Consider the following 54,945-nt stretch of genomic DNA (forward strand, 5'->3'; position numbering starts at 1 on the left):
CCTGTTCCAGCCCTTCTCGGTCGTCGGCCCGGAGAAGCCGAAGCCGGGCAGTGAGGGGATGACGAGGTGGAAGTCGCGGGAGAGGTCCTCGATCACGTCGAGGTACTCCACCACCGTGCCGGGCCAGCCGTGCGTGAGGATCAGCGGCAGCGCGTCCTGCTTGGCCGAGCGGACGTGGACGAAGTGGATGTTCTGCCCGTCGATCTCGGTGGTGAACTGCGGGTGGGCGTTCAGCTTCGTCTCCCACGCGCGCCAGTCGTAGCCGCTGCGCCAGTAGTCGACCATCTCCTTGACCCACGCGACGCTCACGCCGTACTCCGAGTCGCTGCCGGGGATCTGGTCGGTGAAGCGGGTCAGCGCCAGCCGTGCCTGAAGGTCGTCCAGGTCGGCCTGCGGAACCTCGACGCGGAAGGGGCGGATCTCGGTCATGTGATGCTCCTCCTGAACGGAACGGCTTGTTCTGTTCCAATTCTATCAGAATAAAGCCTTCCGTTCCATAGGCTCGGGCGTGTCTTCGCCCATCGGGAGCTTCACTGACTCACGCCGCGTCCTTCCCTCCACGGCGACCAGGGGGAAGTACCATCAGCGAATGATCGAAAATACCGAAACCGTGCCTGGGTGGCTTGCTCCGGACGAGCTGGAGTCGATGCGCGGACGGATGCCGATCCTCTACGTCGACGCCGTCCCCGTACGGGTCGACGACACCGGAGTGGTCACCCATGTCGGCCTGTTGCTGCGCATCTCCGCCGACGGCGAGGTCAGCAGGGCGCTGGTCTCCGGGCGGGTCCTGCACCACGAGCGGATCCGTGACGCGCTGATGCGCCACCTGGAGAAGGACCTCGGGCCCGTGGCACTGCCGCACATCCCCGCCTCGCCCCAGCCGTTCACGGTGGCGGAGTACTTCCCGACGGCCGGCGTCACGCCGTACCACGACCCGCGCCAGCACGCGGTGTCGCTCGCCTACATCGTCCCCGTGATCGGTGACTGCAGGCCGCGGCAGGACGCGCTCGACCTGGTCTGGTTCACGCCCGAGGAGGCGGCGTCGCCGATGGTGCAGCAAGAGATGATCGGTGGGCAGGGCGTGCTGCTGAAGCAGGCGCTCGCCTCCGTCGGCCGCCTGCCCTGACCCCGGCGGCCGAAGGTCCGGGCGGTCAGCGCTCGGGCTTCGCTCTGACATGCATGCGCTCGCCCTGGCTGCCGAACAGGCTGAGCACCTCGGCGGGCCCGTCTCCCGCGCTGCCGAACCAGTGCGGCAGGCGGGTGTCGAACTCGGCGACCTCCCCTGCGTGCAGGATCAGGTCGTGCTCGCCGACCAGGAGGCGCAGCCGTCCCGACAGGACGTAGAGCCACTCGTAGCCCTCGTGCGTGCGCGGCTCGGGTGTCGCCCGCCTGACCGGGATGACCAGCTTGAACGCCTGGATCGCGCCTGGCTGGCGGGTCAGCGGCAGGACGGTCATGCCGTGCGCCTGCCGCGGGGCGATGCGGACGCGGGGGTCCCCGACCTCGGGCGCGCCGACGAGCTCGTCCAGGGGCACCTGGTGCGCCTGGGCGATCGGGAGGAGGAGCTCCAGGGTCGGCCGGCGCAGGCCGGACTCCAGGCGCGACAGCGTGCTCTTGGAGATCCCCGTCGCCTCGGACAGCGCGGTCAGCGTGACGCCCCTGTCCGTGCGCAGCCGTCTGAGCCTCGGGCCGACCTCCGCCAGCACGGCATGAATGGACACATCCCGAACATAGCGAATCCGCCGCCCGACAAGTCGCCACTGCGGCGATATGCGCGATATTTCCGCAGGTCAGCGACGTTGTGCGAGCCGTCGGGGCGGGAAGCATCACAGTCATGTCGATCCCCCCGACCAACGCGTCCCCCGTCCCCGACGGCGCCTTCGCCAGACCCGAACCCGGCCACCGGCTCCGCGTGCCCGCCGAACTGGTCGCCACCGCCCGGCGCGGACTCGGCGGCGGCGGTACGGCACGCAAGCGCGTGCTCGTCATCGGCGCCGGCATGGCCGGCCTCGTCGCCGCCTACGAGCTGATGCGGCAGGGCCACGAGCCGATCGTCCTGGAGGCCCAGCAACGAGTCGGCGGCAGGGTGCTCACCCTGCGCGGCTTCGCGCCAGGCCTGTACGCCGAGGCGGGCGCGATGCGGATCCCGCGCGTGCACGACCTCACGCTGGCCTACTGCGAGCGGTTCGGCCTGCGGCTGCGGCCGTTCGTGATGGGCAATCCCCGGACCCTGGCCTACATCCAGGGCGTCAGGACCACCATGGCCCAGCTGAACGCCGACCCGGCGATCATCGACTTCGAGCTGGCCGACCACGAGCGCGGCAGGTCCTACGAGGATCTCTGGCGCACGGCCACGCAGGAGATCCACGACCTGTACGCGCAGGAGGGAGAGAACGCGCTCGACCGGATCTGCGCCGAGTACGACCGCTACTCCATCCGCGGCTTCCTGCGCGAACGCGGCTTCTCCGAGGGCGCCATCGAGCTCTACGGCGTCATGAGCTTCAGGGAGGCCAACCTCAACGCGGCCGTCATCGAGCAGTTCCGCGAGATCATCGGGCGGGCGTTCGAGGACATGCAGGAGATCGAGGGCGGCAGCGACCTGCTGCCGACCGCCTTCTACAGGGAGCTCAGGCACCACATCAGGTTCGGACACGAGGTCACCGCCATCGAGCAGGACGGCTCGTCGGTCACCCTGCACGTCAGGACAGGCTCGGGCAGGACGGCGATCACCGGGGACCACGCCATCTGCACGATCCCGTTCTCGGTGCTGCGCGACATCGAGACCAACCCCGCTTTCTCCCGCCGCAAGCAGCGCGCCATCCGCGAGCTGAACTACAACGCCTCCACCAAGATCCTTTTCCAGGTGCGGCGGCCGTTCTGGGAGTCGAGCGACGGCATCGTCGGCGGCACCACGGTCACCGACCTGCCGATCAGGCGCATCTGCTACCCCTCCCACCAGACGCGGGAGGAGGAGCGTTCGGTGCTGCTGGCCAGCTACACCTGGGGCCAGGACGCTCTGCGGTGGGGGGCGATGTCACCGCAGAAGCGGGTCGAGCAGGCGCTCGAGGACGTCGCCAAGATCCACCCGGAGATCCACGACCACTTCGAGTTCGGGCTCTCGCACGCCTGGTACGACGACCCCTACGCGGCGGGGGCGTTCGCGCTCTTCGAGCCCCACCAGCAGACCAGCCTGCACGAGGCGATCATCGCGCCAGAGGGCAGGGTCCACTTCGCGGGGGAACACTGCTCGCTCTGGCACGCCTGGATCGAGGGGGCTCTGGAATCGGGGCTCAGCGCGGCGCGTGCCGTGCATGAGGCTGCGTGACGGCCGCGTAGCGGCACAGCCAGGCCGCGGCCTCCGTCAGGTCCGCGGAGGCCGCGGCACAGGCGGCGAGGTGCGCGCGTACCGACTGGCGCAGCCAGGGCGGCGCCGCTCCCGCCTCCTCCAACTTGGCCTCGATCTCTCGCAGCCGCTCCGCGCACTCGGCCAGCGCGCGGGCGTCGCTCCGCAGGACCATCGCATGGGCCGCGATCACTTCGGGTACCGCCGGCATTCCGCTCCTTCGTGTCAGGTGATGAGAACGGGCACGGCCACGTCCGTGAGCGTCCGGCGGGCATGGGACGTCAGGCACAGCAGAGGGCGGGCCCCATCGAGACCCAGCCGGCGGAACGCGTCGGCCAGCGGGTGCGACCGCAGCGCGACGCCCAGTCGCGCCCCCGGCGCCGGATGAGCCCTGCCCCTGCCGCGGGTGCGCACGCAGGAGCGCAGCACGGTGCCGCCGTCGCGCGCGTAGCCGACCAGGTCGCGGTCGCCGAGCGGCACCCAGGGGCCGAGGCGCCCGCGCACGCTGAGCAGGTCACCGACCGAGACGTTCACCGCGCCGCCCGTCAGCCCGACCCGCATGGGCAGCTCGTACGGCACGCCGCCCCACAGCCGCGCCACCATGGAGGCGACGTCGGCTCGGTCCACCGCCGACGCGACAGTGAACCATCCCGAGCGCCTGCGGTCCGCCGCCCGCAACAGGTCGGCCCAGCCGCGCCGCCACGGGTCGGGCAGCACGACCCCGAGGTGGAGCTCTCGGTAGGCGCCCACGCTGGTCCGCCGGTTCCACGCCACGTGCAGCGCCACGAGCGCCCGCCCGCCGAACCCGGCAGCCGGGCCGAGCCCGCTCCCCTGGAGCAGCTCGGCCGCCGCGACCGCGTCGGCGGCGAAGTACGCCGTGAACGCGCTGCCCTCCTGGCACCTGACGGGGAGCTCGGCCGTACCCTCGCTGCGGGTCGGCACCGTCAGGAACGGGAAGCCCTCGGGGTACGGCACGCGGTCGAACAGCAGGTAGGCCTGCGACCGCACCACCCTCCCCCGGTACGGCGCGAGCCGCTCGTCGATCGTCGCCCTCGCCTCAGGAAGGTCGTCGGCCAGGTTGGCCATGTAGTGCTCGATGCTGTGGCAGAGCGGGAACAGGTGAGTGGCGTCGAAGTAGTCGACCACGTACCAGTCGGGATGCAGGTCGAAGCAGCCGCCCGCGCCCTGGCCGTCGAGGGTCGGGATGATGTCGTGCTGGTTGGTGACGCTGGCGACCCACGTGCGCGGGTCCGCCGGCTTCTTGAAGTCGATCGGCGCGCCGACGGCGACGGCGTGGGTGACGGTGTGGCGGGCGCAGAAGCCGGGGTCCTGCGCGAGGTTCATGATCGCGGCGCCGCCCGCGCTGTGACCGATCAGCGCCATCTCGGCGCCCTCGGGCATGTCGTAGTCCTCGACGGCCCTGGCCAGGGCGCGGCTGTAGGGGCTGCTGTCGAGGACCGCGCTGCTGAACGCCCCCAGCAGGTCCTGGGGCGAGTCGTTGTCGGGCGTGCCCGCCCGCATGCCGGGCGCCTGGACGACGTGGCGCACCACCCCGTCGGGACCCTCGACGCTCTGGATGAGCACTCTGCCCTTCGTACCGAGCGCGCTGATGTTGCCGAGGAAGGCGAGCAGCGACCCCTGGTCGTTCAGCGGCACGCCCGGCTCGACGCGGCGGGCGGCGCCCTCCCCCGTGTCGAGCACGGCGACGGCCCTGTTGCTCATGCCGGTGATCGGGTCGGCGGTGGCGAAGCCCCTGCCGGTCGCGATCAGCCAGGCGGTGGCGTCGTTGAGCGGGTTCTCGTCCAGGAGGGCGCGCAACGCGAGGACCTCGCCGAAGACGGGCGCGAGCGCGCTGAGCGTGCGCACCGCGCCCCTGTCCTTGAGCAGGGCGCGCAGCGAGCGGAGCGCTTCGAGGTCGCGGTCCTCGGCGGCGGCCTGGATGAGCCTGCCGAGCATGGGGTCGGCCGCCAGTTCGGGGTGGTCGAGGGTCACCGCGGTGATCCGCAGGCGCAGGGAGGTGGCCAGGACGCGGACGGCGAGGCTCTCGGCGCCCGCCATGGCGCCGGCCTTGGCGGCGAGGGCGGCCAGGCGGCTTCCTGTGATGGCGTAGCCGAGCCCTTCGGCATGGGTGACGGTCCTGAGCAGGGCGCGCTGGGTCAGGCAGCCTGTGGCGAGGGAGCGTGGAAGGGCGGCGAGAACGGCCCTGTCGGTGAGGGCCGCGGTGGCATGGGCCGCCGCCTCGTGGATGAGGATCCCGACGTCGACGAGGTCACAGGCGGCGGCCCTGAGCGCCGCCGATCCGGCGGCTGCCGCCGCACGGCCCTCTTCCCGCACGTGGGAGGAGCCGCCCTCCGGAACGCCGGACGCTCCCGCCCCGGTGGCGGCCGAGCCCTCGGAGACCGCATGGTCCTCGGAGACGGCAGGGCCTTCGGAGACGGCGGGTCCATCGGAGACGGCATGCCCCTCGGAGACCGCATCGTCCTCGGAGACAGCATGCCCTTCGGAGACGGACGGCCCGGGGTGGTGGTCGGGAGGGGTGGGGTCGCTCACGGGCGGTCCAGGCGGGTCATGCTGATGTAGCGAGGGCGAGGATCCTCGGGGGTGTTCCTGCGCACGACGTCCGACAGGCTCCGGGTGCTGCCGATGATCCGCAGCCCCTGGGGTGAGAACGTGGCCGCGTTGAAGACCCGGGGCGCGAGCAGCGGGTTCGTCAGCGCCTGCGAGAAGGCGTCGATCGCGATGATCTTCGTCAGCAGCGGCGGCAGGATCGCGTCGGGCGATCCCGGCTCCTCGGCGAACAGCCCGACGTACAGGTCGAGGTCGTCCACTCCCCTGTAGAGCGACCGCAGCGCGTCGGCGACCTTCGCGTCCCCCGTCACCTGCTCGAATCCGCGCACGCGAGGAAAGCGGCAGTGCTCTCGATAGCTGTTGTACGGCGCCAGGTCGAGCGCGCGGGAGTCGGCGATGCTGGCCACGTCCACCTCCCGCAGGATCGGGTCGGTGTTGAACAGGCCGATCCTGCCCGCCCGCTGCCTGGAGGCCTCCTCGAGGAGCCTGCCGAGCCCCGCCGAGGGGATCAGCCGCCCGCCGAGCAGGGTCTCGGCCATCGGCAGGTCGCGCCCGCCCACCGCCAGGGTGGAGGGGATCAGGCTGTGCCACCGGTAGACCAGGTTGAACTCCACCGACGCCCAGTTCTCGCGCTGCCATGGCGCGTGGGCGAGGCGGGTCGACAGCCGGGGGTCGAGGGTGAACCTGAAGTGGTAGGGGGTGATGTGGTTGATGTACTCCTCGACCACCAGCTTGATCAGCAGAACGATGAGGATGTTGCGCGCGGTCTGGAACAGCCGCTCGTCGTCCCAGCCCGGGTAGTGCTCGGCGAGGACCGTGGCCACCCTGTTGTGCTCGCGCAGGAACAGCACGGTCAGCATGGTGAAGCCGATCTGGATGTTGCCCCGGTCGCTGCCGGTGGCGAACAGGGTGCCGCGCTGCGCGTCGGTGAGCTCGTCGAAGCGGATCACGCTCAGCGGGGCGAACTCCGGCTTGATCTTGCCGTTCTCGCAGAGCTGGGGCGGGAACTCGCCGCCGTCGATCAGCCGGCTCTTGAGCCGCCCGCCGTCGAACGTGCGCAGCGCGGCCGTCGCCGCCTCGTGCAGGCCGTACACCTGGTTGAGGTCGATGTGGTGGTTGGAGGAGTTCTTGCGGGGGTCGCGGGGCGTGGCGGTGTCGCCGCGCAGGAAGCCGTCGGTGAACCACTGGGCGAAGTAGGCGAACAGCACAGTGGAGCGGGGGCAGGGGATCATCCGCTCGCCCCTGGCGAACAGGTCGGCCGCGCGCTCGGGGGTGGGCCTGCCCTCGGTCCCGCCGGAGGGGGGCACGTGCCTGCCGCTGTAGGTGCGGTCGGTCAGCGAGGCCCACGACGTGTAGTCGGCCATCGTGCTGAGCGGCTCCGGCCTGGGCGGCATCTCGCGGACGGCGTGGTCGATCAGTGTGGCGTTGAGGCGCCGTCGTAGGGGCTGGATGGTCTGCGCCAGGTCCCAGAACGGCCGCGCGCTGGTCAGGGCGAGGAACCTGAGCCGGTTGGCGGCTCCGTCTGTGGCGATGCTCCGCGCCGTCATCAGGCTTCCAGCCCGAGGACGAACCGATCGGGGAAGATCCCGTTGGAGCGGGCCACGCCCTCGATCACGTGGACGCCGGGGCGCCGCAGCAGCCGCCGTACGGCCTCGCAGATCACCACCCTGGCCGGATGCACGCCCACGCACGCGTGATGGCCGTGGCCGAAGAACAGCTGGTGGTGACGGGGGCGGTCGAGGCGGAACGACTCGGGCTCGGCCAGCACGTCGGCGTCGAACATCGCGGAGGCGGCGGCCGCGAGGACGAAGGTGCCGGCCGGGATCAACGTGCCCGACAGCTCGTGGTCGCGCTCGCAGATCCTGGGGAGCAGTTTGAAGAACGGGTTGAAGCGCAGCGCCTCCCACACGTAGCGGTCGAAGTCGTCGTCGTGGACGGCCTGGGACAGCACCTCGGGCCGCAGCAGCAGTTGCTCCGTCGCCTCGACCATCGCGCCCGGGGCGCTCTCCACGAACCCGAGCGGCAGCCCCGCCATGTTGATCAGAATTCGTTCGTCGTCGCAGCCGGTGGCAGCCAGCCTGGAGAACACGTCGCCCGACCGCGCCTCCCCCGATCGTCGCAGGGCGAGCTGCTCGCGCAGGTGGGCGATCATCTGGGTGCCCGCCTCGACCGAGGCGGCCTGGATGGCGGGGTCGCCGAGGTAGTTGGCGAAGCAGTCGGCGATGATGGTCCTCGACCACCGCGACAGGGTCGCGGCGTCGGGCCCTGGAAAGCCGAAGTACTCCGCGCACACCCCGAGGGCCACCGGCCTGAACAGCTCGTGGACCACCTCGATCTTCCCGTTCGGCGCGGCCGCGTCGAGCGCCTCGTCGGCCAGGCGGCCCGCCATGGCCCGCACCTCGGCCGCGTCGTCGGGGTCGAGCAGGTACTGCATGAGCCCCTTCTCCCGCCAGTTCATCGCGGTGCCGTCCCTGGCGAGCATGAACGCGCCGCCGAGCGCGGCGTCGAGCCGCGGCCCGAAGGCGCGGACGCTGAACACCTCCTCCAGGGAGAGCACCTCGGTGACGTCCGCGAAGCGGGTCACGACCGTGAAGACGGGGGTGACGAAGACGGGGCGTCGCTCGCGCAACTCGGCGAACAGCTCCCGCCATTCGGTCCGCATCCACTCGCGGACCAGGCCGAACGCGGCCATCGGGTCGCGAGCCAGCACGTCGTCGTACTTCTCCAGATGGCCCATGACGCTATGTAGCCACAGGGTGACAACCGATCCCGATGGCTACTCCGTGGAGTGTTTTGACTCCCATGAGTGACTGATCCGTCACTGGAAAGCAACTGCCGTGACCAGCGAGCACGACTCTTGAATGAGGGCGTGAACCCGGAGACCGTCGCGGTCGGCACCGGCCGCCGCACCGCCTATCTGGTCGTCCTCGTGGTCCTTCCGCTGCTGCTCGTGGCGCTCGCCGTGCCCGCCGCGTGGGGGTGGGGAATCGGCGTCCGCGATGTGGTGATCGCGGTGGTGATGTATCTGGTCAGCATCTTCGGGATCGCGATCGGCTACCACCGGCTCTTCACCCACAGGGCGTTCAGGTGCCGCAGGCCGTTGCGGATCGCACTCATGCTCGCCGGAGGGATGGCGGTCGAGGGCCCGGTCACGCTGTGGTCGGCCGAGCACCGCCGCCACCACAAGTACGCCGACAGGGAGGGGGACCCGCACTCCCCGTGGCGGTACGGCGAGAGCGGCCTGGCGCTGCTGCGAGGGATGGCGCACGCGCACGTCGGCTGGTTCTTCACCGCGCGAAGGCGCTCGAACCGCCGGCACTGGGCGCCCGACCTGCTGGCCGACCCCGACGTGCGCCGGTTCGACGCCTGGTATCCCGCGGTCGCCGCGCTGTCGTTCGCGCTGCCCGCGGTGGCGGGCGGGCTGTGGTCGATGTCGTGGACGGGCGCGTGGACCGCGCTGTTCTGGGGCGGCCTGGTGCGTTACGCGGTCGTGCACCACGTCACCTGGTCGGTCAACTCGATCGCCCACACCTTCGGCGACAGGCCGTTCGCGACGCGGGACCGTTCGTCGAACGTGCGGTGGGTGGCGATGCTCACGCTCGGCGAGGGCTGGCACAACTGGCACCACGTGGAGCCGACCTGCGCCAGGCACGGAGTGCTGAGAGGACAGCTCGACCCGAGCGCCAGGCTGATCCGCTGGTTCGAGCTGGCCGGATGGGCGTACGGCGTGCGCTGGCCCGACCCCGCCAGGCTGGAGCGCGTTTCGCGAATCCCGTAGGTCAGCTCGTCATGCGTGGAGGTGACCATGGAGTGCCGCGTTCGGATATGACGACCACGACGTCGGCCTCGGCAGGGTTCTATGAGCGGGTCGCCTCGCGGTCAGGGAGTGCGACCGGGCCGGTCCTGGTCGCCGGGCGCATGGTCAGGACCAGTACGGCCAGCCCGGCGAAGATGACCGCGGCGACGACGCCGGTGACGTGCAGGCCGGCGGTGAACGCCTCCCGCGCGGCGTCCAGCAGTTGCGCGCCCTGGTCCGCGGGAAGGTGCCGGCTGGCGGCGACCGCGCCGGACAGCGAGTCGGACGTGCCGTCCATCCGGCTGCGGTAGACCACTGCGGCCACCACACCGATCAGCGCGAAGCCGAGCGAACCGCCGAAGTAGTTGCCGGTCTCCGACATCGACGCCGCCGAACCGGCGCGCTCCGGCGGTACGGACCCGACGACCAGCCCGGTGCCCAGCGCGAACAGCGGGCCGGTGCCCAGCGCCAGCACGGCGATGCCGATCATCACCAGCGGCAGGGCGCCCGCACCGCCGACGCCGACCAGCAGCAGGCTGCCCAGCGCCGACCCCACCAGCCCGCCGGCGATCGCGGTCGTCTGCCTCATCCGCCGAGCCAGCGCCGGCGCGGCCATGGTGCCGACCGCCACGCCCAGTCCCATGGGCGCGAACAGCATCGCCGACACGATGGGCGAGAAGCCCAGGACGCTCTGCAGGTACTGGGTCACCAGCAGGCCCGTACCGGCCATGGCGATGCCGGCGAAGACCAGCGCGACGAGGACGGCCGTGAACGGGCGGTTGCGGAGCAGCCGCAGGTCCAGCAGCGGCGTCTCCAGCCGCAGTTGCCGGCGCACGAACAGCGCTCCGACGGCCGCGCCTGCGACGAGGGCCACCGCAGGCACGACCGGCACGCTCTCGACGGTCAGCTGCTTGACGCCGTACACCATCGACAGCACCGACACGAGCGACAGCCCGACGCTGGCCGGATCCAGCAGGCCGGCCCGGTCGCTGCGGAACTCCGGCAGCAGGACCGGCCCTGCGAGCAGCAGCAACCCCATCGCCGGCACGGCGACCAGGAACACCGATCCCCACCAGAAGTGCTGGAGCAGGAATCCGGCGAGTACGGGGCCGAGCGCGCCGCCGGTGAACTGGCAGGTCGCCCAGATCGCGATGGCCTGCCCGCGCTGCCGTTCGTCGCGGAACATGTTCGTGATCAAGGCAAGGGTGGACGGCGCCAGGGTCGCGCCGGCGACGCCCAGCAGCGCGCGCGCGACGATCAGCATCAGTGGGTCGGTCGCGAAGGCGGCCACGACCGACAGCAGCGCGAACGCCGCCGCGCCGATCATCAGCAGCCGTCGGCGGCCGATCCGGTCACCGAGCGTCCCCATCGTGATGACCATGCCGGCCACCATGAATCCGTAGCTGTCACTGATCCACAGCTGCTCGACGTTGGTGGCACCCATGTCGGCGCTCAGCTGTGGGAGCGCGAGGAGCAACGCCGTCGTGTCTATCGCGACGAGCAATGTCGGCAGCGCCAGGACGACCAGTCCCAGCCATGCCCGGTTGACTCGCATATCCGAAACTCCCTGTTCTCTCGACGTTTCGCCGGTTGGTCGGAGCCGCCGGGAGGTTCTTGACATCGGTACGGGAAATCTCGCGCGTCTGCCACGGTGGGGCGTCGCCGGGTATGACGACCTCGCGGGCCGGGCGAGGCGATCGCGGAAAACTCATGCGAATTCTCCGGCGGAGGATGTCAAGACGACGGCGGCGGCTCCGACCACCACTCGAAGGGCCCGGCCGGGGCTCGCGAACCACGAGGAGTACAGGATGAAGTTCCTGATCAGCATGCACATCAACCCGGCGGTGCTGGACGCGCTGACCGACGAGGAGAAGGCGGGGATCGGCCACGGCCACGGCGCGTTCATCGAGGCGCTGAAGAGGTCCGGCGAGCTGATCACCACGCAGGCGCTGGTCGACCCGTCACAGGCCGCCGTGGTGTCCGTACGCAACGGCCAGCCGGTGGTGACCGACGGGCCTTTCCTGGAGTCCAAGGAGTATCTGGGCGGCTTCTACCTGATCGACTGCGAGAACAAGGAGCGGGCGATCGAGCTGGCAGCGCAGATCCCGGACGCCGCGATCGAGGGGCTGGGGATCGAGGTGCGGCAGGTGATGTTCGCTGACGGACAATTGGAGGCATGACAGCACCAGCCATCGAGGACCTGCTGCGTGAGCTCACGCCGCAGGTCCTCGGCACGTTGGTACGTCGGCACGAGCAGTTCGAAGGGTGTGAGGACGCCGTGCAGGAGGCCGTCCTCGCCGCCACCGTGCAGTGGCCGGCCGAGGGAGTGCCGGACAATCCGCGCGGCTGGCTGGTTACTGTCGCCTCCCGGCGGCTCATCGACCAGATGCGCAGTGACCACGCGCGCCGCGAGCGGGAGTCGGCGACGGCAACCGAAGTGGTGCCCGAGGACGTACCGGACACCGACGACACGCTCGTCCTGCTGTTCCTGTGCTGCCATCCGACGCTGACCGCGGCCTCCCAGACCGCCCTGACGCTGCGGGCGGTCGGCGGCCTGACCACGGCCGAGATCGCCCGCGCGTTCCTGGTGCCGGAGGCCACGATGGCGGCCAGGATCAGCCGGGCCAAGCAGCGCATCAAGGCCGCCGGCAGCTCGTTCAGCCTGCCGGACGGCGCGGAGCGCGAGGAGCGGCTGGGGGTCGTCCTGCACGTGCTCTACCTGATCTTCAACGAGGGCTACACCGCCTCCTCTGGCAGCGAGCTGCACCGCGCCGACCTCGCGCACGAGGCCATCCGGCTGGCCAGGATGGTGCACGCGCAGCTGCCCGAGGACGGCGAGGTGACCGGGCTGCTCGCGCTGATGCTGCTGACCCACGCCCGCCGGGAGGCACGGACGACGGCGGCCGGCGACCTGGTGCCGCTGGACGAGCAGGACCGCACGAAGTGGGACCGCGGGCTGGTCGACGAGGGCACCGAGCTGGTCAAGGCGTCGCTGGCCGGCCCGTCGCTGGGGCCGTACCAGCTGCAGGCCGCCATCGCCGCCACGCACGCCGACGCGGCCACGGCCGAGGAGACCAACTGGCCGCAGGTGCATGCCCTTTACCTGGTCCTGGAACGGATCGCGCCCAACCCGATGGTCACCCTCAACAGGGCGATCGCGCTCGCCGAGACCGAGGGCCCGCAGGCCGGGCTGGCCCTGCTGTCCACATTGGACAGTGACCAGCGGATGGCCGGGCATCACCGGCTGCTGTCCGTACGGGCGCATCTGCTGGAGAAGACCGGCGACACGGCAAGGGCGTACGAGCACTACCGGCGCGCCGCGAAGTCAACCGCCAGCATCGCCGAGCGACGCTATCTGGAGTCCCGGGCCGGCCGGCTGAGAACGTGATCCGGCCCTGAGGCCGCCGGTCTCATCCCCGGGCGCGAAGGTCGGCGATGGTGTCGTCGGCCCACGCCACGGTCGCCCTTACGTGCCTGATCCCGTGGTCGAGCGCGTAACGTCCGAACCTCTCGCCCGCCGACGAGTCGGCGCACAGCGCCTCCAGCGCCTCCAACTTCTTGACGTACCGCTCCCGCAAGCGCTCGAGCACCGCCACCGCGTCCTGCGGGGCGAGCACCGGCAGCAGGAACGCCTGTAGCGCGCTCTCGCTCCTGACCGTGAGGCTCGGCGCCTGCTCCCTGAGCCATGCCCGCAGCTGGTCGGCGCCTTCGGGAGTGATCGTGTAGGTCTTGCGGCCCCTCGCTCCCTCGGCGTCGGCGGTGACGAGCCCGTCGGAGGCCATCTTCACCAGTTCCGGATAGATCTGGCTGTGGCTGGCCTGCCAGACGTAGTTGAGCGACGACTCGAACGATTTGGCCAGGTCGTAGCCGCTGGAGGGGCCGGCCGCCGTCAGCAGGCCGAGGAGCGCGATCCGTAGGGACATGGCTCCATGATAACTAAGCTTTGACATGTAAGTTCTTACATGTCACTCTCGACGCATGTTGCTGATCCTGGCCGTCCTTGGCGGCATGTTCCTGGCGATGCTCGACCAGACGATCGTGGGCACCGCGCTTCCGCAGATCACCGCCGAACTCGGCGGCACCGACCTGTACACCTGGGTCGTCACCGCCTACCTGTTGACCTCCACCGTGACCGTTCCCCTGTACGGCAGGCTGTCCGACCAGCACGGCCGCAAGCCCTTGCTCCTGATCGGCGTGGTGCTCTTCCTCGTCGGCTCCGCGCTGTGCGGCCTGGCACAGGACATGCCGCAGCTGATCGCCTTCAGGGCGTTGCAGGGCCTCGGCGCCGGCGCGTTGCTCCCACTGTCGCTCGCTTTGATCATCGACCTGTTCCCTCCCGAGCGGAGCGCCCGGGTGCAGGGCAGCGTCGGCGGTGTGATGGCGCTGAGCTATCTGGCCGGGCCGTTCCTCGGCGGCCTCTTCACCGACCACGCGAGCTGGCGCTGGGCCTTCTACGTGAACGTGCCGATCGGCATCGCGCTGATCGCGATCATCGCCTGGCGGCTGCCGTACCTGAAGGGCACGGGCGGAGGCAAGCCCGACTACCTCGGCATCGCGGTCTTCACGGTCGCGATCAGCGCCCTGCTCATCGGCCTGACAGAGAAGGGCGTCGACGGCAACACGTGGACGGCCCCCGCCGTCGCGGGCCCGATCCTCGGGGCGCTGGTGGCGCTGGTGGCGTTCGTCCTGGTGGAGCGGCGGGCCGAGCACCCGATCATGCCGCTCCACCTGTTCGCCGACCGCACCTACACCCTGGTCAACCTCACCTCGTTCTTCACGGCCTTCTGCATGTACGCGGGCGTGGTCTTCCTTCCGCGCTACTTCCAGGAGGCGCTCGGCGCCAGCGCCACGGACTCGGGCCTGCGGATCTACCCGCTGATGCTCGCGATGGTGATCGGCAGCGCCGCGATGGGCGCGCTCATCTCCAGGAGCGGCAGGTACAAGCCCTACCTCGTCGGCGCGCCGTTCCTGCTGGTCGTCGGCTCGCTCCTGTGCGCGAACCTCGGTCTCGGCACCTCCAGCCTCGCGCTGGCGGCGTGGATGGCGCTCATCGGCCTCGGCATGGGCCCGATGCTCTCGGGTCTCACCGTCGCCGTGCAGACCTCGGTGGCGCCGCAGCACATCGGCACCGCCTCGGCCAACCTCACCTTCTTCCGCCAGATCGGCGGCTCGGTGGCGCTCGCGATCGCGGGCACCGCCTACGGCTCGGTCGTGGCCGCGGACGCGCCCCTGCACGGGCTGCGGGCCGCGCACGCCTCCGCGGCCGCCACCGTGATCCCGTGGCTGGGCGTGTCGGGCGCGCTGATCGCTCTCGTCGCCCTGCTCGCCCTGCCCAACCGCGCGGTGCTGCGGAACGGGCCGCGCCCCGGCGCCGAAGCCATGGCGGCCGCCTAGACCTTCTCGATCGCGTCGAGTGCGGCCGACAGCCTGCCCAGCGCCTGGAGGGCCGCGGTCCACTCGGCCTCGCCCAGCTCGGCGGCCAGCCGCTCGGCCAGTTCCCGGTGCCCGGGGTTGATCCGCCTGACCGCGATCATGCCGTCGGGAGTCGGCCGCAGCAGCTTGGCCCTGCGGTGGGCCGGGTTGGGCAGGTACTCCGCCAGCCCCTTCTCCACCAGCAGGTCCGCGATGCGCTGCACCCCCTGGCGGGTCATCCCCATCACCCTGGCGATGCCCGCCACCGGCAGCGGTTCCTTCAGCACCGCGCCCAGCACCTGCCACCAGGTGGCGGTGAGGCCGGCCGGTCTGGCCAGCCCCTCCGCCACCTCCATGAACTGCCCGTTGAGCCGGAAAGCCGTCAGCGCGGTAGCGGACAACAGCTCTCCCGGGTCACTCATGGCGCCATCAGCACCTCGGCCGCCGACGCGTCGCTGTACTTGAACAGCCTGAACCACGCGTCGAGCTTCTCCGGGCCGAGGATCTCGAGCTTGGCCATGACCTCCCTGGCGAAGGCCACGGGCTCGGTCGGCCCCGCGGTGATGAGGTCGCGGTCGGTCACCGCGTCGGCGTCGACGTAGTGCTCGGCGCCGTTGTAGCCGTCGCCCTGCACGTAACCGGGGAAGGCGCTGGTGTGGTCGCGGTCGTCGAGCAGCCCTTCTCTGGCCAGGCCGGGGACGGCGCCGCAGATCGCCGCGACGGGCACGCCCGCGTCGAGGAACTCGCCTGCCTTCTTCGCGAAGGCGCCGTTGCCGCCCTCGTCCCAGAGGGACGCGCCCGGAAGGATCAGCATCGCACTGTCGGCCGCGGAGAGCTGGTCGAGCGTGATGTCGGGCAGGATGCGCGAGCCGCCCATGGTGGTGATCGGCTCGGCGCTCTCGCCGACGGTGACGATGTCGTAGTGCTCGCCGCGCACGTGCGCGGTGGCGTATCCGGTCTCCCAGTCGGCGAGGGTGTCGTAAACGGCGAGGTGAACGATTCGCTTCATGGCAATATCTTGTCATATCGACAACATGTTGTCAATCGAAAATCTGCAAGGATGGACTCCATGGCAGAGATCGTCGGCGGCGGACGTCCAGTCAACGACGCCGAGCGGCGGGTGATCGCCCACCTCCGCGACCACGCGCCCCACGACTGGCTCCTGCTGCACAACATCGAGATCCCGCGCCGCGGCGATCTGTTCGAGGTGGACCTCATCGTCCTGACCGGGCACTCGCTCGTGGTCATCGACGTCAAGGGCACCAGGGGCCGCATCGAGGTGTCGGGACAGCGCTGGTTCCCTCCGCGCAGGGAGGCGTTCGGCTCGCCCGTGGTCAAGCTGCGCGGCACCGCGAGGGCACTGAAGGGCCTGCTCGTCGACAAGCACCGCGAGCTGGAGCGCGTCTACGTCGACAGCCTGGTCGTGCTGTCCTCCCCTGACGCCGAGCTGGTCGACCCCGGGGGTCGCGAGGCCGTCAACGTCACCTACCTGCCCTCCCTCGTCGCCGCCCTGGCCGACCCCGGCAGGGTACGGCGGGGCGGCACCCGCGACACCAAGCCGTACCTGCCGAAGATCCTCGACGCGCTCAACGCCACCGTGCGACGCAGCACCGCCCCGCCCAGGTTCGGCAACTGGGAGGTGGCCGAACGGCTCGGCGGCGACAGCAAGGTGACCGAATACCGCGCGTTCAACGCCACCGTGCCGGGCAGCGAGACCGTACGGCTCCGCGTCTACCAGGCCGACCCCCTCGCCGACCAGGAGCAGCGGGCGGCCGAGCGGCAGCGCATCGCCAACGCCTACCAGTCGCTGACGAGGATCCCCGCCCACCCCGCCGTCGTCAGGTCGCGCGACTTCTTCGCCATCGACGACGAGAGCAGGTTCGTGCTCGTGCTGGACGACGTCCGCGGCAGGGCGCTCCACCTGCAGCTCCAGGAGCGCAGGACCGAGCTGATCAAGGGGGCGCTGCAGGGCATGCTGTCCGGCCTCGCGCACGTGCACGCCCACGGCGTGGTCCACCGGGCGCTGACCCCCGCCTCCGTGCTGGTCACGGAGGCGGGCCAGGCGATCCTCACCGGCTTCGACTACGCCAAGGGCGCGCCCAGGGCCTACACCGTGGCCAACGAGCCCAGGGCCTACACCGTGGCCAACGAGCTGAACAACGTCCTCGACGCCCAGTACGTCGCCCCCGAGTGCCACGACAGGCCCGACCTGATGACCGAGGCGTCCGACGTCTACGCCGCCGGCGTGATCGCCCACCAGCTGCTGCCCGACGCCGCGCCCGGCCTCTTCGCCGAGATGGTGCACCCGGACCCGGACAAGCGGCCGAGCGCGGCCGAGGCGCTCGCCGCCCTCGACGGCACCCCGCCCCCCGCGCGGGACGGACGGCTCAGACGCCTTCTGCGGCGAGTGATCCCCTGAGCGCGACCGCCTCGCTCAGATAGCCGCTGGCCAGCTCCGCCCTGCCCGCCGAGCGGTACAACTCCCCGAGGAGCTCGGCCGAGGACGCCTGCCCGCTGCGGTCGCCGAGCCGCCTGAAGACGGCCAGCGAGCGTTCGAGCGCGGTCGAGGCGGGGACGAGGTCGCCGCGCGCGGCCTGCAGCCCCGCCAGCCGCTGCAGGGCGTAGGCGCCGCAGTGCAGGTCGCCGAGGCTTTCGAAGATCTCCAGCGCGCGCTCGACGTGGTGTCCGCCGAGCTGGACCGACACGCAGCCCTCGCGGTGGACGTCACCGAGCTCCCTGGCCAGCCGCAGCGCCTGGCCCAGCCAGTGCGCGGCCTGGACGGGGTCGCCCGACTTCAGCCAGACCCTCCCTATCGCCTGCCGGGTATAGGCCTCGCCGTTGAGGTCGCTCATCGAGTCGAACATCGCCAGGGCCCGGCGGAAATGGGACAGCGCCGTGGGATGCCGGCCGCGGAACTGCGCGACGGCGCCGAGACCGCAGACGGAGGTGGCCTCCGCCCTGGTGTCGCCGAGCTCGCGGAAGGCCCTGCGGGCGCGGGCGAACATCTCCTCCGACTCGGCGTAGCGGTCCTGGTAGAGGCAGACCTGCGCGAGACCGCGGAGCATGGCGGCCTCGCCGTACATGTCGCCCGCGACCCTGGCGGCCGCCAGGGCGGTGCGGTGGGTGCGCTGCCAGGTGTCGAAGTGGCAGCGCAGGTCGAGGTAGGGAACCATCGCGGCGGCCAGCCCCCACGCCTGCTCCGCCATGCCGGCCGCCGCGGCCAGCCCCACTGCCTCCTCCAGCGCCCCGTGCTCGACCTCGAACCAGGCCAGCGGGTCAGCGGTGAGCATGTCGAGGGTGCCGCGCGGCAGCCACCAGCGCTCCGCGGCGGCCGAGCTGAGCGTGAACACCGTGGTGGGCAGCTTGGCCGTGGCCAGCTCGGTGGTGGCCGTCCATCCCGCGACCACCCTGGCGAGCGCGACGGGATCGGGCCGCTGTTCGAGCGCGTGGCATCGGACCAAGTCGGGCAGTTGGTAGCGCGGCTGGCCGAGCCTGTCGGTGCCGACCAGCCGTAACAGGTCGGCGTCCACCAGGGCGTCGGTGACGTCGTCCGCGCGGTGCCTGTCGAGCACGGCGTCGACCACCCAGCCGGGTATCGCGGCGCCGCCCAGCCTGCCAAGGGTGTGCAGGGTGCGCGCGGCCTCCTCCGGCAGGCCACGGTAGCTGTGGTCGAGGCCCGTGCGGACGTCGAGGTCGCCGATGCGCAGCTCTCCGATCCTGCGGTTCTCGTCCATGAGCCGGCTCTGGAACACCGCGAGCGACCAGCCCGGCCGCGCCGCCAGCCTGGCCCCCGCGATCCGCACGGCCAGCGGCACGAAGCCGCACGCCCGCGCGATCGCCGTGGTCGCCTCCGGCTCCCGCGCCGTCCTGGCCTCGCCGACGATCCTGCGCAGCAGGTCCTCGGCCTCGAACCTCGACAGCGCCTCCAGGTGGATCTGCAGCGCGCCGGGCAGCGAGGTGAGCTTCGCCCTGCTGGTCACGATCACCGCCGAGCCGGGGCCCGGCAGCAGCGGCCGCACCTGCGAGGCGTCCATCGCGTCGTCGAGCACCACCAGCATCGGACGGTCGGCGAGGATCGAGCGGTAGAGGGCCGAGCGTTCGGCGGCCGAGGAGGGGATCGAGGTCGCGCCCATCGCCCTGAGCGCCTGGGCGAGCAGATCGGCGGGGTCGGCGGCGGCCAGGCCGAGGAACAGCTGTCCCGCGGGGAACCTGCCCGCCAGAGCGTGTGCCATGTGGACGGCCAGCGCGCTCTTGCCCGACCCCGGCGCCCCCGAGACCACCGCCAGGGAGAACGGGCCCGCGAGGGCGACCGACTCGCTGACGCGGCCCACGAAGTCGGGAACGTCAGGGGGAAGCTGGCGCGGGACGGGAGCGACGGCCTCGGCCACCCTGACCGCGACCGCTCCGGGCGGCGGGCCGCCCTCCAGCACCCTGGCCTGCACCTCGCGCAGCCCCGCTCCGGGCTCCACGCCGAGCTCGGCGACCAGCTGCCTCCTGATCGCGGTGTAGCAGGCCAGCGCCTCCGCCTGCCGCCCGCTCCAGTGCAGGGCGAGCATGAGCTGCCCCCACAGGTCCTCGCGGAAGGGATGCTCGGCGCACAGCGGGCGCAGCAGAGCGACCGCCTCGCCGTACTCGCCTCGTTCGAGGCGGGCGTCGATCAGCTCGCGGGCGGCGGCCAGCCGTACCTCGTGCAGGGGGGAGAGCCTGCGCGTCCACAGCGGGTGGTCGGGCAGGTCGGCCAGCGGCGCGCCGCGCCACAGCGCGAGCGCGGCGGCCAGCGAGTCGGGGTCGCGGCGCGCCACCAGGCGCTCGAACTGCAGCAGATCGAGATCCTGGGGAGCGACCTCGATCAGGTATCCGGACCCCTCGGCGCGGATGCGCGCGCCGAGGGACGAGCGCAGGGAGCTGGCGTAGGTGCGCAGGTTCGCCTGTGCCGAGCGGGGCGGGCGTTCCCACAGCACCTCTGCCAGCAGGTCCGCGCTGACGAGGTGGTTGGCGTCGAGAAGCAGTGTGGCCAGCAGCATGCGCGGCTTCCTGCCGGAGATGCGCAGTGGCCGCACTCCGGCCCACGCCTCCAGCGGGCCGAGCACATGGAAGGACACCATGGCAGCCCTCTGTACGTTTTTTATACGGATTATCCCCACCCTGGGCCCTGGCAAGACATATCCGGTGCGGAAGGGGTCCCAGTGAAACTCCGAGCAGTCGCCATCGCGGGCTTAGCCCTGTTCCTGAGCGTCGCCGCCGCCGACCCGGGCGAGGAGGGCGGCGATCCGCCCAACCAGGTGACGTCCGACGTGGGCGTCATGGCCACCAACTTCCAGATGCCCTTCCCCTGCGGGCAGTCGTGGAACGGCAACTCCAGCGCGAGCAGCGCCCACCAGTCGTGGGAGATCGACTTCAACAGGGGCAGCACGGCCGACGCCGATCTCGGCGACACCGTGGTCGCCGCCGCGGCGGGCACGGTGGTCATCTCCGCCCACCAGGGCTCGGCCAACGGCTACGGCAACCTCGTCAAGATCGACCACGGTGGCGGCTGGGCCACCTACTACGCGCACCTGAACGTGCGCTCGGTCAGCGCGGGCCAGGCCGTCTCCCAGGGCCAGAAGATCGGCACCGTCGGCAACACCAGCAAGCCCGGCAACTACATCTCGCCCCACCTCCATTACGAGGTGCGGCTCGGCAGCAGCTACCCGTCCAACATCCAGAAGGCCGTCTTCAACGGCGTGACCTTCGGTTACCCGGTACAGACGCTGACCTCCAGGAACTGCGGCAGCAGCAACCCGCACACCCCCCAGGAAGTCTGCGGCACCGGCTACGACGTGATCGACTCGGCGGCGCTCGGCTCCTCCGGCACCGTCTACCTGCTTTACAACAGCGGCAACGGCTACAACTGCGTCGCCACGATGAAGAGCACCTCCCTCGGCACCCCCACGGCGACGACCGCCTACCTGGAAGTGCAAGGGAGTACCCGGATCACCGACTCGGGCAACTACTCCTACTACGCCGGGCCCGTGCGCGCCTCAGCGGCCGACAAGTGCGTGAAGTGGGGCGGCAAGGCCGGCTCCTCCACCTACGACAGCCCCTTCGAGCACTGCGGCTGATCGTCGAACGTCGGCAGGGCCTCCACGGCGCGGTGGAGGCCCTGTTCTCGTCAGACCCCGTCCCGCGTCACACATCACGACCTCGTCGCGCCACGCCCTCGTCGGACCCCGTCCCTCGTCACAGCACGTCGATGATGTCGACCACGTAGACGAGCCCGGTTCCCGCGGGGACCGTCATCCCTCCCGTGGTCAGGCCCGCCGTGGCGACGGCGGGCGTGGTGATCGCCACCCTGCTGCCCACCCGCCTGCCGGCCAGCCCCTCCACCCAGCCGGGCGGGACCGCGCCCTCCTTCAGCACGACGGCGCTCGGGCCGCCTCTGGCCGTCGAGGAGTCGAAGACCGTCCTGCTGGGCCAGCGGGCGCCGACGTACTGCACGACCACCCTGGCGCCGCGCGTCACCGGAGGGCCCGAGCCGTCGATCAGGACCCCAGGGCGGAGGGTGTCCGGCAGGCCGGGCAGCCGCCGGCCGACCAGCCTGGCGTCCGGCGGGTAGGCGGCGAGGATGTCGAAGACGACCACCAGCGTCTCGCCGCCGCCCGCGCCCGCGGGTGTGCCGCGCGGGCCGTACCCGAGGTGGGCGGGGCTGACCAGCATCACCCTGCTGCCCACGGGCCGGTCGGCCAGCGCCCGCTCCCACGCCTGCGAGACGTGCCTGCCGTCGAGGACGACCGTGACGGGCTGGTCGGTGTCGTAGGTCGAGAGGTACGGCTTGGTGCCGTCCCATCGGCGGGTCTCGACCTCGGCCAGCACCACGTCGCCCCTCGTGGTGCGCGGGCCCGAGCCCTCCGACAGCACCGTCACCGCCGGGGTGGGCTCGGGGCGGTGTGCGGGCACCTGGATGACGGGCCGCTCGCCGAAGGCGCCGGTCACCGTGGGAGTCGCGGCGGGCGCGCAGGAGACGGCGGACAGCAGGCAGAGCAGGACGATCACACGCACGGTGATGACCTAGCCGCGATCGTCTCAAGCGATTCCTGACCGCCCCCCATCTCCGCGCAAACCCGACCACCGGGCGCGTCCGCCCCCCAACGCCGGCCGGTGGGCGCGCGCCTTCTCGGGCCCCTCCGGACCCCGCAAGACCCGAGCCGCCGCCCATCCGAGGGCGCCGACCCGAAGGATGACGGCGGGCGCTCCGGGAACCTCCATGGCGCAAAATGTGTGGGCGACGAAATCCCGCCGCCCTCCGAGTGATTCGCGGACGGGCGTGCGCGCCCCCGAGACACCACCCGCGGCACACTGGTGTGCTTTGACATCCTCCCCCGCCTGAAAGCGGGGGATTCCAACAGCAACTACCCCACGAGGAGGAAGTCACGTTGAGGTTCACGGTTCGCAGGTCCGCCCAACGGCGGACCTCCCCGTGCGGACACGGCATGCCCTGCCGCGTGTTTGATGTTTCTGGCCGCGTTCACGTCGGCGTTGCAGAAGTATCCGCAGGACCGGCACCGGAAGGCGGCTTGGCTCTCACGCGCCTTTCGATCCACGATCCCGCACGCCGAGCAACGCTGACTCGTGTACGCCGGCTCGACAGCGAGATTCCACACATACCGGGCGTGCCCGCAGTGCTCGGCCAGCGCCGCCCCTTGGGCGGGCGTCGGTTGGAGCCGGTAGCGGGACACGCCGATCAACGTACCGACCGCCACCGACAAAACCAGGAGACCACAGTGACGCGCCGCGCCGCGTTTCCTCCCCACCCTGAAGGACGGGGCCTCCACGCTGTAGGTATTCGGTGAGCCGACCGAACCTGGCGCGCAGGGTCGCGGACGCGGCCGAGATCGCGCTCACCACCCGCAAGTACGTCACCTTCCTCGACGTCGTCACCGGCCTGCGCTGGCTGCACAGCAGGCACGTCGACACCTGGCGCCAGGGCAGGGCCGCCACGCTCGCCGAGCTGGCCGCCGTCGACGACGCGCGTCTGCTGGACGCCGCCGCGGCGCTGGGCGCGTGGGCGCGTTCCAAGGGTCTGCGCCCGGTGGAGACGCCCTACCTGTCAGGCGGCAGGGACCGCCGCGAACTGCGCTTCACCACCTCGGGCGAGCAGGGCCCCTTCAGGGTGCACTGGATCTCCCCCGATCTCAGCGACGCGCGCGTCAAGCAGCTCACCGAACGGCAGAGCAAGGCGCCCGACCTGGTCGTGGTCTCCCCGTTGGAGCCGTGGACGTGCGCGTCGTGCGGCGACACCGGGCCCTACCTGATCATGGAGGAGGACCGCCCGCTCTGCCTGACCTGTGGCGACCTCGACCACCTCGTCCTGCTCCCCTCGGGCAACGCCGCGCTGAGCCGGCGGGCGAAGAAGGAGAGCGTGCTGTCGGCGGTGGTCGTGCGGTACAACCGGCGGCGCAAGGTCTACCAGCGCCAGGGCGTGCTGGTGGAGGAGGCCGCGCTGGCCCGCGCGGAGGAGCAGTGTCTGGGCGACGAGGAGGCACGCGAGGCCCGCCGGGTGCGCGACCGCGAGCGCAGGGCCGAGCAGGACGTCGACTACCAGGCCAGGATGGCGGCGGAGATCGTGCGGCTGTTCCCGCGCTGCCCGCCCGAGCGCGCCGAGTCGATCGCCGCCCACGCCGCCCAGCGCGGCAGCGGCAGAGTCGGCCGTTCGGCCGCCGCCAAGGCCATGGACGAGAACGCGATCACCCTCGCGGTCGTGGCCTCGGTACGCCACCTCGACACCGACTACGACAGGATGCTGATGGAAGGGGTCGCCCGCATGGAGGCCCGTGACCGCATCCGGCCGGTGATCGAGGCCAAACTGTCGGAGCTCAGGGGTAGAAGTGAGCCATGAGCGACTGGCACGCCGTCCGACAGGCCATCCACGACTTCGCGCTGAGCCTGCCCGAGACCCACGAGGACTTCCCGTGGGGTGAGAGCGTCATCAAGGTCAACAAGAAGGTGTTCGTCTTCCTCGGCATCGAGGAGCCGACGGAGAAGTGGAACCCGGCGTTCGGCGTGAAGCTGCTGTCGGAGTCGCACGGCCACGCGCTGACCGTCGAGGGCGCCGAGCCCAGCGGTTACGGGCTGGGCAAGGCGGGCTGGGTGACGGTCCCGTTCGAGAGCGAGCTGCCCGAGACCGACGTGCTGCTCGACTGGGTGGAGGAGAGCTACCGGGCGATCGCCCCGAAGCGGGCGATCAAGCTACTGGACGGCCAGGCGCAGCGCGAAGCCGACCAGTAGCACGCCGGTGATCCGCTCGACGCGCCGCCGTACGCGGGGCGTGCTCAGCAGCGCGCCCATCCTGTCGATCACGAGCACGTAGACGAGGAACCACAGGAAGTAGAGCCCGGCGAAGACGGCCGACAGCAGCAGCGCGTCGTCGGGCCCCTTCATGAACTGGGGCAGGAAGGTGACCTGGAACAGCAGCACCTTCGGGTTGAGCAGGTTGGAGAAGAAGCCGCTGCGGATGTGCCGCCGCCCCGCGGCGGGCGCCTCCTGCCGCTTGGCGCGGAACGACTGGACGCCCAGCCAGAGCAGATAGGCGATGCCGAGCCATCTGAGCACCGTGAACGCGGTCGGCGAGGCGGCCAGCAGCGCCGACAGGCCGAGCGAGGCCGCTGTGGCGTGGACCGTGAGGCCCAGCAGGCCTCCTGCCATCGTGAGCAGTCCGGCGACGCGGCCGTGTGTGAGGGAACTGCGCATGATCAGGGCCGCGTCGGGCCCCGGAATCATGATCATGACAAGGGCGGTGACCGCGAAGGTCAGCAGCATGGCGGGGGTCTCCCGGAAGCCGGGCGCGCTCCGGGAGACCCGCGGGTGTGCAGGCCGCACGGAACCGCGGACGTACAGGGGTGCCTTGTGGGCGCCTCCGATACTACTTGTCCGAATTCCGGTACGGCGCCGCAGGCCTGCCGAGCGTGGGCGCGCCCAGCAGCCTGGCCGACGAGACGGCGTAGACGCCGTCGTTGGTGAACACCCAGACGATCTTGCGATCCCATTCGACGTAGACGGCGTGGGTCTGGTTGCCGAGAGCGTAGTCGGGGACGTTCTTGCTGAACCCGCTGGGCACGAACTGCGCGACCCGCTTCGGCCGCCTGACGTCGGTGGTGTCGAAGAACTGCACGCCCGCGTTGTAGAAGGCGTAGGTCAGCAGGCCCTGCTTCGGATCCCCCGGCGAGGTGTAGGAGCCCGACCGCTTGGGTCCGAAGCTGCCGCCCCGCTGGCAGTAGTCGGCGAACCTCGCCCCCGCCGCCGGCTCGGGCCTGGGCAACGTGCCGACGATGCGCGGGCGGCGCGGGTCGCGGGCATCGACCTGGAAGACGTCCTTGTACGGCTCGTGGCAGTCCTCACCGAGCGGGTAGCCGGAGACGTAGACCATGCCGGTCCTGGCGTACTGGGAGACGTCCACGTTGTCGGCCTCGGTGCCGCCGACCGACATCGGCAGGTCGAGGTGGCCGATCTCCTTCATCGCGGCGGGGTCGGAGATGTCGAGGATCGACAGCCCGTAGCCGCCCATCGCGGCGAAGCCGTACGTGCCCGAGACGAAGAACGGCATCCGCGCACCCATCCACGACGTCTGGTTGCCGCAGCGCGGGTTCTTCGCGTACGCCGCCTCCTCGCCCGCGACCTGGCCCTTGCGGTGCCATTCGCCGACCTTCTTCGGGCGCTTCAGGTCCGACATGTCCCACGCCTGGTAGCCGGGCGAGTAGAGGTAGGTGGGCACCTCGGTGTTGCGCCAGGTGTCGAGCGGGGCGACGGCGATGAACATGTACCTGCCGCCGGTCCAGTACGGCACGTCCAGCGATCCCGATCCCTGCTGCACGCCCGGCTTCGGGTCCGTCAGCGTGGGGTCGGTGGTGACGGTGGACAGCAGCTTCCAGTCCTTCCTCCGCGGGCCGTCGAGGCGGTAGACCTTGAAGCCCTTGAAGGTGGTCTCCTGCCGCAGCTGCTTCACGCCCGAGGGGTTGTGGAACTTGGTGCGCTCGACCGCGTCGCCCAGCTGGTCGACCTGGCGCTTCTGCTCGAAGGACTGGATCATCACGTAGTGGCCGTCGCGCCACTGGATGGTGGAGGCGCCCCAGTAGTCGGCGCTCTTCCAGTCCTTGCCTGTCAGCTTCTCGACGATCTTCACCTTGCGCACGTCGGTGACGTCGTACACGCGCGCCTCGGTGCGGTCGTACTGGAACAGGTAGCGGCGGCCGTCGAAGTCGACGATGTTCTGCCAGGTGTGGAAGTAGTCCGGGGTGAAGTCCGCTCCCCTGTAGGCGGCCTCGACCTTGATCGGGCCTTCGACGTAGCTCTTCGGGTCGTAGCCCTTGGTCTTGGGGAAGAGGTCCTGCGCGCCGCCGGGGAAGCGGAAGCGCTCCTCGCCGGCCGGTGTGAGTGCTGGATGGCGGAACGAGCCGTCGAGCTGCATGCCGTACTCGCCGGGCGCGGGGTCGCTCGGCCGGCGGTCACCGCAGACGGTGGGGAAGGCGTCGTCGGGTTCGGCCTGCGCGGGAGCGGCCACCAGCAGGCTTGCCAGGCAGGCGGTGGTGGCCAGAGTCGCTCTGAACATCTTGTGACCTTTCGGGGGATGCGCACCAGAGTGGAGGGTGCGCATCCCGTTCCCCAATGCCTCGTTCCGCGTTACGGAACCATGGCGGCCAGTGCCACGCCCAGCCCGCGCCGGTTCTGGCCCGACGCCTTCGCGTCGGTGGAGTTGATGGAGTAGACGACTACTGTCACGCATGCCGAGCGGGCGCAGGATGCGGGCGGTGACGCTGCCCGCGCGGAAGCGGACGTCGTCGCTGGTCGGCCGCTGGGAGCCAGGTCGGCGACCCCCGTGACGCCCTTCCACGAGCCCTTGGTGCCGCCCACGCGGACGATCGCGGCGGTGGCGTCGGGCGCGGGCAGCTTCTCGATCGTGTCGAGAACGACGCTTCCCCGGATCGCCGGTGCCGGTGAACTCCGGCCTCCCTCCCGCGAGGGAGGCCGATGGGTCGCTCAGGTGACCGCGAGCCGCTGGGCGTACTTCTCGTCGCGCCACAGCTCCTTGTCGAGCACCTCCAGCAGGGTCTGGGCCGCGTCGTAGACGTCGACGTGCCTGATGTACAGCGGCGCGAACCCGAAGCGGAGGATGTCGGGCGCCCTGAAGTCGCCGTGCACGCCCCTGTCGATCAGCGCCCGCATCACCGGGTAGCCGTCGGGGTGGTGGAAGCTGACCTGGCTGCCCCTGCGCTCGGCCTCGCGGGGAGAGGCGAGCTCCAGCGCGTCGCCGACGAGCTCGACGAACGTCTCGGTGAGCTGGACGCTCTTGGCCCTGACCTGGGCCATGTCCACCCGCTCCCAGATGTCGAGCGCGGCCTCGAGCGCGGCGAACGACAGCACGTGCGGGGTGCTGACGGTGAAGCGCCTGATGCCGTCGGCGGGGCGGAAACGCGGCTCGAAGGCGAACGGCTCGGCGTGGCCGTACCAGCCGGACAGCACGTTCTCGGCGGACTCGTGGTGGCGCGGGTTCACGTAGAGGAACGCCGGCGCGCCCGGCCCGCCGTTGAGGTACTTGTAGGTGCAGCCCAGCGCGAAGTCGGCCGCCGAGACGTCCACGTGCAGCGCGCCCACGCTGTGGCAGACGTCCCAGATCATCAGCGCGCCGGCGGCCTGCACGCGCGCGGTCACCTCGGCCACGTCGTACCGTTCACCCGTGCGGTAGTTGACCTCCGACAGCAGCACCGCGGCCACGTCGTCGCCCACGCCCTCGGCGAAGTCGCGGATCTGGCAGCCGAGCCCCTCCAGGATGTAGTTGTCGGTGGGGAAGTTGGTCACGTCGGCGACCACCACGGGCCGAGAAGGACGCAGGCGCATGGCCGCGGCCACCGCCTGGTGCACCGCGATCGAGGTGGTGTTGCCCACCACCACCGTCCCGGGGGCGGCGCCGATCAACGGGGCGAGCCGGTCGCCCGTGGTGAGCGGCTGGGCGTACCAGCCCGCGCTGTTCCACCCGCCGACCAGCTCACGACCCCACTCCTCCTCGACCGCCTTCCGCACCCTCTCCGACGTACGGCGGGGCAGCGCGCCAAGGGAGTTGCCGACGAGGTAGACGACACCCTCGGGCAGCACGAACTCGTCCCTGAACTCCTTCAGCGGGTCGGCCGCGTCAAGAGCCAGGCAGTCTTCACGATTCACGGTGTTTCTCCAAGAAAGGTCTCGGCATTGCCTCCCAGGATCCTGGCGCGAGCCCGGTCGGAGAGGAAACCCGCGCCGCTGACCAGTTTCCCCACGGGAGACTCGCCAAGCGGGTAGGGGTAGTCGGAGCCGAGCATCACACGGTCCTCCCCCATGGTGTCCACCAGCAGCCGCAGCGCCCGCTCGTCGAAGACGACGGAGTCGACGCTGAAACGGTCGAGGTAGTGCGACGGGGGATGCTCCGAGGTGCCGATGACGTCGCTCCTGCGATGCCATGCGTTCTCGAAGCGGCCCAGCCAGAAGGCGAACGAGCCGCCTCCGTGGGCGAAGCAGATCCTCAGCGTCTCCGGCACCCGGTCGAAGACGCCGCCCAGGATCATGGCGAGGATCGACAGGTGCGTCTCGGCCGGCATGCCGACCAGCCACTGCGCCATCCACCTGTCGAGCCTTGGTCCCGTGGGCATGTCCCACGGGTGGACGAACACGGGGGCGCCCCTGTCCGCGCAGTGCTGGAGGAACTGCACGACGCCCTCGTCGTCGAGGTCCCTGTCGCCGACGTGGTTGCCGATCTCGACGCCCCTGTGGCCGGCCGCCAGGCACCTGTCGAGCTCCTCGCAGGCCAGGTCGGGGTCCTGCAGCGGCACCTGGCAGAACGGGATCAGCCAATCGCCGTCGCAGATCTCCAGCGCGAGGTCGTTGAAGACGCGCGCGACGTTCGCGGCCTGCTTCGCCGGGCGCTCGTAGCCGAAGAACACCGGGGTCGGGGAGACGACCTGCCGGTCCACGCCCATCGTCGCCAGGCGGACCTCGGGATCCCAGCAGTCCGCCTGGATCCTGCGGAAGTCGCGGTCGTTGACGACGATCATCGCCTCGCGCTCGGACTCGATCCGCAGCCGGGGCGCGCCGGGCCAGCCCAGATCGGGCCAGCCCTTGGCGACGTAGTGCGTGTGGACGTCGACGATCACGCGGTCAGCCCTTGCCGGGGTGCAGGGCCCCGCAGCTGTCGCAGGTGCGCGCCTTCTCGTCGGAGTAGAACGCCTCGAAGACCGGCGGCAGGTCCTTGACGATGTCGCGGACCTGCAGTTCCACCTCGTGGACCATGGCGTCGCACTGCTGGCAGTACCACCGGAACTTCTCCAGCGTGCCCTCCGGCCTGATCCGCTCGATCACCAGGCCGACGGAGTCGGCCTCGCGCTGCGGCGAGTGGGGCAGGTTGCCGGGCAGCAGCCACATCTGGCCCTCGCGGATGTGCACGGTCTCGGGCCCCTCAGGGGTCATGACGTTGAGCCGCATGTTCCCCTTGACCTGGAAGAACAGCTCCTCGAAGGGGTCGATGTGGAAGTCGGTGCGCTGGTTGGGTCCGCCGACGACCATGACGATGAAGTCGTCCGCCTGCTCGAAGACCACCTTGTTGCCGACCGGCGGCTTGAGCAGGTGGGCGTGCTCGTCGATCCACTGGTTGAAGTCGATGGGCGGGATCATGCGGGTTCCTCCGGTCGGTAGGCGACGGCCTGCATCTCGATGAGCAGGTGGGGGTGCGGCAGTTGGTGGACGGCCACCGTGGTGCGCGTGGGTCCGGTCTCGTCGAAGAACTCGGCGTAGACCTCGTTGTAGCCCTTGAAGTCGTTCATGTTGACCAGGTAGGTGGTGATCTGGACCAGGTCGGCGAGGCTTGCCCCCGCGGCCCGCAGGATGTCGCCGATGTTCTCGATCACCGCTCTGGTCTGCAGGCGGATGTCCAGGTCCGTGGTGCCCAGTTCGTCGGCGGACGCTCCCGCGAAGGTGTTGTCCGGCCGCCTGGAGCTCGTGCCGGACACGTAGAGGAAGTCCCCTGCCCGCCTGACGTGCGGGAACCGTCCCCTCGGCGTCGCCTTTCCCCCGACCAGCATCAGAGCGTCACCTTCCCCAGCCGCTGGATCTCCACCTGAACGTGCGCGCCGGGCCGGTACGGCTCGGCCGGAGTGGCGGCGCCCGCCAGCAGGATCGCCCCCTCCTCGATCACCAGCCCCACCTGTACGGCCAGCCGCGCCGCCTCGACGATCGCCCTGCGCGGGTCGCCGAGGATGGCCGCGGTGGATCCGACGTGCACTGGCCGCCCGTCGATCTCGAAGACGACTCCGAGGTTCCAGTCGTCGACGTCGTAGGCCCGCCACGGCCCGATCGCGTAGCCCGCCGCCGAGGTGTTGTCGGCGATGACGCTCTCCAGCGAGAACCTGAAGTTCTCGTACCGGGAGTCGATCACCTCGATGCCGGCGGCGACGGCGGCGACGGCTCCGGGCCGCGTGGCGTCCCCGACGCTCTCGATCCTGCGCCCGACCAGGTAGGCCACCTCGGGTTCAACTCTCGGGTGGATGTACTTGTCGTGGTCGACGACCGCCATCGACGGCGTCAGCCGCCCCAGGATGAGGTCGTCGACGCCCATCTGGCGGCGCTTGCCCTCGCTGGTGAAGCCCAGCTTGACCCCCGACAGGGGCTCGCCGCGCAGGCCTACGACCTCCTCCTGGACCTGGTAGGCGGTGGCGACGTCGAGTCCGTCCACAGGCTGTGGAATCGGCATCCTGGTGAGCGCCGCCTCGTGCAGCGCCTGGGCCAGCTTCATTTCGTCAGGTCCAATGCGATGTCGACGATCATGTCCTCCTGGCCGCCGACCATCCGGCGGCGGCCCGCCTCGGCCAGGATCTCCCGGGTGTCGACGCCGTAGCGTTCCGAGGCCGCCTCGGCGTGCCGAAGGAAGCTGGAGTAGACGCCCGCGTAACCGAGCGTCAGCGTCTCCCTGTCGACCCGGACGGGACGGTCCTGCAGCGGTCTGACCAGGTCGTCGGCCGCGTCCATCAGCGCGTAGAGGTCGCAGCCGTGTTCCCAGCCCATGCGGTCGGCCACGGCGACGAACACCTCCAGCGGCGCGTTACCCGCGCCCGCGCCCATCCCGGCGAGCGAGGCGTCCACGCGGGTGCAGCCGTTCTCGACCGCGACGACGGAGTTGGCCACGCCGAGGCTGAGGTTGTGGTGGGCATGGATGCCGATCTCGGTCTCGGGTCTGAGCGCGTCGCGGTAGGCCCTGATCCGTTCCCTCGCGCCGTCCATGGTGAGGCCGCCGCCGGAGTCGGTGACGTAGACGCAGTGCGCGCCGTACGACTCCATGAGCCTGGCCTGCTCCGCCAGGACCTCGGGCGGGGCCATGTGCGCCATCATCAGGAACCCCGCGACGTCCATGCCCAGCTCGCGGGCGGTGGAGATGTGCTGGGCGGAGATGTCGGCCTCGGTGCAGTGCGTGGCGATCCTGACCGAGGTGACACCCAGCGCGTGGGCCTTCCTCAGGTCCTCGATGGTGCCGATGCCGGGCAGCAGCAGGGTGGTGAGCCTGGCGTTCCGCACGGCTCCCGCGACGGCCTCGATCCACTCCTCGTCGGTGTGGGCGCCGGGGCCGTAGTTGAAGCTCCCGCCCGCCAGGCCGTCGCCGTGCGCGACCTCGATCGCGGCCACGCCCGCCGCGTCGAGCGCTCTGGCGATGGCGGTGGCCTGGTCGATCGTGTAGCGGTGGCGGATGGCGTGCATGCCGTCCCGCAACGTCACGTCCTGCACGTAGATGCGCGCGCTCATGCCCGGCATCCCTCCCCGGACTGCGGGGCGGCGCCCGCGGACACGGTCGCGGTGCCGAGGGGGACGGTCTCGGCGAGACGTTCGGCGGTGCGCAGAGCCGCGGAGGTCATGATGTCGAGATTGCCCGCGTAGGCGGGCAGGTAGTGGGCCGCCCCCTCCACCTCCAGGAAGACGCTCACCTTCACCCCGCCCTTCGCCCCGTGCGCCAGCGTCCACACCGGCTCGTCGTCCGCCACGGGCGTGAACTGCACCTCCTGCTTGAGCCGGTAGCCGGGCACGTACTCCTGCACCGAGGCCACCATCGCCGCCACCGAGGCGGCCACCTCGTCCTCCTGACAGCTGTCCACCAGGCAGTACACGGTATCCCGCATGATCAGCGGCGGCTCCGCCGGGTTCAGCACGATGATCGCCTTTCCCCGCGCCGCGCCGCCGACCTGCTCCAGCGCTCTGGCGGTCGTCACCGTGAACTCGTCGATGTTCGCCCGCGTGCCGGGGCCCGCCGACTTCGACGCGATGGAGGCCACGATCTCGGCGTACGACACCCTGGCCACCTTCGACACCGCCGCCACGATCGGGATGGTCGCCTGCCCTCCGCACGTCACCATGTTGAGGTCGGGCGCCGACAGGTGGGCGTCCAGATTCACCGAGGGCACCACGTAGGGGCCGAGCGCGGCGGGGGTGAGGTCGATGATGCGCTTGCCGTGCGACAGGACGACGGCGGCGTTGTGCGCGTGGGCACCCGCCGAGGTGGCGTCGAGCACCACGTCGACCGAGTCGAAGGACGGCAGCGACACCAGCCCCTCGACCCCCGAGGAGGTCGTCTCGAGGCCTCTGCGCCGCGCCCTGGCAAGGCCGTCCGAGGCGGGGTCGATGCCCGCCATCGCCACGACCTCGACCTTCTTCGACAGCAGGGCCTTGAACATCAGGTCGGTCCCGATGTTGCCCGAGCCGATGATCGCCAGCTTCACTCGAACACCGCCCGCACCGAGCCGAGACCGTCGATGACCGCCTCGAACACGTCGCCTTCCTCCACCGGCACCACGGGGCCGAGCGCGCCGGTCAGCACGACGTCTCCGGCCCGCAGGGGGTAGTCGGTGCGGCCGAGCGTGTCGGCCAGCCAGACGGCCGCGTTGAGCGGGTGACCCATGCAGGCCGCGCCCGCGCCCGTGGACACCTCCTGCCCGCGCCTGGTCATCGTCATCCCGGCCAGGCGCAGGTCGAGCCCGCGCAGCCCGACCGGCGTGTTGCCCAGAACGAAGGCGCCGCTGGAGGCGTTGTCGGCGATCGTGTCGGCCAGCGTGATGTCCCAGTCGACGACGCGGGAGTCGACGATCTCGATCGCGGGCAGCACGAAGTCGACCGCCCTGATCACCTCGGCGACCGTGAAGGGCCCGCCGGCCAGGTCGCCGCCCAGCACCAGCGCGATCTCCGCCTCGGCCCTCGGCTGCAGGAACCTCTCGTACGGCACCGGCAGCCCGTCAAGGTAGGCCATGTCGGCGAACAGCATGCCGAAGTCGGGCCGGTCCACCCCGAGCTGCTTCTGCACGGCGAAGTTGGTCAGGCCGATCTTGCGCCCGACCAGCCTGCGTCCCTCGTCGAGCGCCCTGCGGGTGTTGATCTCCTGTACGGCGTAGCCCTCGCCCGCCGTGCTCACCAGGTCCCTGACGGGAGCGCACGGCTTGCCCGAGCGCTGGGCCTCCAGCAACCGGTCGGCCGCCTGGGTGCGGGCGTCCACGGCCGCGGACCACTCGTCGTTCATGCGCCACCTTCCAGCTTGATCGTGATCGTGGTCGGCTCGGAGTAGAAGTCGAGCGACTGGGTGCCGCCCTCCCGGCCGATGCCCGACAGCTTGACGCCGCCGAACGGGGTGCGCAGGTCGCGCAGGTACCAGGTGTTGACCCAGACGAGCCCGGCCTCCAGCCGCTGGGCGACCCGGTGCGCCCTGTCGAGGCTGCTCGTCCACAGGGTGGCGGCCAGCCCGTAGTCGGAGTCGTTGGCCAGCGCGACGGCCTCCGCCTCGGTGTCGAACGGGGCCACGTGACAGACGGGACCGAAGATCTCCTCCCTGTTGAAGCGGGAGGACTCCGGCAGCCCGGTCACCACGGTCGGCTCCACGAAGTAGCCGGGCCCGTCGGGAGCGCCGCCGCCGGTGAGGAACTTCGCGCCCTCGTCGCGGGCGAGCGCGTAGTACGACAGCACCTTCTCCCTGTGCTGCGCGGAGATCATCGGCTGGGGGACGACCGACGCGGCCCGCTCGGCCAGCAGGGCGCAGAACTCCTCGAAGACGGGCCGCTCGACGTAGAGCCGCTCGGTGCACAGGCACACCTGGCCGCCGTTGGTGAACACCGACCGCACGCTGCCCTCGATCGCCCTGTCGAGGTCGGCGTCGGCGAAGACCACTCCAGCGTTCTTCCCGCCCAGCTCGAAGGAGATCGGCTTCACCCGGTCGGCGACCGACTTCATGATCGTCGCTCCGGTGCGGGTGGAACCGGTGAACGTCACCCCGTCGACCCCTTCGTGGGAGACCAGGAGCCTGCCCGTCTCGCCGTACCCGTGGATCACGTTGACCACACCGGGGGGCAGGCCGACCGAGGCGCAGATCTCGGCGAAGAGCGCGGCGGAGCCGGGAGTGTTCTCCGACGGCTTGACCACGACGGTGTTGCCCGCGACCAGCGCGGGCCCGAGCTTCCACGTCATCAGCAGGAACGGCAGGTTCCACGGCACGACGACCGCGACCACGCCGAGCGGCCTGCGCACGGTGTAGCTGAGCACGTCCGGCAGGTGGAAGGCCTCCGCAGGGCGCTGCGCGGCGATCTCGGCGAAGGCGCGGAAGTTGGCGGCGCCGCGCGGGATGTCGAGGGTGCGGGTCTGCTCCAGCGGCTTGCCCGTGTCGGCGATCTCGGCGGCCACCAGGTCGTCGAACCGCGCCTCGATCCCCTCGGCCAGGCGGCGCATCCACGCGGCCCGCTCCGCCACGGGGAGCGCGGCCCAGCCCGGCGCGGCCTCGCGCGCGGCGCGCACCGCCCTGTCGACCACGGCCTGGTCCGCCTCATGGACCTGCCTGTTCACCTGTCCGGTCATGGGATCGTAGGATGCGAACGGCTCGCCCTCGGCCACCCACGAGCCCCCGATGAAGTGGGCTACCTGCTCAAATGACATCGTTCCTCCACCAAGGGGTATAGAACTTCCCGGCGGTTTCCGGCAACAATGCGTTCCGTGACACGGAACACCGATCGCCTGTCGATGCTGGAGAAGTCATGGTTGGTCCTGGACGCGTTCCGGCCGACCGGTGGCCCGCTCCGGCTGATAGACGTCGCCCAGCACTGCCACCTGCCCAAGACCACCGCCTTCCGGCTGCTCACCGAGCTGACCGAGATCGGCGCCGTCACGCGCAGGGAGAACGGCTACTACCTCGGCCGCCGGCTGTTCGAACTCGGTAGCATCGTCCCTCTCGAACGCGACCTGCGCCACGCCGCCCTGCCGTTCATGCACGACCTCTACGAGGCCACCCGCGAGACGATCCACCTGGGAGTCCGCGACGGGCTCGACGTGGTCTACGTCGAGAAGATCCGCGGTCACGAGTCGTTCTCGCTGCCCTCACGGGTGGGCGGACGGCTGCCGCTCAACTGCACGGGGGTGGGCAAGGCGCTGCTGGCCTACTCGGGGCCCGAGTTCATCGACGAGGTGCTCTCGCGGCCGCTGCGCAGGCTCACCCCGCACTCGATCGTGGACCCCAAGCGGCTGGAGGAGGCCATCGGGCAGGTCCAGGCCGCGGGCCTCGCCTACGAGCGGGAGGAGGCACAGCTCGGCGGTGCGTGCATCGCGGCGCCCGTCTTCAGTGGAGGCGCCGTCGTCGCGGCGCTGTCGGTGTCGGTGCCGCTGGCCCGCTTCCATCCGACCCGGCTGGCGCCCGCGGTGAAGACGGCCGCGCTGGGGGTCTCACGGGCGCTGACGCGATCGATCTAGACCGGGCGTCCGGTCACCGACCGTGGCGAGCCGGTGCGGGCGCCGTGAGGCCGCGCGGGCCCGAACTTGTTCCACACCTGCCGAGATTTGGCTGTCCTTTCGGACACTTTTCCGTACCTGCATTATTGCGTGGTGGGCCAAACATGGGATTTGTGGGGACATGTCATCATCGCGGGATTCCTGGGGGTTCCGCTGGCCGTACTGGCGGCTGTGGCGCTGGCCCGCGCGCGCCGCGGGCGCGGGCATCCCGCGCCCGCCCGCACCGCCGTCGCCGACGTGGGCATCGTCGCAGGCACGGCCCCGTGGATCTGGATGATTCTCACGCCGGCAAGCGGTCAGAGCGGTGTCAATCTCGTCCCGTTCAGAGACCTCACGTGGATCTTCTCCGCGCCGCCGGCGACCGTGTTCGTGCAGGTCGGAGGCAACCTCCTGGTCTTCGCCTGCCTGGGGGCCCTGCTTCCCGTCCGATCCGCCCGCTTCGCGAGCCTCGCCCGAGTGGCGGGCGTGGCCGCAGGTGCCTCCGTGACCGTCGAGCTGCTGCAGTACAGCCTGCGCCTCGGACGCTTCTCCTCGATCGACGACGTCTTGATCAACACCACGGGGGCGATCGTTGCCGCTTTGATTACTCGCCGCTGGTGGGGCTCCAATTAGCGGCCAGGACCGTTCCACGGTAACGGCCCGCGAAAACTCGCGCGGGTCACCACACGGGCACGATCCACTCAAAAGAAGCTCGGGACCAACCTGCGTATCTGTGCGATCGTGGACAAGGCGGGGCAAGTTCTCTGGAGACGCCAAACCTGGTTGGTGACAGAGGGTGATCAAACGTGTCTGAATCCCCGGTACCTCAGGAGCCCCCGATCTATCGGCGCATCGCCGACGGCCTGCGCGTCAGGATCCTGTCCGGCGAACTGCGCGACGGGGACCGACTACCGGGCGAGAACGCACTCATGGCCGAACACGGAATCGCCCGCGCCACCGCGCGCCAGGCGCTGGCCGTGCTGATCAATGAAGGGCTGGCGGTGCCGAAGAGAGGTTCGGGGGTTTATGTGCGACAGTTCAAGCCGATCCGCAGGCACGGATCACGACGTCTGTCCCGCGAGCAGTGGGGACAGGGACGGGCCATCTGGGACGCCGACACGCGCGGCCGTCCTTTCACCGTGGACGCGGTGGAGGTGGCCCGCACGCGGGCCGGCGAGGCGACCGCCGGAGTCCTCGACAGCACGGAGGTGTGGATCAGGCGCCGCCGCTACTCGGTCGACGCCCGGCCCGTCCAGCTGGCCACGTCCTACTTTCCCGCCCACCTGGTGGAAGGCAGCGCGATCACGCTGCCGGACACGGGCCCAGGCGGCGTCTACGCCCGGCTGAGAGATCTCGGCCTGCCGCCCGCCCATTTCACCGAGGAGGTGCGCGCCCGCATGCCCCAACCCAGGGAGGCGGGCCTGCTGGAGCTGCCCGCGGGCACTCCGGTGATCGTGATCTCCAGGACCGCCTACACCTCAGGCGGTCTGCCCGTGGAATACAACGAGATGGTCCTCGACTCCGCGTCCTACGTACTCCAGTACGACTTCGACGCTTAGGTCAAGCCGTTTTGTCAAGCGATAGGTTGACCTGTCCCCTGCGATCATTGATTTCTCTAGAGATGTGCCGCACCTTCTAAGAGAGGGAAGCGTAAGTGGGGACCCGGGAAGGGTGACCAGATGTCCTTTGACCGGCATCTCGCCGAGATCGCCCTGGAGTACCCCCACTGGACCATCTGGCGGAGCGACGCGGGCCGCTGGTGGGCCACGCGGCACCACCCGCTGAGCGCTGAGCAGCGCGACGCGGGCTGCGCCATGACCATCGACGCCGACGACCCGGAGGGCCTCCGCGAGCAGCTGAGGGATCAGGAGAGGCGGGCGGGACCCGCCCCGTAGCGCGCGTGCTGTGGATCGTTCTAGGCGGGGGATCCACGGCACGCGCCCCGGCCTCGTACCGAGGCCACGAGCAGCCCGGTGCCGGGTTCAGCGTCTCGGCGGCTCCGGCACCGGGCCCCCAGGCGCGGAAGTCTCCGACCCTATCGGGGGCGGGGGCTTCCGCCCTAGCTTGTCCGCCTACTTGTGCGCGAGTGTGCCCAGGTTGACGTCGGTGTCCTCGGAGACCTCACGCTGCTCCTCCGCCACGTCGGCCCGCTCGGCCCGCTCGGCCCGCTCGGCCGGCTCGTCGTCCTCGACGATCACGCGCACCTCGTCGACCTCCTCGACCGCGGGCTCCACCACGGGCTCGACGACGGGGATCAGCGGCCCCGCCGTGTTCTCCCTGCGCATCAGATCGCCGAGCACCGAGCTGATCTCGTTGAGGCGCCTGACCACCTCGCCGTGGGTGTCGGTGAGGTAGGTGACCCGCCGGCCCGCGTGCTCGTCGAGGGCGTTGACCCGCTGCTCGGCCGCCGCGAGCGACGACTGCGCCTGGGCCTGCGCGGTGCTCACCATCATCTCCGACTCGGCACGCGCGGCCGCCAGCGTCGACTCGGCCTCCTCGCGGGCGCTCTCGACGGTCTTCTCGGACTCCAGCCTGGCCGAGGTGAGCACCCTGTCGGCCTCACCCCTGGCCACGCGCAACGCCTCTTCGGCCTCGGCCCTCGCGGTGGTCAGCGTCTCCTCCGCGTCGGCGCCCGCCTGCGCCAGCATGCGCTCGGCGGCGCCCGTCGCCTCGCCCACGCGGCGCTCGGCCTCGGCCTGGGCACTGGTGAGGATGTTGTCGGCGGTCTCGCGCGCCGAGGAGACCATCCGCTCGGCCTCCATGCTGGCCGACTCGCGCAACCTGTTGGCCTCGGTCTCGGCGTCCTCCCGCTTGGCGGCCGCCTCCTCCTCGCCCAGCCTGAGAATCTGCGCGAGCCTCGGGCTGAGGTCCTCGTAGCTCTGTGGCGCTTCGACCATCCTGCGTCTGGCCTCTGCGAGCTCGATTCGGCCCTGCTCCGCCTGGTCGATCGCTCGTGCCAGCCGCTCCTCCAGATCCCTGATCTGGTTGCGGGAGCGGATCATGTAGTCGTGTACCTGACGACGGCTGTAGCCGCGCATGACGACTTCGAAGGAGTCTTCCTGCATCAGGTCGGGAAAGCTCTCGTGCTGGTTTGTCATGAGGAGTACCTAGGTGGGGAGCTTGCGGTTTGTGAGGGTCCGACAACGACGTGTCAGGAGACGACTTTCCTGCCATCTGCCCAAGTCCGCAACCCGAACGCCATACCTGCCCGGGAAATCCTAATGACAATCGCGGCCTGCGCGCCCGCTCAGACGCCGCTGAGCTGGCCAGGCACGATTCTCACCAAGCGGGGACTACTACGATGTCCAAGATGTACATCGCAGCCCTGGACGACAGTGCAATTCCTGACATTCACCCAGACGCCTATATCGCGCCGGGCGCGGTGGTTGTCGGGAACGTCAGAGTGAGCCGTGGGGCCTCGATCTGGTACGGCTCGGTCCTGCGCGGCGACGACGAGCGCATCGAGATCGGCGAGGAGTGCAACGTCCAGGACCTGTGCTGCCTGCACGCGGATCCGGGCGAGCCTGCCGTACTCGAACCGCGGGTGAGCCTCGGCCACAAGGCCATGGTCCACGGCGCGCACGTCGAGACCGGCGCGCTGATCGGCATCGGCGCGATCGTGCTCGGCGGTGCGCGGATCGGGGCGGGCACCCTGGTCGCCGCGGGCGCGCTGGTCGGTCCCGGCAAGCAGATCCCCTCAGGCGTGCTGGTGGCGGGAATGCCCGGCAGGGTGGTCCGCGAGCTCACCGACGACGACAGGGCGAGCTTCGCGCAGACCCCCGACCGGTACATGGCCAAGGCCCTCAGGCACCGGCAGGCGTCAGCAGTTTGACCAGCACGGCGTCGGGAGCCGTCATCAGATCGCCTGCGGGCGTGGCCGGCCGCAGGAAGCGCACGTAGTCGACGGTCATCTTGAGATCGGGCCTGCCCTTGATCGTCTTGGCGGCGTTGGCCTTGGCGGCGTCCTTCTTCAGCGCGCCGTAGCCGTCCCAGTCGCTGTAGCCGGTCACGCCCCATTCCAGCACCTTCGGCAGGTCGGGGCGCAGCCACCGCTGCCCGACCTTCCAGACGCCGCCGTCCTCCTTGTAGAGGGCGGAGACCACCGTTCCCGTCCTGGCCAGGACCAGCTCGATCCAGCCACCCTCGACCGGCACCTCCTTCGGCTTGGAACTGCCGTCGGCGGTCTCCTTCAGCTCGACCCGCTCGGCCTTGTCGCCCGTACCGGTGGTGATCGAGAGCCAGTTCGGCCTGTCGTTGGACTGCGGCACGCGCAACATCGCCCCACCGAGCGAGAACTTGCGCAGGGGCGGCCCGCTCTTCTTCCCCTCGACCTTGACCCTGGTGTGCAGGACGATGTCGCCCGCCAGCTCCTGGTAGACGAAGGGTCCGCGAAAGGCGTCGAACCAGGTGGACGTCGTGGGCTCCAGGTAGAGCGCACCCTTCGCGGTGGCGTCGACGTCGATCTTGGCGAGCCTGCTCGGGTCGCCCTGGGTGTCGCTCAGCCTGCTCCACACGGTCAGGTCGGCGGCGCTGGAGAACTCGCTGGAGGCGGAGCCGACCTCGCCGCCCGGATCGGGGGCTCTGACATCGGCCACGGTGAGCGCCTTGGGCTTCGGCGGCGTGCTCGGCGCGGCCGTGCCACACCCCGCGAGGGCACAGGCAGCGAGCAACGACACCGCGATCTTGGCTCTCATATCGGGTCATTCTGCCGGGTCTCGGCGGCGGGCTACGATGCCGCCATGCGGTTCACGGCCATCGAGGCGGACGTCCGCGCAATGGTCACGGACCCGCGCTGGGCGACCCTCCCTCTCCAGACCAGGGCCAACGCCATCGCCTCCAGGGCGCTGGCCACCCCGGACGGTGGCAGGTGGGTGTTCGGCGCGCACGCCCGCTGGTACCTCCAGGACCCCGGCGACGGCCGCTGGCACCTGTCCGCGCCGCCGCGCAACTGCCCCGCCCGCGCCGAGCACTACAGAGGCGTGCTGCTGCCGCATCTGGTGCCGACCGGCCCTGACTTCGCCGCCGAACGCTGGTCCAGCCAGGCGTTCGTCGGGCCCGACGTGCCGGCCGCCCTCACCGCGGAGATCCGCGCGCTCGTCAGGGCCAACGGCAGGCGCTCCGTCGAGGAGTACCCGCTGACCTCCTTCCGCGAGGTCTTCGCGGGCGACGTGCCGAGCACGGTGGCGGCGATCTGGGCGACGATCATGTGGTGCGCCTACGCGCCCGCCTTCGACGGCAACGAGCAGCTCCTGTCGGTGTTCGGCGAGTACCTGGGCCGTCCGCTGCCCGGCGACGAGTGGGTGCGCTGGCTGCCGTCCCCGCCGCTGAGGTCCCTCGTCACCCTGTACGGCGAGCGCGTCCGCTCCGGCGCTCCCCGCGCGGCGTTGCGCCTGGCCGCCCTCATGGCCGACACGGCGGGGATCGTGGCGGCCGACGCCCGCTTCCGCCCGAGGGCCGAGGCGCTCATCGCGATGCTGGAGCCCACGCTCCACGACCCCTCCCTCGACAACCGGACCGCCACGGGTCCGCTGCCACGCCTCGCCACGGGTCCTGTCGTGCCACAGGGGCCCGCGACCGGCCCGTTCCCCCCGCCGCCCCCTTTCCCCTCCGGCCCCCAGCACACGACCGGCGGTCCCCTGCACACAGGCAGGCCCCAGCACACGACCGGCGGGCACCCGCACACGACCGGCAGGCACCCGCACACGACCGGCGGGCCCCAGAGCACGACTGGGCACGTCCAGCACACGGCGGATCACGGACCCACCGGGCAGCCGCGGCAGACGTCATGGCCGGGCCGCACCGGACCTCACACCGGAGGGGCCGCCACGGGCGACCCGCGTGACACAGGGGCGTGGTCGCCCACCGGCCAGTGGAACGGGGCCTCGACGGGGACGTCGGGACCGGCCTCCACCGGCACCTCGGACAGGACGCCGACCGGCGCTCCGGGATGGCCCGGCTCCTTTGGCGATTCGGCGCCGCCCACCACCGGCTCTTCGTGGCGGCCCGGCACCGGCACCGCGGGCCCGCCCGGCTCCCGCACTTCGGGACAGCCCGGCACAGGCACCGCGGGCCGGCCCGGCACCGGCACCTCAGGACAGCCCGCCACCGGCACCGCGGGCCCGCCCGGCACCGGCACCTCAGGGCAGCCCGGCACAGGCACCGCGGGCCGGCCCGGCTCCGGCTCTTCGGGGCGGCCCGGCACCGTTTCTTCAGGGGAGGCGGGCGCGGGGGAAGGCGACAGAGCCGCCAGGGACGCCGACAAGGCGCTGCGGGGAGCCTGGCTGTCCAGGGTGCCCGAACGCCTCGCGCGGGCCGTCCTCGCCGAGACCGACCCCGGAGAGCACTTCCGCCACACCGTCGGCGACCTCCTGGAGGCCGTGGCCTTCTCCAGCGACCCGCACAGGACGGCGGCCGCCCTCCTCGCCGCCGACCACGCCGACGCGCCCGAGGGGCTGCCGACGGTCGCGGCATGGCTGGATCACCGGCTTCGTCACGCGCTCCATGTCCAGCTCTCCGCGCCGAGGGGCGAGCACACCGAGCCCGACGGGTTCGAGGTGGGCCCGCGCTGGCTGGACGCCGTACCGCCCACCAGAGACGGCGCGGCGGCGGTGCTGGGCGCCGCCTACGCGGCGGGGCTGGCCTGGTGCCGTCTCACCCGCACGCCCGCGCCCGAGCGTGGTTTCCCTGGGGCGGCCGCGATCGTGCACAGGCTCATCCATGAGCGCGACGATCCCCATCTAAACCACTAATCCCGTTATTTCACCCTTACTCGGTAAATATCGTTCTAGGACGAGAATTCTCCGAATTGTGATCTCGGAATCGGGAAATGATCCTTGGGGGGGCAGGATGGCGCCGCAAGGAATGACCCCGATGGGCCATGTCGCCGGAAGGGCCTCCGCCGTAACCTCGAAGAGGGTGTGGGCTGCGGAAGGAAGGACGACGCGGTGGGGCACGACGACCTGGACTCTCGGGTCCACGACCGTGTCGCGTTGGACGAGATTGCACTCTACGCCGAGGTGCTGACCGCCGTAGCCATCAGTGAACGGCGGCTGACCTTGGACGAACTCGACGACGCGCTCGGATTGCGGACTTCGGCGAGCCGCTGAAGACCATCACATTGACCTAGTCCCGGACTCCCGCGGGGTCCGGGACACGGTTATTCGGATGGTTCACCGAAGCCCGAGGTGACTAGTCACGAGCGAACGAGCCGGGCGATCGCCGCGGACGCCTCCTTGACCTTCGCCTCCGCCTCGGGCCCGCCGGAGCTGATCGCGTCGGTCACGCAGTGGGAGATGTGCTCCTCCAGCAGCCCGAGCGCCACCGCCTGTAGCGCCCTCGTCGCCGCCGAGACCTGGGTGAGGATGTCGATGCAGTACGCGTCGTCCTCCACCATGCGCTGCAGGCCCCTGATCTGACCCTCGATCCGTCGCAGACGGGTCAGATAGGCCTGCTTGTCTCCGCTGTACCCATGCATGCATCAAAGGTACCCATTCAGCGGAGGCCGCCGATCAATCCTTCCCACAGAGCCGAGACCTCGGCGGCCCCGTGCCTGGACGCCGTGTCGAGCGCGCCCGCGGCGAGCGATCTGCGCCTGCGGTCGTCGTCGATCAGCGTGAGCAGCGCCGCGGCGTACATCTCGATCTGCCCCTCGGGCACGAGCACGCCGTTGTAGCCGGTGATGATGTACTCGGCGGGGCCGCGGGCGCCGTCGAACCCGACGACGGGCACGCCGCACCCCATCGCCTCCAGGACGGCCATCCCCTGCGTCTCGGCGCGCGAGGTGGTCGCGACGATGGAGGCCTTGGCGAACTCTCCCGCGAGGTCGGGCGTGGTCCCCATGAAGTAGACGTGGTTGTGCAGGTTCAGGTCGCAGACCAGGTCACGCAGCCTGCGCTCCTCCGGGCCGCCGCCGTACAGCCTGAGCCGCCAGTCGGGGCGCTTGTCGGCCACGATCGCGAACGCCCTGATCAGCCGGTCGTAGGCGCGGGTGGCGACCCAGCGCCCTCCGGTAGCCACGATCCTGTTGTCCATCCTGGAACGCGGCCACAACCCGCCGGGCAGCGCGTCGGGCACCATGTGGACGGAGGGCCCGCCCTCCAGCAGCCGCTCCCAGTCCTCCCGCCCGCTCTCCGTGGCCGTCACGACCGCGTCGAGCCGCGGGTAGAACCGCTGCACGGGACCCGGCACGGCAGGCCGCCCCCACTCCCGCGCGATCTTGAGCAGTTCCTTCGGCGCGTACCTGGCCGCCTGGACACTGATCGCGGGCCTGGTGGTGACGAGAACGTCACTCTTGAGCGCGCGAAGCAGCCGCCACAGCGCCACCTCCGTGCGCATCTGCCCCCGCGGCAACAGATGCCGGGCTCCCGGCCTCGCGTCGATGAGCGAGCGCATCCGCACCTTGTCGCTGACGGCGAAGAACGGCTTCTCCTTCTGCCGCCTGACGCTGATCACCTCGACCTCGTGCCGCTCCGCCAGGTCCGAGGCCAGGTTGAGTATCGAGCGGACGTCGCCGCGCATGCCGTATGCGGAAGGGAGCACGAGGCTGACCTTCACGCGCCCACCTCGATCCGCAGTTCGTCGTCGGCGGTGTAGCAGGGGCGTACGGGCACGCCGTCGACGCTCATCGCCGGGTAGTTCAGGCGGCGCCGCTTGCCGTCCACGTCGTCGAGGCGGGAGGCCAGCCGTAGCGGTGTGGGCACGCCCTCCACCTCCAGCGACGGCTCCCACATCCCGACGCCCTCGGGGTCGGCGGCCACCACGTCGACCAGGGAGACGGCGGCGTGGAAGCGCACGCCCTGCACGGTCGCGGCGGCGGCCACGGTGGTGGGCGCCGGCGCCGTCCTGACCCCCTCGCGGGCGTCCCTGACCAGCGAAGGCTGCCTGCGCCGCAGCGACAGCCTGGCCTCGTGCCTTGAGTCGTCGTCATCGAGCCCGGTGTAGGCGAGCAGCCCCGTGACCTCGAACCTGCCCTCTCTGAACCAGACCGCGCGCACCTCGGCCGCGGGCTCGGCGTCGGAGACCTTCAGCGCGAGGTAGCCGTTCCTGGTGCGGTAGGCGCGGTAGGCGACGGTGCGTTTCGACAGCGCGTAAGTGTCGAGGTGGTCGAGGGAGAAGCCAGGGTCGACGCTCCTGATGCGCGTCCTGCCGTCCTCCTGGCGCAGATAGGTGTCCCAGCGACCCGCCGCCAGCGTCAACGGCGCCAGCGATACCGCGAGAGTGGCGTCGCGCGCCTTCGCCCTCGAGGCGCCGAGCGCGACCTCCCGCTCCACGCCCGTCGCACGATGGCGCAGCACCAGTTTCGTCCCGGGTTTCAGCGGTCCTTCGATGGCGAGTCGCAGGGAGAGCACGTCAGCCAGGGTGACTTCCGCGTCCGTCACGACGACGCGCATCCGCAGCCCCCTCCCCGTCGAATGAAGCCATGCGACGTTGAGGTTACCGTGATTTTCCCGTTATGTGGAGAAAGCTTTTCGGCTTCGTCGCGTGTCTGACATGCGAAAGTCCGCAACACCCGGTGTTGCGGACTTCCGACTCAACCCTTGACAGACTTGATCAACAGTTGCGCGACGTCGACCACTTCGAGGGTTTCCTTGGCCTCGCCGTTGTTCTTCTTCTCGTTGATCGCGTCACCGAGCATCACCATGCAGAAGGGACATGCGGTGGAGACGGTGTCCGGATTCGTGGTCAGCGCCTCGTCCACCCGCTCGGTGTTGATGCGCTTGCCGATGCGCTCCTCCATCCACATGCGGGCGCCGCCGGCGCCGCAGCAGAAGCCCCTGTCCTTGTGCCTGTGCATCTCCTGCGTCTGCACGCCCGGCACCTTCGACATGATGTCGCGCGGCTGGCTGTAGACCTTGTTGTGGCGGCCGAGGAAGCACGGGTCGTGGTAGGTGATCTTCTCCTCGATCGGGGTGACCGGGGTGAGCAGGCCCTCGTCGACGAGCTTGGCCAGCAGCTGCGTGTGGTGCACGACCTCGTAGGTGCCGCCGAGCTGCGGATACTCGTTGGCGAGGGTGTTGAAGCAGTGCGGGCAGGTGGCGACGATCTTCTTGACGCCTGCCTCGTTCAGCGTCTCGATGTTCTGCTGGGCGAGCATGTTGAACAGGAACTCCATGCCCAGGCGCCTGGCCGGGTCACCGGTGCACGCCTCGGCGGGGCCGAGCACCGCGAACTTCACGCCGGCGATGTGGAGCAGCTCGGCGACGGCCTTCGTGGTCTTCTTCGCCCGGTCCTCAAGCGCGCCCGCGCAGCCGACCCAGAACAGGTACTCGGTGTCCTCGGGCATCTTCTCGTCGATGAGCGTGACCTCGAAGTCCAGCTCCTCGATCCAGTCGGCCCGCTTCATCTCGGACATGCCCCACGGGTTGCCCTTGTTCTCCAGGTTCTTCACCATCACTCCCGCCTCGGACGGGAACGACGACTCGACCATCACCTGGTAGCGGCGCATGTCGAGGATGTGGTCGATGTGCTCGATGTCGACAGGGCACTGCTCGACGCAGGCGCCGCAGTTGGTGCACGACCACAGCACGTCCGGGTGGATGACGCCTTCCTCGCCGACCAGCGGCTTCTCCAGCAGCGCGAGCACGTCGGTGTCGGCGTGGCTGGTGTCGCCCTGCAGCAGGTACGGCGCGACCTTGAAGGCGTGGTCGCGCTGGTCGAGGATGAGCATCTTCGGCGACAGCGGCTTGTCGGTGTTCCACGCAGGGCACTGCGACTGACAGCGGCCGCACTCGGTGCAGGAGTAGAAGTCGAGGAAGCCCTTCCACGTCGTGTCGCCGATCTTGCCGCGCCCGAGCCTTTCGGGGTCGAGGTCCTCGTCCTCGAAGTCGACGGGCTTGCCGTCGATGCGCAGCTCGGGGGCGCCGCCGAGGCCGTCGGGACGGCGGGAGAACAGCACGTTCAGCGGCGCGGTGAAGATGTGCAGGTGCTTGGAGTTCACCACGATGACGAGGAACACCAGCATGAAGCCGATGTGCAGCAGCAGCGCGATCTGCTCGAGCAGGTGACTGGCGGGCAGCACCTGGCCCAGGGCCAGCGACACGAACGCGCCGCCGTCGTACGGGAAGTTGCCGTTGGCCGCCGCCGCGCCGCGGGCCAGGAACAGCGTCCAGATGATGTTGAAGATCATGAACAGGACGAGCCAGGCGCCGCCGAGATGCGAGCCGGAGAAGCGCGACCTGCGACCCAGGGTCTTCGGGGAGTTCTTGATCCTGATCGCGGCGAACACGATCAGGCCGAGCACGCACGCCACCGCGATGAAGTCCTGCAGGAGGCCCAGCACCGACCACTGCCCGATGAGCGGGATGTGGAAGTCCGGCCTTCCGGTGATCGCGCCCTGGATGATCGCGCCGTAGGCCTCGATGTAGACCGTCAGGAGGATGAAGAACGCCCACATGACGAAGAAGTGCGCGATGCCCGACGGGGTCCACTTCAGCAGCTTCTTCTGCCCGAAGACCTCGACGAGCTGCGCCTTGATCTCGTCGCCGGCGTGCTCCTTGGCGTACTCGATCCGTTCGGGCGCGGGCGGGCCCACCGTGGCGAGCTTGAACAGGAACAGCGCCCGGCGGCCCGCGAGCGCGACCGCAGCCGCGGTCATCGCGAGCCCGATGATGGCTACCCAGAGCACGTGTCCTCCCACAGACGGCGTTGGCTGCGCACTATCCTACCGACGGGTAACTTTTGGTCGGTACAGCACGCCGCGACCATAGTAGAACGATGCTCTACGGGGCCAGGTAGCGCTGTACCGTCGGACCGAGCAGTTCCACCAGCTCCTCGAGATCGGCCGAGGCCAGCGGTTCGAGCTTGAGCACGTACCGGGCCAGTACCACCCCGATGAGCTGGGCGAACGCCGCCTCGATCCGCAGGTGCGCGATGCCGAGACCGTCGGCCACCCGGTACAGCAGCGCGTTGGTGATGAACTCCCTCATCATGTGCACGGCCTGCTCGTTGGTCATCGCCGAACGCATCAGCGCGAGCACGGGCGTCCTGGCCTCCTCGTCGGCCGTGACCGTGAGGATGAGCCTCACGAGCCGCTCGCCGATCTCCTCTCGCGGCCCCTCCAGCAGCCGGCCCATCACCTCGACCGGGTCGATGGGCAGGCGCATCGCCGCGACGAACAGGCCCTCCTTCGTCTCGAAATAGTGGTGCACGAGCGCGGGATCGACGGCCGCCTCGCGGGCGATGCCGCGAACCGACGCCTTGTCGAACCCCTTCTCCGCGAACACCTGCCTGGCCGCGGCCAGGATCTCGCCCCGGGTGTCGGAGGCGCCCGGCCTGCGTCCCGTGCGGCGCTTGACGGTCATCGGCCGACCGCCAGGTAGACGCGCATGGGGACGGTCAGCACACCCTCGGGGAAGACCCTGAGGAGCTCGGCCCGCTGCATGGCGACCAGCTCGTCGGCCGCCTCCTGCGGCATCGTCACCATGTAGGAGTGGGAGCGCAGGTCCAGCAGGAAGTCGTCGACGGCGACCAGGCGGGTCCAGCGCAGCCAGCGCTCCTCGACAGGCAGCGCGGCGGCGATCTGCGGCACGTTCCACTCGGGCAGCGCGGGGCCCCAGTACGTGGGGCACGACTCGGCCAGACGCACCTCGTAGGCGGCCAGCCAGTCGGCGCGGCCCGCGTCGGTCGTGTTCCACCAGGCGGCGATCGCCCCGCCGTCGCGCAGCACGCGCCGCGCCTCCGTCACGGACGCCGCGGGGTCGAGCCAGTGCCACGACTGGGCATAGGTCACCAGGTCGGCACCGCCGTCCCTGATCGGGAGCGCGTTGCCGTCCCCCTGCACGGCGACCACGACGCCCTGCCCCCGGGGCTCCGCCGTACTCGAGGAGAGGTTGCGCGCCACCAGCCGCGCGAGCATCTCGCGGCCCGGGTCGAGGGCGACCACGCGCGCCCCCCGCTCCCGCAGGGCCCGCGCGGAGATGCCGGTGCCCGCGCCGACGTCCACCACCGTCGCGCCCGTCAGCTCCACCCCCGACATCTCGCCGAGAGCGCGGAACAGCTCGTCGGGGTAGCCGGGGCGGGCCGCGTCGTAGGCGTCGGCGACCCGGTCGAACACCCTGCCAAGCGCGCGAGAGGGGCCAGTGACACTCATGAGAACACTTTGCCCCACGCCGAGCTCATCTAGACGCCGCAAGGTGCAGCCTGGCGAAGGCGAGACCCTCGGCCAGATCGTCGATCCTCTCGGTACGGCTGGCCGCCCTGCGCGTGTTGATCTCCAGCACCACCAGTCCGCCGAACCCGGTCGTCGCCAGCCGTTCGAGGATCGGCGCGCACGGCTGGTTGCCCCTGCCCGGCACCAGGTGCTCGTCCTTGTTCGACACCCCGAGACCGTCGGCCAGGTGAAGGTGCGCGAGCCTGTCTCCGAGCTTGACCGCCATCTCCATCGCGTCGGAGCCCGAGACCGCCGTGTGCGACAGGTCGAGGGTGACCTGCGGAAAGGCGTAGTCGATCGGGTTCCAGTCCGGTGAGTACGGCACGACGTCGTTGCCCCGCGCCTTGAGCGGGAACATGTTCTCCACCGCGAAGATCACGTCAGTCTCGTCGCGCATCCTCGCCAGGCCGTTCTCGAAGTCGCGCGCGTAGTCGCGCTGCCAGCGGAAGGGCGGATGGACCACGACCGTCTGCGCGCCCAGCCGCTCGGCGGCCTTCTGCGCCTTGAGCAGCTTGGCCCACGGGTCGCGCCCCCACACGCGCTGGGTCACCAGCAGGCAGGGCGCGTGAATCGCCAGGACCGGCACCTGGTAGTGGTCCGACAGCCGCTCGATGACATCGATGTCCTGGCTGACGGGGTCGGCCCCCACCATGATCTCCACGCCGTCGTAGCCGAGGCGCGCGGCCAGCTCGAAGGCATCAGGGGTACGTTCCGGATATACCGAAGCCGTGGACAATGCGATCTTCGCATTGGGCACGCGGATGACATCTGCCACGCTGCCAGCCTACGCGCGAGGCCGTACCGTGGGGCCATGCCGCGCATCGCCAAGGGAGCCATCCCCAGCCCGAACATCTGGAACACCCCCGCGATCTACGAGCTGGAGAACCGCGCGGTCGACCCCGAGGGCGTGGCCAACGCGGCGATGAGCGCGATCCGCCCGTGGGACGGCGCGACCGTGCTCGACATCGGCTGCGGCACCGGCTACCACCTGCCCCTCCTCGCCGCCTCCGCCGCCCAGGTGATCGGCGTCGAACCCCATGGCGACCTGGTCGGCCTGGCCCGCCGCCGCTGCTCGGGTCTGGCCAACGTCTCCGTCCACGCGGCCACCGCGCAGGCGCTCCCGCTGCCCGACGCGAGCGTCGACGTGGTCGTCGCCAGGTGGGCGTACTTCTTCGGCCCCGGGTGCGAGCCGGGGCTGCGCGAGCTGTCCCGCGTGGTAAGGCGAGGCGGCGCGGCGTTCGTGATCGACCTGGACGCCTCCCGGGGTTCGTTCGGCGGCTGGTTCCAGCGGACGGTGCCCACGTATTCAGCGAAGGACGTGGAGGCCTTCTGGTCGCGGCAGGGCTGGAAGCGGGACGAGCTCGATCTGCGGATGGTCTTCGAGCGAAGGGCCGATCTCGAGGCGGTGCTGCGCATCGAGTTCACGCCGGAGGTGGCGGAGGAGGCGATCAGGGAGACGAGCGGGGTGGAGCTCGCCTACCCGAACGTCCTGCGCTGGCGCTACTTCTGAGCCCTCGCCACCGCCCCACGCCACGGCCGGACCCGGACCGCGCCGTCCGACCCGGCCGGACCGTCACCGCTCCCCTCGCGTGCCCGCCCATCCCGGAGCGCCACACCACCGGCATGCCCGGTCCATCCGGTTTGGCGCCTTGTCGGCATTTCTCGGCCCGGCTTGACCTTGACACTGGCGTCAAGGTTTAGCGTGGGGGCATGCGGATCGGAGAGCTGGCCGAGCGGACAGGCGCGAGCACCCGTTCCCTGCGCTACTACGAGCAGCACGGACTGCTCAGCGCGCGCAGGGGATCGAACGGCTACCGCGAGTACTCCCTCGAGGACGTGAGGCTGGTCAGCGAGATCCGGGCCCTGCTCACCGTCGGGTTCACGCTCGAGGACGCCCGCCCGTTCGTCGACTGCCTGCGAGCGGGGCACGCGACGGGCGCCGCTTGCGCGGAGTCCGTCGCCGTCTACCGGCGCAAGCTGGCCGAGATCGACGAGGAGATCCGCGTCCTGCTCGACAGGAGGGCCGAGGTGGCGGGCCAGCTCACCGCCGCATGCCCGGGATGTTTCGCGAAGGAGAAACGTGATCAAGCTGACGACTGAGAACTTCGAGGAGCTCGTGCTGAAGAGCTCCGAGCCGATCCTGGTGGACTTCTGGGCGGAATGGTGCGGGCCCTGCAGAATGGTGGCGCCGGTCCTCGACCAGATCCAGGCGGAGCACGGGCTGACCATCGGCAAGCTCAACACCGATGAGAACCCCGAGATCATGACCAGGTACGGCGTGATGGGCATCCCCACTCTGCTGCTCTTCGAGAACGGCGAGCCGGTGAAGCAGGTCGTCGGCGCCAAGCCCAAGCGCATGCTGGAAGCCGAACTCGGCCTCGTCTGAGCCCTTCGGTCCTTGCGCGTCCCGCGGCCGGCGGCCTGAGGACGCCCCCTCCCGCCGACCTCAGCCGCTCGCGCGACGACAGAGGCGCGTCCCACCGAGCAGGAGGTCGTGACCGGCGATCTCGGCCTCGCCTCCGGTGAGCGGTTCACAGTCGACTCCAAATTTGCAATCGACTTAACTTTTGCAGTTTGCGCACCGCCACATGGAAGGCAACCACGAACCACCGCTCCGGCGGACGCGTACAACAGCGTCATGAACCGCTTTCAGAAGGCATTCGCGCTGTCCGTGGCATCACTGGTCTCGACCGGGACGCTGATCGCCCCGCCCGCCCACGCCGCCGCGCGGGCCGGCTGTCCGGTCCCGAGCAGGGCGGAGGTCAAGCGCTCCGACGAGTCGACCCCCGACCAGCCGCCCAAGGGAGGTCGCGCCATCGAGGGCGTCCGCGTCACCCACCTCCCGTCGGGCTTCGTGGTGGGTCAGGTCATCACCAGCGAGCTCGACGACGTTTCGGAGTACGGCTACCAGTGGACCGACGCGCGCAGCGACGCCAGCCCGAGGCAGAGGTTCCTGGGGGTGCGGGTGATCTGCGCACCGGACGTCCAGACGCTCTCCCAGCTGAAGAGGAGCCCGTTCGACATCGGAGGGTTCTCCGGGCACCTGAGGACCGCGACGCTCGGCGGTCGCAAGGTGCTCGTCCAGGACAGCTTCGGCGCGGTCGGCCGCGGGAAGTACATCGGCTGGCTCCACCGCGAAGGCGTCGTGGTCACCGTCATGGCCAGCGAGTCGCTGGTTCATGAGCTGGGCAGGATCGTCAGGGGCATCGAGCTGGAGGGAGAGTCCCGCCGGCCCTTCCTGCGCGACGAGGAGCGCGAAAGCGACCGCGGACGTGGCCTGACGAGAGTTCGTCCTGGCCTGCGGGACGACGCGAGCCACGACCGCGCTGACCGCTCGGCCGAGGGTGGCCGAGCGTTCGGGATGACGCGCGCCGACCGTGAGCGCGCGGCCGAGGCAGCCCGCTCCTTCGGGATGAGGCGAGCCGACCGTGAGCGCGATGGCGGGGCCCAGCCGGGCCGTCGATGACACGGGACACCCCGCTCTGACCACTCGGCCGGACTTGGTCCGCGGCTTCGGAACGACACGGGCCTGCCCCACTCTGACACCCGGCCGGGCCGGCCCGTGCCTGTCCAGGACGCGGCCCGCGCTTCCCCGCCGTGACCGCCCGGCCCGTACGCTTCGACAGGACACGGTCGACTGCTCCGCCGCCATGGCCGCGGCCGGGCAGGCCGGCGCCGTGGTCGACGGCCCCAGCTCCTCGGGCGACGCGACCAGGACGCGGCGGATTGTCGGCGGCTCAGGCTAGCCTGCTCGGCATGGCACCGAAGACCGCGCAGAAGCCCGGATACCGCTGCGCCGAGTGCGGCTGGCGCACCACCAAGTGGGTCGGCAGATGCGGCGAGTGTCAGGCGTGGGGCACGGTCGACGAGGAGGGCGCGAGAGCGGGCGTCCACGTGGTCCAGCCGGGCGCCACCAGCGGCCCCGCCGTACCGATCGGCGACGTCAAGGCGGAGATCGCGGCCGCCCGCACCACCGGTGTGAGCGAGCTCGACAGGGTGCTCGGCGGCGGCCTGGTGCCGGGAGCGGTCCTGCTGCTGGCGGGCGAGCCCGGCATCGGCAAGTCCACCCTCCTCCTGGAGGCCGCGGCCCGCATCGCCGAGCGGACCACCGTCCTCTACCTGACGGGCGAGGAGTCGGCCGCCCAGGTCCGCCTGCGCGCCGACCGCATCGGCGCGATCCGCGACAATCTCTTCCTCGCCGCCGAGACCGAGCTGTCGGCGCTGATGACCCACGTGGAGAAGGTCCAGCCCCAGCTCCTGATCGTCGACTCGGTGCAGACCGTCGGCTCGGCCCAGGCCACCGGCGTCCCCGGCGGCGTCACGCAGGTGCGCGAGGTGGCCGCCAATCTCGTACGGCTGGCCAAGGAGCGCAACATGGCCACCATCCTGGTCGGCCACGTCACCAAGGAGGGCTCGATCGCGGGCCCCCGCACCCTCGAGCACCTCGTCGACGTCGTGCTCAGCTTCGAAGGCGACCGCCACTCCAGGCTGCGCATGGTTCGCGCGATCAAGAACAGGTTCGGCCCGACGGACGAGGTCGGCTGCTTCGACCTTCACGAACGCGGCATCGAGGGCATCACCGACCCGAGCGGCCTGTTCGTCTCCCGCCGCAGCGAGCCCGTGCCCGGCACCTGCGTCACCGTCACCGTCGAGGGCACCAGGCCGCTGCCCGCCGAGGTCCAGGCGCTGGTCGCGCGCACCGAGGCGCAGCAGCCGCGCCGCACCTCCTCCGGCCTCGACCCCTTCAGGGTGCAGATGATCCTGGCCGTCCTCGAACGCAGGCTCAACGCCAGGCTCGGCGGCTGCGACGTCTTCACGGCCACCGTCGGGGGCATCAAGCTGGCCGATCCCGCCGTGGACCTGTCGGTCATGCTCGCGGTGGCCAGCGCGGCGGGCGACAAGCCGCTCCCCCAAGGGCTCATCGCCCTGGGCGAGGTGGGGCTGGCGGGCGAGCTCAGGCCCGTGCGCGACGTCCGTCGCCGGTTGTCAGAGGCGGCGCGGCTGGGGTTCAAGCGGGCGCTCGTGCCACGGGGCTCGCTGGAGGACGGCGGCCGTCGCCGTCCGGGTGAGCAACGCGCGCTCGTCCCGGTCGGGCCGGTCGCGTTCGCGCCCGGCTTCGAGGTGATGGAGGCGGAGAACGTCTGGGACGCCCTCACCCACGTGACCTGACGCGTCAGCCCGCCACCCTCTTCTGGTCGCCTGCCCCCGTCATTCGCCGCCCACGGCCCTGGTTCCGGCCGCCCAGCCCGACCGCTTCGACGCCTGCCCGTGCCCGGTCGCTCGGACCGGTCGATCGGACCGGTCGATCGGACCGGTCGATCGGGCCGGTCGCTTGACCTGGTCGCTCGGTCCGGCCAGTTCGGCGCCTGGCTGTGCCCGGTCGTCAGGGCAACGGTTGGATAACGACTGCGCGGATCCGGCAACGGGCATCCCGGTCTCCATCATCAGTAAAGGAGATGAAATCGCGCGGGACGGGCAGGGGGACAGCGGTCCTGAGATCTGACGTAACGGCGCCCGGCCCCGTGGGCCCGCAGTAGCGTGATGGACAGCGCGGGACCGGCGGACCACGGTGGCCTATCGTCGGCGTGCCGTACAGACAGGAGCGGGTTCGTCCCCCTGACTGCGGCTCGCCGGGAGACGGAGGCGAGGTTGTCCTGCGACAACAGCCTGCCCAGCCGAGAGGGGTCTCTCGGGTGAGGATGGGGTTGATGAGACTGCGGGTACGGCACACAGGTTGGCCGGTAAGCTGGGATTTGACTAGGATACGGGGGTCAGGTGGCAAACGACAGGAGTCTTGACGACCGTCGTCGTACAGCCCTCGCCTCGGTCGCTCCGGGCACTCCGCTCAGAGACGGACTGGAGCGCATCCTGCGCGGCCAGACGGGCGGCCTCATCGTGCTCGGCTAC

At 70.6% G+C, this 54,945-nt stretch carries 56 protein-coding genes (2 of these 56 running past the window's edge); 23 read left to right on the forward strand and 33 right to left on the reverse strand.

From position 1 onward, the window contains the following. On the reverse strand, positions 1 to 429 hold the beginning of the coding sequence (locus ACFSKW_RS24215; protein ID WP_379574668.1) for an epoxide hydrolase family protein. The gene continues 654 nt to the left of window position 1, outside the view; only the first 429 of its 1,083 coding nucleotides appear in the window; the start codon lies at positions 427 to 429; its stop codon lies beyond the left edge, outside the window. 160 nt (positions 430 to 589) lie between these two features. Between ACFSKW_RS24215 and ACFSKW_RS24220 the strand changes: the two genes are divergently transcribed. Then, entirely contained in the window at positions 590 to 1,126 is a 537-nt protein-coding gene (locus ACFSKW_RS24220; RefSeq protein WP_379574669.1) for an NUDIX hydrolase family protein, read from the forward strand. Positions 1,127 to 1,151: 25 nt separating this feature from the next. On the opposite strand, the gene ACFSKW_RS24225 is transcribed toward ACFSKW_RS24220, so the two are convergent. Beyond that, on the reverse strand, positions 1,152 to 1,721 hold the full coding sequence (locus tag ACFSKW_RS24225; RefSeq protein ID WP_379574670.1) for a helix-turn-helix domain-containing protein: 570 nt from the start codon (positions 1,719 to 1,721) through the stop codon (positions 1,152 to 1,154). Positions 1,722 to 1,834: 113 nt separating this feature from the next. Between ACFSKW_RS24225 and ACFSKW_RS24230 the strand changes: the two genes are divergently transcribed. After that, positions 1,835 to 3,325, forward strand: a complete 1,491-nt coding sequence (locus ACFSKW_RS24230) for a flavin monoamine oxidase family protein (RefSeq protein ID WP_379574671.1) — start codon at positions 1,835 to 1,837, stop codon at positions 3,323 to 3,325. Here ACFSKW_RS24230 and ACFSKW_RS24235 read toward each other — a convergent pair. From ACFSKW_RS24235 to ACFSKW_RS24250, 4 genes are read right to left on the reverse strand one after another with little or no spacing between them, the layout of a single operon-like run. Beyond that, positions 3,291 to 3,554 carry a hypothetical protein gene (locus ACFSKW_RS24235; protein WP_379574672.1) on the reverse strand — a complete coding sequence of 88 codons (264 nt, stop codon included), beginning with the start codon at positions 3,552 to 3,554 and terminating at the stop codon, positions 3,291 to 3,293. The genes ACFSKW_RS24230 and ACFSKW_RS24235 overlap by 35 nt on opposite strands. A gap of 14 nt (positions 3,555 to 3,568) precedes the next feature. After that, positions 3,569 to 5,893, reverse strand: coding sequence for a hypothetical protein (locus ACFSKW_RS24240; protein WP_379574673.1), 2,325 nt, complete (start codon positions 5,891 to 5,893; stop codon positions 3,569 to 3,571). Further along, on the reverse strand, positions 5,890 to 7,458 hold the full coding sequence (locus ACFSKW_RS24245) for a peroxidase family protein (RefSeq protein ID WP_379574674.1): 1,569 nt from the start codon (positions 7,456 to 7,458) through the stop codon (positions 5,890 to 5,892). Before ACFSKW_RS24245 ends, ACFSKW_RS24240 begins: the two co-directional genes overlap by 4 nt. Then, positions 7,458 to 8,648: a cytochrome P450 gene (locus ACFSKW_RS24250; protein ID WP_379574675.1), complete on the reverse strand. Its 1,191-nt coding sequence runs from the start codon at positions 8,646 to 8,648 to the stop codon at positions 7,458 to 7,460. Before ACFSKW_RS24250 ends, ACFSKW_RS24245 begins: the two co-directional genes overlap by 1 nt. Positions 8,649 to 8,780: 132 nt before the next feature. On the opposite strand from ACFSKW_RS24250, the gene ACFSKW_RS24255 reads away from it, so the two are divergent. Next, positions 8,781 to 9,689: an acyl-CoA desaturase gene (locus ACFSKW_RS24255; RefSeq protein WP_379574676.1), complete on the forward strand. Its 909-nt coding sequence runs from the start codon at positions 8,781 to 8,783 to the stop codon at positions 9,687 to 9,689. A 79-nt stretch (positions 9,690 to 9,768) separates the two neighbouring features. Here the strand turns inward: ACFSKW_RS24255 and ACFSKW_RS24260 are convergent, their stop codons facing one another. Continuing rightward, positions 9,769 to 11,262, reverse strand: coding sequence for an MFS transporter (locus tag ACFSKW_RS24260; RefSeq protein ID WP_379574677.1), 1,494 nt, complete (start codon positions 11,260 to 11,262; stop codon positions 9,769 to 9,771). 253 nt (positions 11,263 to 11,515) lie between these two features. Here ACFSKW_RS24260 and ACFSKW_RS24265 point away from each other — a divergent pair, with 253 nt between their 5' ends. Continuing rightward, positions 11,516 to 11,887 (forward strand): YciI family protein, encoded by a 372-nt coding sequence (locus ACFSKW_RS24265; protein ID WP_379574678.1) that lies wholly within the window; start codon positions 11,516 to 11,518, stop codon positions 11,885 to 11,887. Beyond that, a complete protein-coding gene (locus tag ACFSKW_RS24270; RefSeq protein WP_379574679.1) occupies positions 11,884 to 13,095 on the forward strand; it encodes an RNA polymerase sigma factor in 1,212 nt (403 codons plus the stop codon). The genes ACFSKW_RS24265 and ACFSKW_RS24270 overlap by 4 nt, the downstream gene beginning before the upstream one ends. A 22-nt stretch (positions 13,096 to 13,117) precedes the next feature. Here the strand turns inward: ACFSKW_RS24270 and ACFSKW_RS24275 are convergent, their stop codons facing one another. Beyond that, the gene (locus tag ACFSKW_RS24275) at positions 13,118 to 13,630 is read right to left on the reverse strand and encodes a PadR family transcriptional regulator (protein WP_379574680.1); all 513 of its coding nucleotides are present in this window, start codon (positions 13,628 to 13,630) and stop codon (positions 13,118 to 13,120) included. 55 nt (positions 13,631 to 13,685) lie between these two features. Between ACFSKW_RS24275 and ACFSKW_RS24280 the strand changes: the two genes are divergently transcribed. Then, positions 13,686 to 15,101: an MDR family MFS transporter gene (locus ACFSKW_RS24280; protein ID WP_379574681.1), complete on the forward strand. Its 1,416-nt coding sequence runs from the start codon at positions 13,686 to 13,688 to the stop codon at positions 15,099 to 15,101. Here the strand turns inward: ACFSKW_RS24280 and ACFSKW_RS24285 are convergent. Both ACFSKW_RS24285 and ACFSKW_RS24290 read right to left on the reverse strand, forming a co-directional pair. Then, the gene (locus ACFSKW_RS24285) at positions 15,098 to 15,541 is read right to left on the reverse strand and encodes a MarR family winged helix-turn-helix transcriptional regulator (RefSeq protein ID WP_379574682.1); all 444 of its coding nucleotides are present in this window, start codon (positions 15,539 to 15,541) and stop codon (positions 15,098 to 15,100) included. The two genes, ACFSKW_RS24280 and ACFSKW_RS24285, sit on opposite strands and share 4 nt — an antisense overlap. After that, entirely contained in the window at positions 15,538 to 16,128 is a 591-nt protein-coding gene (locus ACFSKW_RS24290) for a DJ-1/PfpI family protein (RefSeq protein WP_379574683.1), read from the reverse strand. Before ACFSKW_RS24290 ends, ACFSKW_RS24285 begins: the two co-directional genes overlap by 4 nt. A gap of 60 nt (positions 16,129 to 16,188) precedes the next feature. On the opposite strand from ACFSKW_RS24290, the gene mads6 reads away from it, so the two are divergent. Further along, entirely contained in the window at positions 16,189 to 17,538 is a 1,350-nt protein-coding gene (mads6, locus tag ACFSKW_RS24295; protein WP_379574684.1) for a methylation-associated defense system protein kinase MAD6, read from the forward strand. Here mads6 and ACFSKW_RS24300 read toward each other — a convergent pair. Further along, the gene (locus ACFSKW_RS24300) at positions 17,507 to 20,224 is read right to left on the reverse strand and encodes an AfsR/SARP family transcriptional regulator (RefSeq protein WP_379574685.1); all 2,718 of its coding nucleotides are present in this window, start codon (positions 20,222 to 20,224) and stop codon (positions 17,507 to 17,509) included. The genes mads6 and ACFSKW_RS24300 overlap by 32 nt on opposite strands. A gap of 81 nt (positions 20,225 to 20,305) precedes the next feature. On the opposite strand from ACFSKW_RS24300, the gene ACFSKW_RS24305 reads away from it, so the two are divergent. Next, positions 20,306 to 21,220, forward strand: coding sequence for a M23 family metallopeptidase (locus ACFSKW_RS24305; protein ID WP_379574687.1), 915 nt, complete (start codon positions 20,306 to 20,308; stop codon positions 21,218 to 21,220). Positions 21,221 to 21,338: 118 nt separating this feature from the next. Here the strand turns inward: ACFSKW_RS24305 and ACFSKW_RS24310 are convergent, their stop codons facing one another. Further along, a complete protein-coding gene (locus ACFSKW_RS24310; protein WP_379574688.1) occupies positions 21,339 to 22,157 on the reverse strand; it encodes an FKBP-type peptidyl-prolyl cis-trans isomerase in 819 nt (272 codons plus the stop codon). 350 nt (positions 22,158 to 22,507) lie between these two features. Next, positions 22,508 to 22,930 carry a zinc ribbon domain-containing protein gene (locus tag ACFSKW_RS24315; protein WP_379574689.1) on the reverse strand — a complete coding sequence of 141 codons (423 nt, stop codon included), beginning with the start codon at positions 22,928 to 22,930 and terminating at the stop codon, positions 22,508 to 22,510. Between the two features lie 14 nt (positions 22,931 to 22,944). On the opposite strand from ACFSKW_RS24315, the gene ACFSKW_RS24320 reads away from it, so the two are divergent. Together ACFSKW_RS24320 and ACFSKW_RS24325 are read left to right on the forward strand one after the other, a co-directional pair. Beyond that, the gene (locus ACFSKW_RS24320) at positions 22,945 to 23,994 is read left to right on the forward strand and encodes a DUF2293 domain-containing protein (protein WP_379574690.1); all 1,050 of its coding nucleotides are present in this window, start codon (positions 22,945 to 22,947) and stop codon (positions 23,992 to 23,994) included. Beyond that, a complete protein-coding gene (locus tag ACFSKW_RS24325) occupies positions 23,991 to 24,383 on the forward strand; it encodes an MmcQ/YjbR family DNA-binding protein (RefSeq protein ID WP_379574691.1) in 393 nt (130 codons plus the stop codon). Before ACFSKW_RS24320 ends, ACFSKW_RS24325 begins: the two co-directional genes overlap by 4 nt. On the opposite strand, the gene ACFSKW_RS24330 is transcribed toward ACFSKW_RS24325, so the two are convergent. The 11 genes from ACFSKW_RS24330 to ACFSKW_RS24380 form a co-directional block, all read right to left on the reverse strand. Then, positions 24,345 to 24,914 carry a LysE family translocator gene (locus ACFSKW_RS24330; RefSeq protein ID WP_379574692.1) on the reverse strand — a complete coding sequence of 190 codons (570 nt, stop codon included), beginning with the start codon at positions 24,912 to 24,914 and terminating at the stop codon, positions 24,345 to 24,347. The two genes, ACFSKW_RS24325 and ACFSKW_RS24330, sit on opposite strands and share 39 nt — an antisense overlap. A 103-nt stretch (positions 24,915 to 25,017) precedes the next feature. After that, positions 25,018 to 26,700, reverse strand: coding sequence for an LVIVD repeat-containing protein (locus tag ACFSKW_RS24335; protein ID WP_379574693.1), 1,683 nt, complete (start codon positions 26,698 to 26,700; stop codon positions 25,018 to 25,020). Between the two features lie 428 nt (positions 26,701 to 27,128). After that, positions 27,129 to 28,307 carry a kynureninase gene (locus ACFSKW_RS24340; RefSeq protein ID WP_379574694.1) on the reverse strand — a complete coding sequence of 393 codons (1,179 nt, stop codon included), beginning with the start codon at positions 28,305 to 28,307 and terminating at the stop codon, positions 27,129 to 27,131. Further along, positions 28,304 to 29,272, reverse strand: coding sequence for an amidohydrolase family protein (locus tag ACFSKW_RS24345; RefSeq protein ID WP_379574695.1), 969 nt, complete (start codon positions 29,270 to 29,272; stop codon positions 28,304 to 28,306). The genes ACFSKW_RS24340 and ACFSKW_RS24345 overlap by 4 nt, the downstream gene beginning before the upstream one ends. 4 nt (positions 29,273 to 29,276) lie before the next feature. Beyond that, positions 29,277 to 29,789 carry a 3-hydroxyanthranilate 3,4-dioxygenase gene (locus ACFSKW_RS24350; protein WP_379574696.1) on the reverse strand — a complete coding sequence of 171 codons (513 nt, stop codon included), beginning with the start codon at positions 29,787 to 29,789 and terminating at the stop codon, positions 29,277 to 29,279. Then, on the reverse strand, positions 29,786 to 30,196 hold the full coding sequence (locus tag ACFSKW_RS24355; protein ID WP_379574697.1) for a RidA family protein: 411 nt from the start codon (positions 30,194 to 30,196) through the stop codon (positions 29,786 to 29,788). Before ACFSKW_RS24355 ends, ACFSKW_RS24350 begins: the two co-directional genes overlap by 4 nt. After that, a complete protein-coding gene (locus tag ACFSKW_RS24360) occupies positions 30,196 to 30,906 on the reverse strand; it encodes a 2-keto-4-pentenoate hydratase (RefSeq protein WP_379574699.1) in 711 nt (236 codons plus the stop codon). Before ACFSKW_RS24360 ends, ACFSKW_RS24355 begins: the two co-directional genes overlap by 1 nt. Next, positions 30,903 to 31,907, reverse strand: coding sequence for a 4-hydroxy-2-oxovalerate aldolase (dmpG, locus tag ACFSKW_RS24365; RefSeq protein WP_379574700.1), 1,005 nt, complete (start codon positions 31,905 to 31,907; stop codon positions 30,903 to 30,905). The genes ACFSKW_RS24360 and dmpG overlap by 4 nt, the downstream gene beginning before the upstream one ends. After that, positions 31,904 to 32,875 carry an acetaldehyde dehydrogenase (acetylating) gene (locus ACFSKW_RS24370; RefSeq protein WP_379574701.1) on the reverse strand — a complete coding sequence of 324 codons (972 nt, stop codon included), beginning with the start codon at positions 32,873 to 32,875 and terminating at the stop codon, positions 31,904 to 31,906. The genes dmpG and ACFSKW_RS24370 overlap by 4 nt, the downstream gene beginning before the upstream one ends. Beyond that, positions 32,872 to 33,666, reverse strand: a complete 795-nt coding sequence (locus ACFSKW_RS24375; RefSeq protein ID WP_379574702.1) for a 2-keto-4-pentenoate hydratase — start codon at positions 33,664 to 33,666, stop codon at positions 32,872 to 32,874. The genes ACFSKW_RS24370 and ACFSKW_RS24375 overlap by 4 nt, the downstream gene beginning before the upstream one ends. Beyond that, positions 33,663 to 35,066: an aldehyde dehydrogenase family protein gene (locus tag ACFSKW_RS24380; protein WP_379574703.1), complete on the reverse strand. Its 1,404-nt coding sequence runs from the start codon at positions 35,064 to 35,066 to the stop codon at positions 33,663 to 33,665. Before ACFSKW_RS24380 ends, ACFSKW_RS24375 begins: the two co-directional genes overlap by 4 nt. Positions 35,067 to 35,114: 48 nt before the next feature. On the opposite strand from ACFSKW_RS24380, the gene ACFSKW_RS24385 reads away from it, so the two are divergent. The 4 genes from ACFSKW_RS24385 to ACFSKW_RS24400 all read left to right on the forward strand — a co-directional run bounded on the left by ACFSKW_RS24385 (position 35,115) and on the right by ACFSKW_RS24400 (position 37,786). Further along, positions 35,115 to 35,873, forward strand: a complete 759-nt coding sequence (locus tag ACFSKW_RS24385) for an IclR family transcriptional regulator (protein WP_379574704.1) — start codon at positions 35,115 to 35,117, stop codon at positions 35,871 to 35,873. Between the two features lie 210 nt (positions 35,874 to 36,083). Beyond that, positions 36,084 to 36,524 carry a VanZ family protein gene (locus ACFSKW_RS24390; RefSeq protein WP_379574705.1) on the forward strand — a complete coding sequence of 147 codons (441 nt, stop codon included), beginning with the start codon at positions 36,084 to 36,086 and terminating at the stop codon, positions 36,522 to 36,524. A gap of 173 nt (positions 36,525 to 36,697) precedes the next feature. Next, complete coding sequence (locus ACFSKW_RS24395; protein ID WP_379574706.1) at positions 36,698 to 37,450, forward strand: GntR family transcriptional regulator; 753 nt, start codon at positions 36,698 to 36,700, stop codon at positions 37,448 to 37,450. 120 nt (positions 37,451 to 37,570) lie between these two features. Beyond that, the gene (locus ACFSKW_RS24400) at positions 37,571 to 37,786 is read left to right on the forward strand and encodes a hypothetical protein (RefSeq protein WP_354909456.1); all 216 of its coding nucleotides are present in this window, start codon (positions 37,571 to 37,573) and stop codon (positions 37,784 to 37,786) included. Positions 37,787 to 37,963: 177 nt separating this feature from the next. Here ACFSKW_RS24400 and ACFSKW_RS24405 read toward each other — a convergent pair whose 3' ends face one another. Further along, positions 37,964 to 38,989 (reverse strand): DivIVA domain-containing protein, encoded by a 1,026-nt coding sequence (locus ACFSKW_RS24405; RefSeq protein WP_379574707.1) that lies wholly within the window; start codon positions 38,987 to 38,989, stop codon positions 37,964 to 37,966. 212 nt (positions 38,990 to 39,201) lie between these two features. Between ACFSKW_RS24405 and ACFSKW_RS24410 the strand changes: the two genes are divergently transcribed. Then, a complete protein-coding gene (locus tag ACFSKW_RS24410) occupies positions 39,202 to 39,723 on the forward strand; it encodes a gamma carbonic anhydrase family protein (RefSeq protein WP_379574708.1) in 522 nt (173 codons plus the stop codon). On the opposite strand, the gene ACFSKW_RS24415 is transcribed toward ACFSKW_RS24410, so the two are convergent. Beyond that, positions 39,695 to 40,585, reverse strand: coding sequence for a DUF1349 domain-containing protein (locus tag ACFSKW_RS24415; RefSeq protein ID WP_379574709.1), 891 nt, complete (start codon positions 40,583 to 40,585; stop codon positions 39,695 to 39,697). The two genes, ACFSKW_RS24410 and ACFSKW_RS24415, sit on opposite strands and share 29 nt — an antisense overlap. Positions 40,586 to 40,630: 45 nt before the next feature. Between ACFSKW_RS24415 and ACFSKW_RS24420 the strand changes: the two genes are divergently transcribed. After that, a complete protein-coding gene (locus ACFSKW_RS24420; protein ID WP_379574710.1) occupies positions 40,631 to 42,640 on the forward strand; it encodes a hypothetical protein in 2,010 nt (669 codons plus the stop codon). Between the two features lie 195 nt (positions 42,641 to 42,835). After that, entirely contained in the window at positions 42,836 to 42,997 is a 162-nt protein-coding gene (locus ACFSKW_RS24425) for a hypothetical protein (RefSeq protein ID WP_175589978.1), read from the forward strand. An 86-nt stretch (positions 42,998 to 43,083) separates the two neighbouring features. Here ACFSKW_RS24425 and ACFSKW_RS24430 read toward each other — a convergent pair whose 3' ends face one another. From ACFSKW_RS24430 to ACFSKW_RS24460, 7 genes are all read right to left on the reverse strand, one after another. Next, the gene (locus ACFSKW_RS24430; protein ID WP_379574711.1) at positions 43,084 to 43,365 is read right to left on the reverse strand and encodes a metal-sensitive transcriptional regulator; all 282 of its coding nucleotides are present in this window, start codon (positions 43,363 to 43,365) and stop codon (positions 43,084 to 43,086) included. A 17-nt stretch (positions 43,366 to 43,382) separates the two neighbouring features. Beyond that, positions 43,383 to 44,444, reverse strand: a complete 1,062-nt coding sequence (locus ACFSKW_RS24435) for a glycosyltransferase (RefSeq protein WP_379574712.1) — start codon at positions 44,442 to 44,444, stop codon at positions 43,383 to 43,385. Then, positions 44,441 to 45,280 (reverse strand): hypothetical protein, encoded by an 840-nt coding sequence (locus tag ACFSKW_RS24440; RefSeq protein WP_379574713.1) that lies wholly within the window; start codon positions 45,278 to 45,280, stop codon positions 44,441 to 44,443. The genes ACFSKW_RS24435 and ACFSKW_RS24440 overlap by 4 nt, the downstream gene beginning before the upstream one ends. Before the next feature lie 140 nt (positions 45,281 to 45,420). Then, positions 45,421 to 47,514 (reverse strand): (Fe-S)-binding protein, encoded by a 2,094-nt coding sequence (locus tag ACFSKW_RS24445; protein WP_379574714.1) that lies wholly within the window; start codon positions 47,512 to 47,514, stop codon positions 45,421 to 45,423. Positions 47,515 to 47,608: 94 nt separating this feature from the next. Continuing rightward, the gene (locus ACFSKW_RS24450) at positions 47,609 to 48,190 is read right to left on the reverse strand and encodes a TetR/AcrR family transcriptional regulator (protein ID WP_379574715.1); all 582 of its coding nucleotides are present in this window, start codon (positions 48,188 to 48,190) and stop codon (positions 47,609 to 47,611) included. Further along, entirely contained in the window at positions 48,187 to 48,978 is a 792-nt protein-coding gene (locus ACFSKW_RS24455) for a class I SAM-dependent methyltransferase (protein ID WP_379574716.1), read from the reverse strand. Before ACFSKW_RS24455 ends, ACFSKW_RS24450 begins: the two co-directional genes overlap by 4 nt. 25 nt (positions 48,979 to 49,003) lie before the next feature. Next, complete coding sequence (locus ACFSKW_RS24460) at positions 49,004 to 49,813, reverse strand: sugar phosphate isomerase/epimerase family protein (protein ID WP_379574717.1); 810 nt, start codon at positions 49,811 to 49,813, stop codon at positions 49,004 to 49,006. A 36-nt stretch (positions 49,814 to 49,849) separates the two neighbouring features. Between ACFSKW_RS24460 and ACFSKW_RS24465 the strand changes: the two genes are divergently transcribed. From ACFSKW_RS24465 to disA, 6 genes are all read left to right on the forward strand, one after another. Next, positions 49,850 to 50,548 carry a class I SAM-dependent methyltransferase gene (locus ACFSKW_RS24465; RefSeq protein ID WP_379574718.1) on the forward strand — a complete coding sequence of 233 codons (699 nt, stop codon included), beginning with the start codon at positions 49,850 to 49,852 and terminating at the stop codon, positions 50,546 to 50,548. Between the two features lie 200 nt (positions 50,549 to 50,748). Beyond that, positions 50,749 to 51,138: a MerR family transcriptional regulator gene (locus ACFSKW_RS24470; RefSeq protein WP_379574719.1), complete on the forward strand. Its 390-nt coding sequence runs from the start codon at positions 50,749 to 50,751 to the stop codon at positions 51,136 to 51,138. Continuing rightward, complete coding sequence (trxA, locus tag ACFSKW_RS24475; protein WP_379574720.1) at positions 51,119 to 51,424, forward strand: thioredoxin; 306 nt, start codon at positions 51,119 to 51,121, stop codon at positions 51,422 to 51,424. Before ACFSKW_RS24470 ends, trxA begins: the two co-directional genes overlap by 20 nt. 252 nt (positions 51,425 to 51,676) lie before the next feature. Further along, a complete protein-coding gene (locus ACFSKW_RS24480) occupies positions 51,677 to 52,504 on the forward strand; it encodes a hypothetical protein (RefSeq protein ID WP_379574721.1) in 828 nt (275 codons plus the stop codon). 290 nt (positions 52,505 to 52,794) lie between these two features. Next, positions 52,795 to 54,207 (forward strand): DNA repair protein RadA, encoded by a 1,413-nt coding sequence (gene radA / locus ACFSKW_RS24485; RefSeq protein ID WP_379574722.1) that lies wholly within the window; start codon positions 52,795 to 52,797, stop codon positions 54,205 to 54,207. A 606-nt stretch (positions 54,208 to 54,813) separates the two neighbouring features. Next, positions 54,814 to 54,945, forward strand: partial view of a DNA integrity scanning diadenylate cyclase DisA gene (disA, locus tag ACFSKW_RS24490; protein ID WP_379574723.1) — the 5' portion only. 954 nt of this gene lie beyond the right edge of the window; only the first 132 of its 1,086 coding nucleotides appear in the window; the start codon lies at positions 54,814 to 54,816; the stop codon falls past the right edge of the window.

Source organism: Nonomuraea mangrovi (assembly GCF_042681425.1).
Taxonomy (GTDB): domain Bacteria; phylum Actinomycetota; class Actinomycetes; order Streptosporangiales; family Streptosporangiaceae; genus Nonomuraea; species Nonomuraea mangrovi.

Bases quoted from the DNA above. Each gene is read 5' to 3' on its own strand.
- ACFSKW_RS24260 (WP_379574677.1), bottom strand. From the start codon at position 11,262: ATGCGAGTCAACCGGGCATGGCTGGGACTGGTCGTCCTGGCGCTGCCG.
- ACFSKW_RS24465 (WP_379574718.1), top strand. From the start codon at position 49,850: ATGCCGCGCATCGCCAAGGGAGCCATCCCCAGCCCGAACATCTGGAAC.
- ACFSKW_RS24285 (WP_379574682.1), bottom strand. From the start codon at position 15,541: ATGAGTGACCCGGGAGAGCTGTTGTCCGCTACCGCGCTGACGGCTTTC.
- ACFSKW_RS24455 (WP_379574716.1), bottom strand. From the start codon at position 48,978: ATGAGTGTCACTGGCCCCTCTCGCGCGCTTGGCAGGGTGTTCGACCGG.
- ACFSKW_RS24375 (WP_379574702.1), bottom strand. From the start codon at position 33,666: ATGAACGACGAGTGGTCCGCGGCCGTGGACGCCCGCACCCAGGCGGCC.
- ACFSKW_RS24415 (WP_379574709.1), bottom strand. From the start codon at position 40,585: ATGAGAGCCAAGATCGCGGTGTCGTTGCTCGCTGCCTGTGCCCTCGCG.
- ACFSKW_RS24440 (WP_379574713.1), bottom strand. From the start codon at position 45,280: ATGCGCGTCGTCGTGACGGACGCGGAAGTCACCCTGGCTGACGTGCTC.
- ACFSKW_RS24355 (WP_379574697.1), bottom strand. From the start codon at position 30,196: ATGCTGGTCGGGGGAAAGGCGACGCCGAGGGGACGGTTCCCGCACGTC.
- ACFSKW_RS24265 (WP_379574678.1), top strand. From the start codon at position 11,516: ATGAAGTTCCTGATCAGCATGCACATCAACCCGGCGGTGCTGGACGCG.
- ACFSKW_RS24235 (WP_379574672.1), bottom strand. From the start codon at position 3,554: ATGCCGGCGGTACCCGAAGTGATCGCGGCCCATGCGATGGTCCTGCGG.
- ACFSKW_RS24470 (WP_379574719.1), top strand. From the start codon at position 50,749: ATGCGGATCGGAGAGCTGGCCGAGCGGACAGGCGCGAGCACCCGTTCC.
- ACFSKW_RS24385 (WP_379574704.1), top strand. From the start codon at position 35,115: ATGCGTTCCGTGACACGGAACACCGATCGCCTGTCGATGCTGGAGAAG.
- ACFSKW_RS24245 (WP_379574674.1), bottom strand. From the start codon at position 7,458: ATGACGGCGCGGAGCATCGCCACAGACGGAGCCGCCAACCGGCTCAGG.
- ACFSKW_RS24300 (WP_379574685.1), bottom strand. From the start codon at position 20,224: ATGGTGTCCTTCCATGTGCTCGGCCCGCTGGAGGCGTGGGCCGGAGTG.
- ACFSKW_RS24270 (WP_379574679.1), top strand. From the start codon at position 11,884: ATGACAGCACCAGCCATCGAGGACCTGCTGCGTGAGCTCACGCCGCAG.
- ACFSKW_RS24280 (WP_379574681.1), top strand. From the start codon at position 13,686: ATGTTGCTGATCCTGGCCGTCCTTGGCGGCATGTTCCTGGCGATGCTC.
- ACFSKW_RS24330 (WP_379574692.1), bottom strand. From the start codon at position 24,914: ATGCTGCTGACCTTCGCGGTCACCGCCCTTGTCATGATCATGATTCCG.
- ACFSKW_RS24380 (WP_379574703.1), bottom strand. From the start codon at position 35,066: ATGTCATTTGAGCAGGTAGCCCACTTCATCGGGGGCTCGTGGGTGGCC.
- ACFSKW_RS24450 (WP_379574715.1), bottom strand. From the start codon at position 48,190: ATGACCGTCAAGCGCCGCACGGGACGCAGGCCGGGCGCCTCCGACACC.
- dmpG (WP_379574700.1), bottom strand. From the start codon at position 31,907: ATGAGCGCGCGCATCTACGTGCAGGACGTGACGTTGCGGGACGGCATG.
- ACFSKW_RS24405 (WP_379574707.1), bottom strand. From the start codon at position 38,989: ATGACAAACCAGCACGAGAGCTTTCCCGACCTGATGCAGGAAGACTCC.
- mads6 (WP_379574684.1), top strand. From the start codon at position 16,189: ATGGCAGAGATCGTCGGCGGCGGACGTCCAGTCAACGACGCCGAGCGG.
- ACFSKW_RS24480 (WP_379574721.1), top strand. From the start codon at position 51,677: ATGAACCGCTTTCAGAAGGCATTCGCGCTGTCCGTGGCATCACTGGTC.
- ACFSKW_RS24325 (WP_379574691.1), top strand. From the start codon at position 23,991: ATGAGCGACTGGCACGCCGTCCGACAGGCCATCCACGACTTCGCGCTG.
- radA (WP_379574722.1), top strand. From the start codon at position 52,795: ATGGCACCGAAGACCGCGCAGAAGCCCGGATACCGCTGCGCCGAGTGC.
- ACFSKW_RS24250 (WP_379574675.1), bottom strand. From the start codon at position 8,648: ATGGGCCATCTGGAGAAGTACGACGACGTGCTGGCTCGCGACCCGATG.
- ACFSKW_RS24410 (WP_379574708.1), top strand. From the start codon at position 39,202: ATGTACATCGCAGCCCTGGACGACAGTGCAATTCCTGACATTCACCCA.
- ACFSKW_RS24420 (WP_379574710.1), top strand. From the start codon at position 40,631: ATGCGGTTCACGGCCATCGAGGCGGACGTCCGCGCAATGGTCACGGAC.
- ACFSKW_RS24335 (WP_379574693.1), bottom strand. From the start codon at position 26,700: ATGTTCAGAGCGACTCTGGCCACCACCGCCTGCCTGGCAAGCCTGCTG.
- ACFSKW_RS24220 (WP_379574669.1), top strand. From the start codon at position 590: ATGATCGAAAATACCGAAACCGTGCCTGGGTGGCTTGCTCCGGACGAG.
- ACFSKW_RS24360 (WP_379574699.1), bottom strand. From the start codon at position 30,906: ATGAAGCTGGCCCAGGCGCTGCACGAGGCGGCGCTCACCAGGATGCCG.
- ACFSKW_RS24430 (WP_379574711.1), bottom strand. From the start codon at position 43,365: ATGCATGGGTACAGCGGAGACAAGCAGGCCTATCTGACCCGTCTGCGA.
- ACFSKW_RS24230 (WP_379574671.1), top strand. From the start codon at position 1,835: ATGTCGATCCCCCCGACCAACGCGTCCCCCGTCCCCGACGGCGCCTTC.
- ACFSKW_RS24290 (WP_379574683.1), bottom strand. From the start codon at position 16,128: ATGAAGCGAATCGTTCACCTCGCCGTTTACGACACCCTCGCCGACTGG.
- ACFSKW_RS24400 (WP_354909456.1), top strand. From the start codon at position 37,571: ATGTCCTTTGACCGGCATCTCGCCGAGATCGCCCTGGAGTACCCCCAC.
- ACFSKW_RS24350 (WP_379574696.1), bottom strand. From the start codon at position 29,789: ATGATCCCGCCCATCGACTTCAACCAGTGGATCGACGAGCACGCCCAC.
- ACFSKW_RS24275 (WP_379574680.1), bottom strand. From the start codon at position 13,630: ATGTCCCTACGGATCGCGCTCCTCGGCCTGCTGACGGCGGCCGGCCCC.